Origin of the sequence: Alteromonas confluentis, assembly GCF_001757105.1 — a bacterium.
GTDB lineage: Bacteria > Pseudomonadota > Gammaproteobacteria > Enterobacterales > Alteromonadaceae > Alteromonas > Alteromonas confluentis.
The window spans coordinates 1-57,671 of sequence record NZ_MDHN01000028.1 but is presented as its reverse complement, the minus strand read 5'-3'; the positions used below and the strand labels follow the sequence as shown (position 1 = coordinate 57,671).

Here is a 57,671-nt window from a genome sequence, read left to right as displayed (position 1 = left end):
GGCTCAATGACATGCTTTTGCAGCGCCATCACGCACAACATGGCCGTATAGCCCGCAGTCCCAATTGCCATTGCATGCCGTGGTGACATTCCCTCGGGCAACTTAATCAGCCACTCATTCTTCAGTCGGGCCTTTTCCGCCAGGCCGCCGCAGTGCGTTTCACCTACACCAAAGCCATTTAACAATACTCTATCGCCAGGCTGAAAAAGTGAGGAGCCCGACTGGGTTACGGTTCCCACCAAATCCACCCCCGGGATCATCGGAAAACGCCTTACTACTGGACTTTTGCCGGTAATCGCGAGGCCATCTTTGTAGTTCAGAGTGCTATACATCACATCAATACTCACGTCCCCGTCCATTAGCATGTCTTCGCTAATGCTGGTAAGTTCGGCCTGATAATTATCGTCCACTTTGTCGATAACGATTCCTCTGAACATATTTCCTCCAATATAGACTGATCGTCTATTAACAGATAAATAAAAAGCCGGCCTACTTTGGTAAACCGGCTAAATAGAATTTCAAATAGCTTGCCAATGGGCGTGCTGACTTTTCCAGTTTGGCCCGGCTTACTGCGCCCTCCCAACCACTCCAGAACACTTCCGCTAGCCAATCGCAATCGGCATGCGCCGCTAATTCTCCTGCTTCAATGGCCGCTTGCAAACACTCGCGAAGGTGTTCCTGCCACTCAGAAAATATTTCAATTAAGCGGCCACGAAAACTTTCTGGTAGTGAATCGACTTCCTGCCCTAAATTGCCGACTAAGCAACCTCGGGTGAAATCATGCTTCTTCATACCTGCTGACGCATCATCTACAAACAAAGCGACCCGAGCCAGGGGCGCAACGCTCTCATCTTTGAGTGTACGCTGTAGCTTTTCGGCAAAGTAGCTGGCATAGCTGTTCACCACTGCATGACCGAAGGCTTCTTTACTGGCGAAATAAAAATAAAATGAGCCTTTGGGTACACCGACTTTTTTCAGGATCGTATCGATACCCGATGCTGAAAATCCAAATTCAGTCAGGTGTTCAAGGCCGCTGCGGATCAATTCAGCCCGGGTGTCGGTGTTCTCTCGCCCAGCTTTAGGCGGACGCCCACGTCGCGGCTTTTTGTTAACAAGCTCAGTGCCAGATGACTTGGCGTCAGAAGGCTTTGTGCCAGAAAGCTCTTTATTAGAAGGTATGGAAGTACTCATGGAACACATATTAGACCGATCGTCTATTTAATTGCAAAGATTTATTTTTTTGCCAGTAAATACACCCGCTCTAAACAACCTTACTACTTTTTCCTGCACGTAAGGTAAACTACGTAGCCTGATTTACGGCGGTCCAGCGACCGTGCGCTGACGTTTCAATTAAAAGGTTGTTTCTGTGTTTTATCTTTCCGCTGTCACAGTATTGTGGGCGCTTTCATTCAGTCTTATTGGTGTATACCTTTCTGGTCAGGTAGACAGCTATTTTGCAGTCCTTACCCGTATTGTGTTGGCGGGTGCACTCTTTCTCCCTTTTTTACGGCTTGGTGGTCTGCCCCGTCCATTTATTCTGGGCATGTTAGGCGTAGGCGCATCGCAGTTTGGTATCACGTACGTTTGTTTGTACCAATCGTTTACTTACCTCACTGTACCTGAAGTATTGTTGTTCACTATTTTCACGCCGCTTTATGTTTCCTTGTTTAACGATATTCTGGCCCGGCGCTTGTCCGTGCCCGGACTGGTTTGTACGGCAATCGCTGTAGCAGGAGCGGCGGTTATTCGCTACGACGACGTAAGCAGTAATTACGTCACCGGTTTTCTTATTCTGCAGGTAGCCAATCTTACCTTTGCCATCGGCCAAGTTGGCTACGCCCGACTTATGCGCCATTATCAGCCTAAAACACCGCCTTGGCGCAGCTTCGCATTGTTTTTCATTGGCGCGTTAATTGTAGTATTGCCGTCGTGGTTAATGTTTGGCGATGCCGATAAACTGCCGTCCACCACCACGCATTGGACAGTATTGATTTGGCTGGGTGTAGTGGCTTCTGGCCTGGGCTTTTATTTCTGGAACCTCGGGGCAGTAAAAGTGGATGCGGGCACCTTGGGCATCATGAACAATGCACTCATCCCAGCGGGGCTTATCATTAACGTATTGGTATGGAATCGTGATGCAGATTTAGTTCGCCTTTGTTTAGGCGGTGGCATTATCGTGGCGTCACTATTGATTAATGCGCAGTGGAACAAGCGCCTTCGACTATCACAACAGCAGGCTGAACGTAGATGAAAAAAACGTTTAAAAAACTCGATAACACGGTCATTAGAGCGTTAACGAATGCCTGTGAAATTGCGAAAGATTGGGATTGCGGGTTTGAATGGCTAACGCATACCGCAGACTATAACAAGTTTCCAGAAAGTCTGATGGTTACCTGTGTTTTCACTAGCGAGGAGGATATTGCGAGGGTGAGAGAACAAAATATCGAACTTAAGCTTCACCAGCTTATCGCGTTCAATTTGTCAGCCGAACAAATCGTTCTTAAAAATGTGAGCAAACATATTCGGTTTGTTGCGGACGAACCCTGATATCAGGGTCGTCCGACACTTTTTTAGTTCTGAGCGTCTTCAGAAGCATCTTCTATCGCTTCACCGGCAGACTGCACGTCTTTGCCCATGCCTTCCACGGTAGCACAGCCGCTAAGCAGGCTAACCAGGAACGCCGATAGAATTACCAGATATTTACCGCGTAACGCGCGTGATTTTTGTAGTGCTCTCATTTTAACTCTCCTGTTAACTTTCCGGTGCCGCATCACCCGGACCGGGTTGATCAGCACTGTCTTTTTTTACCTGGCTTTCGCCAGACTCGCGCTCACGACTTTTATCTGAAAAGTTCGATGAGCTCAGCATCGCGTTAAGCTTCTCGCCGCCTCTGGCATCAAAGTCCAACGTTCGAATTGGGAATGGAATAAGGATGTCTGCCTCGTTCAGCGCTCGCTGAATGGTCACAATGGCATCGTGCCTTACTTCCATATAATTGGGTTCACCGGGGTAGCGAATCCAAAACCACAGCAGCAGGTTTACGCTACTGTCACCAAAAGATTCGGCGTACACATTTGTCTCATCTTTATTGATGACATAGTCTTTTTCGTTCATCGCATCCACAATGACCTGACGGGCTTTTTGTGGGTCGTCGGCATAGGAGATACCCACGGGAATTTCGATTCTACGGTGACGTAAAACGGTGTAATTAGTAAGAATATTTCGAAACAGGATCTTATTCGGAATGATAACCCGCTGCCCGTAAAACGTCAGAACGCAGGTGTTACGTAGATTGATTTCTTCCACATTACCAAATACGTCATTGGCCTGAATCACATCGCCAATTTCAAATGGCTTGCGAATGCCCATAGCCACACCAGCAATGAAGTTTTCTGTAATGTCCTGGAAGGCAAAACCGATGGCAAGACCCACGATACCGGCACCGGCGAGCAGAGACGTTACCGTGCCTTGTAAACCGATGAAATCAAGCGAAATGAAAATACCCGCACAAACGATAAACGCTTTGGCTATGGAAGTAAGAAGGTCTGCAATTTGCCGGGATTCAAACGCCCTTCGTAAGCCTTTACGAAGAATATTTCCAGCCACTTTAGCAATGAGTCCGAATGCAATGGCGATAAACAACGCAACCACAATATTGGGAAGATGCTTAATGCCACCCTCCAGCCAGGTTTGCAGTTTTTCGTTTATCAGCCCGTACGCTTTATCGATTTGCGGAAACTCCATGCCTCTCCCTATTCACACTCATTAAGATGTAAAGCGAGCATTTGCTCTGCTTTTGCGTGGTAATGGCAATTCAAGTTCTGTACCGGTTTATCTGCCTCGAAACCAGAACGCAAAGATGACTATAAGAGCTTAAAATTCAGAGACTTACTTAACTTAACCTAAAGGCTAGGGTGGAAAAACGAACGAGAGAAAGTAAGACCAAAGAGAAAGAGATTCACAGACTATGAAAATATATCCCGATGGTGTCGAAATAGTGTCGGATCAGATGGCGTCTAATTGAGCCTTGTTTCCCGGCTTATGGTTAGCGTTTACCAATGCTTTTTGTTTCTTTTGTAATTGGCTGTTTTCTGTCAGTTCAATCTTACTTGTTGCAAGTGACGCTAAGAGTACATAAATTGACCATTCATTTATAATAAAAAAAGGATGTTATATGGGCTTACGTAATCGCATTGTAGCGCTTGCCACAATGGGTATATTTAGCTTTCCGGTATTGGCAGAAAATGTAGCTTTGGTAGGTGGCCGTTTGATTGACGGAACAGCAGAGCTCCCCTTACGCAACAGCGTCATTCTCATCAAAGACGGTATCATCGAGCAAGTCGGCAGCGTTGATACCCTTGATGTACCACCAGGTTATCGCGTTGTCTCTACCGAAGGCCAGGATGTTTTACCCGGACTTTGGGAAAGTCATGCTCACATCATGCTGAATGGCCATGCTAACTACACACATTGGCAGGAAGCGTATCGCGATCGCCAGGTTGATGAGATCATGCCCGCCTCACTGATCCAATTATTATTAGCGGGTGTGACTAGCGTGAGAGATCTTGGTGCGCCCCTTGACGACTCTGTGGCTATTAAAAAGAAACTGGCAGAGGGTGAAATACCTGGACCTAACCTTTATACCTCAGGCCCGTTTTTGCAATACCACGTGGACGAATGGCAAAGTCACTATCGCTGGGAAGTGAAAGATATCAAGGATGCAGCAACCAAGGTAAAACGGCTGCACGATGCCGGTATGGAGATCGTGAAACTTATTGATCAGGATGATTTGCCGCGCCCGGTTGCCCAAGCAATCGTAGATGAAGCACACAAATACGGCATGAAAGTAGTCGGCCACGCTCACAAGCCTGACGAAATTCGCCTGGGCGTAGAAATTGGCGTAGACAGCTTTGAACACACCGGTCTCACCACCGCGCCGGGATACCCTCAGGATGTGCTGGATGCATTGAAAGAACGCACTTCCACTGGGATCTTCGACGGTCTGTTATTCTGGACACCCACCATGGAAGGGTTGTTTACCTACCCTGATTTAGTCGCTAACCCGGAAGAACTGGACGACGCTTGTTGGAAACGTGGATTGAAGGACGACACCATTGCCGATATTCAACAGTCTATCGCCAAGCCAGGACACCTGAGTTACATGCAACTCACACCACTTCGCACGCCAACGATTAAGAATAAAATAAAACAGTTAAAAGAAACTGGTGTGATGATGCTAGTAGGTACCGATTCGGGTATTCCGATGAAATTCCACTGTCAGTCCACCTGGCAAGAAATGGCGGTGTGGGTACACGACATGGGTTTTGACCCAATGGAAACTATTCGTTCAGCCACTTACTGGCCTGCAGTCATGATGGGAGTTCAAGACAAATACGGTTCTGTTACCCCTGGAAAAGTGGCCGATATTATTGCCGTTCGCGGTGACGTATTGAAATACATGAACATTATTCGTGATGTGGATATGGTAATGAAAGACGGCGTTGTATTTAAATATAACGGCGTAGTGGATGAACAACTGCTACAAAATTACGGCAATTAACACAACAACAACTTCACCCGAAAGCGGATTACCTAATCCGCTTTTTTCATCTCCAAAGGCGAAGCAAGCGACGAATCACCAAACGAAAAAATAATGGCTTTTCATCTACCTACAAAACCAGTATGGTAAAAATCGACGTCAAAATTTGTACAGGAGGTACGATGAAAGTTCTTTGGATTACACTCATTGTCATCGCCGCCGTGGGCGGTTTCTTAATTGGTAGATCAACGGCACCTACTCCGACGTCAGCAGCGAATGAGGCTTCCCCTGGCAGTGTTTCGCCAACGCCCGCATCGGAAAGCTCCTATCAACAATCGGTAATGCCAGCGCCTTTAGCAAACTCGCCAGACAATGCATCGTCCACCCAGTCTGTGCCAGCGCAATCCGTTGCTGACTCTCTCGCAGACGTCGCCCCCGACAACGGCGGCGATAGCTACAGCAATGAACAGACTGCAGAACAACGTAGTTACCAGGATCTCCGCCGTGTGGCTGAAAATAATTACCCCGCCGCGCAGCAGGAGTTAGAAGAGTGGACCGAACTGCACAAAGCAGACCTGAAATCCCGCATGGAAACCGCGTTAGGAGAAAACGCAGGGTTTATGTTCGATGAAGTGATGAAAAACAACACAATGCTGAACGAACCGTTAGCACAACAATCCATGGAAGAAGATTTGGCCTGGCGTGAACAGACGCAAATAAACCTGCATGACTACATCATGATGAATACCACCGATCCCACGGTGAACATTCTCAATATCAGCTGTATGCAGAGAAAATGCGAAGTTACCATGACAGGCAAAGATGATCGCGCTGCAATCTTGCTTTACATGCAACTCATGCGAAGCGGGCTGTTTGGCATTACTGGCGGACCTGGCCCGACAACCATGATGAATGACGACGGAACCTACTGGATGTTCATGTTATTCACATTCTAACGCGCATTATTTCGCTATTTGGCCTGTTCAAACCGAATTAACCCTATTTCCTGAAATGTTCTATAACTAGATATACGTTAATTCAGACCATTCGTTCAGGCCAGGTAATGCCCAATCAGTTTACACCCGTCATTTGTCTTTTTACTGCCGCATCGCTACCCTCGTTTGCACAATCGACGAACGACAATTCTGAGCAAGAACGCACGGAAGTCATAGAAGTCACGGCGCAGAAAAAAGTCACCACATTGCAATCGACCCCTATTGCGATTTCGGCTTTCACTGGCAATATGCTGCAACAGCGAAACATCGATGACTTGTCCAATTTACAATCTTATGTACCTGCACTGCATGTGGGTCAGGAGCAGGATGGATTTAAAATATCTATCCGAGGCATTGGACTGCAAGGCACCAGTTCTATCTCTGATTCCGGGGTTGCCTTTTACATAGACGACAATTACATCGCGCGCCCTGCTGGCGGTTCAGCCATTCTTTACGACATTGCGCGAGTGGAAGTGCTACGCGGCCCACAGGGCACCTTGTATGGCCGAAATGCAACAGGTGGTGTGGTAAACGTAATTTCCAACACACCCAAGGATTATTTCGAGGCCAAGGCAGGCGTCAGTGTGGGGGAACGCAACTTAAGAGAACTCAGAGGGCTCGTCAACTTACCGGTTAACGAAAAAAGTGCAGTGCGATTTTCCTCTGTATATACCGAAGAAGACGGATATGTTCGAAACCTTTCCGATGAACCGGGTACCGATGATTTCTTCGGTACCGATGGCGATGTGACGATAAAAGGGCAATATCAATACAACGCCGATGATGATTTGCAGCTAATGATTTCTGCAAACTACAGCGATTTGAAAGGCACCGGGGTGAACATGACCTACCTCGAGCGCAACATTGGAGGACCGCCCCCTGTCCGTGCGCTACTCGCTACCATGCCTGAAGATCCGCAAGACCCGTTGATTGCAGACAATAATACCGAGGCCTATAACCATACCGAAACCGCCAGTACGTTTGTGCGACTCACCAAAACATTTGGCGAACTGGAAGGCTTTCTGCAAGCGTCGTATATGAATCAGAAGTCCCGTTTACAACAGGATTTCGACGCCTCGCCGGTTGATATCAGCATATTCAACAAAGAGCAGGACAGCATTGCTAAAAGTGTTGAAGCCCGTTTGTCTTCAAGCAGCAACGATGTATTGACTTGGCTACTTGGCGGCTACTATTTTGTTGAAGACACCTTTATTTTTCGCCGGGTTCGACTAAACGGCCTTACACCAGGTGGCCCTATCAGCTTACCTGACTTTCTTCTCGACGAAGACGGAACAAGCGAAACCACGGCGGCGTTTACCTCGGCCACATACACGTTAACAGATACCCTGAATTTGTCTGCCGGATTGCGCTACACCAGCGACAACAAACGCGGTGTAAAAGTGACGCGCGGCAACTTCGGGCTCCCGTTTCCTCCCGATATCCCGAATGATATTTATTCTGGCGATGCTTCGTTTTCAGAAACCACCTGGCGTTTAGGGGCGGAATGGTCACCGTCTTCAGACATTCTGGTATATACCTCGGCATCTACTGGCTATAAAGCCGGAGGCTTTAACCTCACATCGAATGGTTTACCTTACGATGCTGAGCAACTGATGGCCTATGAATTTGGTGTTAAATCTGAATGGCTGGATAAGCGCTTGCGCATCAATCTTGATAGCTTTTACTACGACTATGAAGATATGCAACTGACCACGCTCACCACCGTGAACAATGCGCCCGGACAATTTACTTCAAACGCCGCTAGAAGCACCATTCAAGGCTTTGAAATAGATAGTCGTTATATCGTCGATGCCAACTGGAAGTTGTTTTTCAATTACACGTTAACCGATGCGGAATTTGACGAATTGTTCAGTACCGACACCCGCGATCCGGCGCCCGTATTTAATGAACTAGATCCCGCGGGACTAGGTCGCACGGATTTAGCCGGTAACAAGATCCCTTTTGTGCCGCAAAGCAGTGTGCAGACTGGCATAGAATTCGGCACCGAAGTAAGCAACGGTGGCTACATTACCGCTGCATTGAATTTCTTGTGGCAGGATGACATGTATTTGCGCGAATTTAATCATCCTGAAATTGATAAAGTTGAAGCCTACACGCGCACAGATGCCACCGTCACTTATGCTTTTCCCGGCGATGCACTTACCCTGACGGCTTTCATTACCAATATTGAAGACGACACACAGAAAACCAATGTTTATGTAAGCCCTGGCTTTCTCGGATTCAGCGCTACGTCAGCCTATTCGCGACCGCGTACTATTGGGCTAAAGCTTGATTACCAGTGGGAATAATGCCTCTCTTCTTCGGGCGAGTTTAATTTTTTAAACTCGCCCGTAAGGACCATTCAGATCTCGGCGCCATCACCTATCGCAGCTTTTCAAAGTATGACCTCCCCGGCCTTGCTTCATTTCCACCACCCCGTTTATATTGGTACTTAACAATAACAACAAACAGGGACAGCGAATGCGCCACCTAACCAGGAAACTCACCCCACTTTTACTTATACCCGCACTTACGGCTTGTCAGCCGTCTGCAGAAAAACCGGAAACCGCGATGTCAGAAACCGCTTCTACGAAGAGTCCGCTCAACTACCCGCAAACAAAGAAAGGCACTGTGGTAGATACCTACTTCGGTACTCAGATTGCCGATCCCTACCGCTGGCTGGAAGACGACCGCAGCGCTGAAACCGAAGCTTGGGTTAAGGCCGAAAATGCGATTACCCAGGCTTACCTGAGTAATATTCCTTATCGGGAGAAAATTGCCGAAACGGTCAGTACCCTTTTAAACTACGAACGCATTTCCGCGCCTTTCAAAGAAGGTGAGTACAGCTACTTCTATAGAAATGACGGTCTGCAAGACCAAAGCGTGTTATATCGTCAGAAAGACGGTGGTGAGCCTGAAGTCTTTATCGATCCGAACACATTCAGCGATGATGGCACGGTATCTCTGGCTTCCGTAGAATTCTCAGAAGACGGCACCTTGGCTGCTTACATGACATCAACGGGTGGCAGTGATTGGCGCACTGTATATGTAATGGACACAATCAGTAAAACGCTGCTTGAAGATAAGCTGGTAGACGTGAAATTCAGCGGCATTTCCTGGTTTAAGAACGACGGCTTTTATTATTCCAGTTACGACAAACCAAAGGGCTCAGAGCTAAGCGAGAAAACCGACCAGCATAAAATTTACTATCATCAGCTAGGCACGCCACAAAGCAACGACGATAAGGTATTTGGACATACCGCTGAACAGAAACACCGCTACATCGGCGCAACGGTAGCCGGAGACAACCAATACCTACTGATTTTCGCGGCCGAATCTACCTCGGGCAATCGCCTGTTTATGAAAGATTTAACCAAACCTGAAAGTGATTTCATTACCCTGAAACCCTCACTGGAAGCCGATACCGAATTGCTGCTGATCAAAGACGGCTATGCTTATGTGAAAACCGATCTGGACGCACCTAACGGCAAAGTGATTCGTTTCGATGTAAACGCACCGGCACTGGAAAACTGGGAAGATGTGATTCCTGAAACCGACAATGTGTTGTCGGTTACCACCGTTGGCGGCTATTTCTTTGCCGAATACATGGTCGATGCCATTTCACAGGTTAAACAATACAACCTCGACGGCAGCTTTGTTCGCGACATCGACCTGCCCGGTATTGGCTCTGTTGAATCTTCGGGGCGCAGCCTGGGTGACATCGGTTCATTCACTGGCGGCAAAGATGCCACCGAAACATATTTTATGTTCGAAAATTACAGCACGCCGCAGGCAACCTATAAGCTCGATATCAAAAGTGGCGAGACCGAATTAGTGCGCGCGTCGTCCACCAGCTTCGACAGCGATGCCTATACCTCAGAGCAAATATTCTATACCTCCAAAGATGGTACAAAAGTACCCATAATCATCACCCACAAAAAAGGGCTAAAACTGGACGGGAAAAATCCCACTATGCTTTACAGCTACGGTGGCTTTAATATCAGTCTACCACCTCGCTACAGCGCAACCGTGGCGGCCTGGTTAGAACTGGGCGGTATTTATGCTGTGCCAAATATTCGTGGTGGTGGCGAGTACGGTAAAGCCTGGCACAAAGCGGGTACGCAGTTGCAAAAACAAAACGTGTTCGATGACTTCATCGCAGCCGGTGAATACCTGATTGAAAACAACTACACCAGCAAACAATATCTGGCACTGCGCGGTGGCTCAAACGGCGGCTTGCTGGTAGGCGCAGTGATGACTCAACGTCCTGATCTCGCCCAGGTGGCGTTGCCTGCTGTTGGTGTACTCGACATGCTGCGCTATCACACCTTCACTGCTGGCGCAGGCTGGGCTTATGATTATGGTACCTCTGAACAAAGCGAAGAAATGTTTAAATACCTGCTTGGTTACTCGCCCATTCACAATGTTAAAGAAGGTGAAAGCTACCCGGCCACGCTTATCACTACAGCAGATCACGACGATCGCGTAGTACCAGCACACAGCTTTAAATTTGCTGCGGAACTGCAAGACAAGAATGGCGGCCCCAACCCCATGCTTATTCGCATCGAAGCTGACGCCGGGCACGGTGCTGGCACGCCAGTACACAAAACCATTGAACAGTATGCCGATATTTATGGCTTTACCTTGTATTCGATGGGTATACAGGAACTGTAGACCGGCGCGTAATACACCTCGTGTAAAATCGTATACTATTAAGCATTGTCAGATCCGCCCTTCGGGGCGGATTTTTATTTTCTTCACCGCAATTGCTATCCATCGGAAAAACAAAATGAAGACTCTCGCAGCCCTGTTGTTATTGGCCCCTGCCCTGGTTCATGCAGAACCCATCACCCTGTCGAATGCTACGCTCAAAGATAAAATCAAAGGCGCTTGGGCCGCACAGGTTATAGGTGTTACTTACGGATTTCCGGTTGAATTTAAGTACATGAGTACGCCTATTCCCGACAATCACCCCCTCGCGTGGAACGACAACAGTATTGCCCAGACTTTCAATGCGACGCCGGGTGCTTATGACGATATTTATGTGGATCTCACCTTTGTGAATGTCATTGCGGAGAAAGGCCTGAATGCCACCGCGCAGGATTATGGCGATGCTTTTGCCCATTCCGACTACCCACTATGGTTTGCTAACCAAGTAGCGCGAAATAACCTGCTGAATGGTATACCCGCCACCGAGTCTGGTCACTGGAAAAACAATCCGGCAGCAGACGATATCGATTTTCAGATTGAAGCGGACTTTATCGGCTTAATGACACCTGGCATGCCTGTAACAGCCGCCCACTTTGCTGACAAAATCGGCCATATCATGAATTACGGTGATGGCTATTACGGCGGTTTGTTTGTGGCTTCGCTTTACTCTGAAGCATTGGTGCAAGACAACATCAATACCGTGCTCACCAATGCGCTTAAGATGATTCCATCGCAAAGCCAGTTTCACCAAATCATCGCAGATGTCATGGCCGAACATGCCAAATAAGACACAGACTGGCGCGCAGCCTGGTTTGCGATTCACCGTAAATGGTCGCACACCGACATGGACCCAAAAGGCATTCAAGGGCCCTTTAATATCGATGCCAAAATCAATGCCGCTTGGGTAGTACTTGCCCTTCTCTACGGCAAGGGTGATTTTGCACAAACTTTGGATATTGCCACCCGTGCCGGTGACGATGCCGACTGTAACCCCGCCACGGCGGCGGGCATTCTTGGGGCGATGCAGGGCTATAACGCCATCCCGCAGAAATGGTCCAAAGGCCTTGCCGCCATCGATAACAAACCATTTCCATTTACCACCCTCACATTAAATGAGGTTTACGAACTGTCCTATCAGCATGCGCTGGCAAACATCGAACAACAAAATGGCGTAGTAAGTGATAACTCTGTAACCATTGCAGTGCAGCCACCAGTGACCCAGCCGTTAGAGCAATCATTTGCTGACTTGAAACCGGCGTATAAAGAGCGTTACGACCCATTTTTCCTGGCCGATTATCAAGGCGGTATTACCATGCCGGACACCTTCCAATATCGCTTCGATGGCCGGGGAATTACGGTTATTGCCGACGCGCTTGGCAAAGATGGCGACGTGATCACGGCAACCATCAAGATTGATGACAAGCCAGCAAAAACAGTAACCGCGCCGGTGAACTATCTCACCCGCCGCTTCTTTCTGAATTGGGATTTCGACCTGGCCCCCGGCAATCACACCATGACCATTACGCTGGATAACCACAATACCGATGCCACACTGTTATTAAATAGTATCGCGGTATACCAATAGCGGCTTAAGCGCTTGCTTACAGATATGAAAAAAGGGCGTTTTCGCCCTTTTTTCATGTGGTTTATTGCGGTTCTGGCGCCAAGGCTTCGGGCTCTTCGTCAGCCACGGTATCCGATTGATAACGGCGAATTCGCTTGCGCTTTGTTTCATCTAGTTTCACTACATAGGCGTTGCCCCCTATGCCGTTGAACTCTTCGTCGGTAAACACAATGGTATTGCTGTCGTAGAAAGACACTGCTTCTTTTTGCGTCACAATCCCCAAGTCAATCCTCGACACATCACCGGAGAAAAAATTATCGCCTTCAAAATTCTCAAAAATCCAAAGACTGGTGGAGTCCAGCAGTACCAGCATTTTGCGATCTGGACTTAATGCCGCTGAGGTTATCCAACACAGTTTTTCCAGCGTTGTGCAGGTTTTAAATGAACCTATTAACTCAGCGTCAAAGTTAGCGGCAGAATCGCCTATGCGATACAGATTGGTAATGCCGTCGAAGGGCGATGTCCGGTTTTTGGTAAACAGGTACAGGTTATGATCAAATTCTACAAAGGCTTCTAAATCGAAATTTCGTTGATCGGGGGCGATCTCCGAACCGTCCATTTCAGGGTACGTGAACTTGATAATCTCCGCTTCTGTCTCGTCTGACTTTATATCGATTGGGTTTTCGATTTTATAAATGGTCAGCCACTTTCGCGATTGGTTGTTATTGCCGAAATCACCTAAGAAAAAATGCCCGAATGCATCCTGGGTCATGTCTTCCCAATCGATGTTCTTGGCGTTGGTCACCGCTACTTGGCGAGCAATAGAACCGTCGTCATTTAGTTGATAAAGCACCGGATCATCACCGCTATCATTAATTGCCCACAGGCGGCCACGCTTATCAAACTCAATGCCGGAGATTTCACTAAGCTGAGGATCGAAGGAAATGCGCTTCATGCTGTATAGGTGGTGAATGGCATTAATGGTTATCGCGGAGGCCACCAGAATACCCAGGCCAATGAAGCCAAACGTTGTTTTTCTAATCATGTTATTCAGGAAGGGAAAAAACTTCAGGCCCGATTATGTAGCAGGTTGACCAGTGATGCCAGAAAAAGGTTTTATTGCATAAATTACGGTGCTTTTTCACGCAACTCAACAAGCTGATTTGCTTACACAAACTGACACATATTAGACAAAAGTATACATTCCCCATTGACACTCTAATTTCAACACGTATACATTATACTTGCTACCATCCCAGTATCTCATTGATTTAACGCATGTTATCAAATTGTAAAATCACGTTATTTTTCAAATGAGAATTTCCAATAAGTATTAACTGGGCAGCAAGGAAATCCTAAGACTTGACCACGTCATGCTGTTTTTTCGAAACGTGGAATTATCCAATAAGTGTGCATTTATAATTTAGGGAACAACATGAAAACAAGAAGTTTAGCGACACTCCCAGTAGCGATCTCCCTCGCACTGGGCTCATTTGCCGCGCAAGCACAAGAAGCTGCCGAAGAAGTCGAACGCATTCAGGTAACCGGTTCGAATATCAAAAGAAACGACTTGGAAGGCGCTGCACCTGTTCAAGTCATTGGTCGCGAAGATATTGACCGTTCTGGTTTCGCCAATTTACAACAACTCCTCAACACCATGCCGTCTGCCGGTATGGGTACCTTCTCAACGCAAGGAAATAACCAGGATTCCACCGCTAACGGTGGTGCGGCAATCAGTTTACGTGGCTTTGGTTCCGACGCCACTTTGGTGCTGATCAATGGTCGTCGTGTTGCCAGCAGCGCATTTGCTGAAGGCATCGTGAATTCCTTCGTAGACATCAACAACATTCCTGTTGCCGCCATTGAACGTATCGAAATTCTGAAAGATGGTGCATCAGCAGTATACGGTTCCGACGCGGTTGCCGGGGTAGTTAACGTTATTCTGCGTAAGAATTTTGAAGGTACTGAAGTGACCGCGGGTTTTGGTGGCACCACAGGCCCAAGCTATGAAGAAACGAATTTCAGTGTACTTTGGGGTACGGGTGACGACGACAGCAACGCCACCGTTATTCTGGATTACTTTAAAAACACCTCGTTAATGCGCAACGAAGTAGGCCAATACGGCACTGTGTATCAGCCAGAAAATGGTATTGATGGTCGTTCAAGTTCGGGCTTCCCCGGCACGTTTATCGTAGACGGTGTATTAACGCCCGACGCGGCCTGCCCAGATGAAAACATCGTAAATAACGTTTGCCGCTACGACTATGGCCCTCAAGGTGCGGTTCTGCCCGAGGCAGAACGTGCCGGCATCATGGTTATGGCCAACCAAAAATTTAATGACTATGCCGAAGGGTACTTTGAGTTTTCCGGTCAGCACAACACATCTCGCGCCTACGGTGCTGCAACGCCATTAGGTCGTACCGCAGGCTTAACGGTTAACGCCGATCACCCTGACAACCCTTATGGTCAGGACATCATTATCAACAACTACCGTACCGTAGATGCAGGCCCGCGTATCTGGAATATCGAGTCTGATACATTCCGTTTAGTGGCCGGTATTCGCGGTAACATCAATAACTGGGATTACGACCTCTCGGCCCAAAAAGGCCGCAGTAAATCACTGCAAACCGGTGGTATTGGCGATGGCTGGATTCGGGTAGATTATCTGCAACGAGAAATCGATGCTGGAAACTACAACCCGTTTGGCGGCACCTACAATGATCCAGATGTCGTTGCGGATATCTCCACCAGCCTGGTGCGTCAGGGTGAATCACACATGACCTCCTTCAACTTCAATGTTGCCGGCGATGCGTTCACCGTGTCAGACATGGTTGTGCAAGTGGCAGCGGGCTTAGAATACCGTGAGGAAGATGTCGCCGATAACCCAGATGAGCAATTCCAACGTGGCCTGATTTTCGGTACCGAAGCCATTTCTGCTGCAGCGTCCCGTGACATTTCTGCCGCCTACGTAGAGTTCCTGGTGCCGTTCACCGATACCTTCGACGTTACACTGGCAGGTCGCTACGATGATTACAGCGATTTTGGTTCAACCTCCAATCCAATGGTGGCCGTGTCATGGCGTCCACTTGATAACTTCTCCGTACGTGCATCGTGGGGTCAGGGCTTCCGCGCGCCGTCTCTGGCACAAATCGGCTTAGGTCCATCACAAGACTCACCATTGGTAGACGATTATTACCGCTGTCAGTCAGACGGTATTTGTGAAGGCGAACGTGAGCGCGGCGTTATCTACACGTCGGATGCGGTGCTGCAACCAGAAGAATCCACCACCTGGAACTTCGGTATTGTCTGGCAAGTTACTGATGAGTTCGACTTCACTGCCGACCTGTGGAGTATTGAACAAGATAACAAGATTGATCAAAACCCGGTTGAGAACATCTACGCTGCCGAATGTAACAACCAAGACAGTACGGTGTGTATCCGTTTTGATCCACTTCCTGGCGAAACTCTGGGGCAAATCGACCGGATTTACAACATTTACGTAAACCTGAGTTCGCAGGAAGCCAGTGGTTTAGATTTATCTGCTGGTTATCTGCTTGATCTGGCCGATATGGGCCAACTTAAGTTTGGTCTCGACTGGTCTTATATTGATTCGTTCAAAAAAGACGGTATTGAATACGCCGGTGAGCTGAATTATCCGAAAAACCGCGCCCGCATGACAGCAGACTGGACCTTTGGTGATTTGGGTCTGACGGGTATTGTGCGCTACATTGGCGAATTTGAAAGCTTCCAGGCCTTATCTGAAATCGAAGTGTCTGAAGCAGATATGGTTGACTCTCAAACGCTATTGGATTTACAGGCTTACTACCAGTTTAATGATGAAACCACCTTTACCCTGGGCGTAAATAACCTGTTCGACACCGATCCTCCATTCACTGCCCGAGGATACGGCTATGTGGCTGAAACCCATATGCTGCGCGGCCAATATGTGTACGGTGAAATTAAATATAAATTCTAATTGTTAGATTGAAATTTAAATTGAAATAAAGCCCCGGCGCGGTAACGTAAAGTTAGCCCAGTCGGGGCTTTTTTTTTATGTCTTTAGGGCGACGAAACACCTTTTTCTTGTAGTCATTTCTGTAATCGTTTTGCAACACCACCGCTCTACTCTGAGCAAGTAAGCTAAGGGCCACCGCCGGTGGAATAAAAATTCCCGGTAGTTGGAATAAAATTCACGCTGCTTAGCACATTCACGTGAATGTTGAGCTATGATGATATTGTCTTCCTGTGCATTTTTTCAGCCAGACAACTTTTCAGATATTTATGAAATGCCATAACACAAGGCGCGGGGCTGCGGTAAAGGTTATTGCCATTTCTTTCGGTGTCATTCTGGCAACGTCCTTGCTTTATCTTTTGCAGTTATCGCACTTGTACAACCACAGAGAGATTACCATGATGAATATCCAGGTTCATGACAACAAAGGAATTGCAACGCATAAACTGTCGGCAGCAGACATCACGCCACAGGTCGAGCGTAAACTGAAAGCGCTCTATGCGTTTGGTGGATTCTGTAAGGTGGGAAATCAGAAATATCCGAGTGCTGAATCGTTACTCGCTGACTGCGCACCCCGTATGGCCAGCTAAATCGATTTTATGTGAGATACGTATTATCGCCGCCTGAACTGGTACTGCAGTCAGGCGGCTTTTTTATGCGTAGATAAAATGGGTAACTAGCGTTTTTCCGGCGCTGTCTTCGACGAACCTTCCACCGCTTTATTCAGCACATCCAGTTCTTTCTGCGTAAGATTACGCCACTGTCCGGGTCGTAAATTGCCTAAGGTAATGTGCATAATGCGCGTACGCTTTAGCTTCAGTACTTCGTAGCCTAAAAACTCACACATACGACGGATTTGTCGGTTAAGCCCTTGGGTTAGAATAATGGTGAAACGGTCACGGCCTCTCGACTCTACCGTACAGGGCTTAGTTACGGTGCCGAGAATAGGCACACCGCGAGACATTTTTTGCAGGAAACGGCCGCTGATGGGCTGGTTCACTGTCACATCGTATTCTTTATCGTGGGCGTTTTCCGCCCGCAGAATTTTATTCACGATGTCGCCATCGCTGGTCAGCAGGATAAGACCTTCTGACGGCTTATCTAATCGCCCAATTGGGAAGATGCGCTCTTTGTGACCAATGGCATCAATGATGTTGCCTTTCACATGACGCTCGGTGGTACAGGTGATCCCCACCGGCTTGTTGTAAACAATATAAATCCGGTCAGACTTGTCTGCAGCAACAGCCCCAATGAGCTTGCCGTCGACTTTCACTTTATCGCCAGGCTGCACCTTGGTGCCAAGTTCAGGCAATTTGTTGTTTATGGTTACCCGCTCTTGTTCAATCAGCTTGTCCGCCTCCCGACGGGAACAATGGCCGGTGTCGCTGATGTATTTATTGAGGCGCTTTCCCTGACCGGAACTGCTTGCTTGCTCGGAACTCATGTTGCGGGGTAACCTTTAACTAACTAGTAAAATTAAGGCGCTAAGCATACAGCATCAGCGCCCAATTTTCTGTGATGATTCACTATCAGAATGCGTAATCAGGCAGAGGCTCGTCGAACATGCCTAACTTGTATTGTTCTGCCGTCTCTTCATTGAGCGCTTCGCGGTTAGATTCCGCATATTTGCGTAACTTTCTCGTTTCACTGTTTTCTTCAACTTCCAGTAACACATCGTGGTAGCGGGCCATGCCGCTGCGTCCAATGGCATTCATTAACCAGGCAAAGGTATCAAGTTGATTTTTCTGTGCTGACGCATAATTTCTCAGCAGGATTTCAGCTGCAATGTCACAGAGCGCCTGGCTCTTCAATTCTCTTGAAGTCATTTCTTTCGCAGCCTGCTTAAGGTTAGACAGATCACCCGCTGTCATTTGCGACTTAAGGCGGCTAATCACTGAGCTATCCAACTCCTTGCTGTACAGCTTTTCAGGCAACATGTACATGCCGTAAGCGAACTGTTCACCTTCAGCACCGGGAAGGTCATCTAAGGCTTTGTCAGCATGACGTTCCAGTTTGTCGATGGTGGTTTTTTCCACCACTTCAGACAACACGCTGTAATAACGTCCATTTTCAGATGCGCCAATGGCACGGGCTACCCAAGCCAGTGAGTCCACTTCACTGCGCGTCGCGTGAGGGTACTTTTTCAACAGAATGGCTGCAGCGATATCCAGCAATTCAGGGTTTGCTATTTTCGCGCTGTAAATTTGTTTGGATGCCGCTCGAAGTTGCGTCATGTCGCCGGAAAGCATCATATCCGCTAGTCGTTGTTCCTGCGGCGTCAATTCTGCAAAGGCTTTTGAGGACAACACGCTGAGTGTTAGTACCAGTGCCATCATGGCTGTCGTTAAATATCTCATCATTTCTCCATTAATTGAGATTCACTCACAAAAAGTTAGTACATGCCGCCGTTTACGCTAATCACTTGACGGGAGATATATCGGGCTTCATCAGAAACCAGAAATCCAATCGTATTGGCAACATCATCCACGTTACCAAATGTCCCCAGCGGAATCATTTTTTTCGCTTCATCGGCCACAGCACCTTCAATCATGCCGGTTTCGATAACACCAGGCGCCACACAGTTTACGGTGATTTTTCGCTTACCGAGTTCAATAGCCAGGGCTTTGGTTGCACCAATAATTCCCGCTTTCGACGCACTGTAATTGGTTTGTCCGCGGTTGCCCATCAGGCCAGATACCGACGACAGCGTTACGATGCGGCCACCCTGGCGCAGCCTGATCATTGGCATGATCACCGGATGCAACACATTGTAAAATCCATCAAGATTGGTGTGAACAACGCCATCCCACTCTTCCCCCGTCATGGCAGGGAACGCAGTATCCCGGGTTACACCGGCATTGCAGACCACACCGTAATACGCGCCATTTTGTTCAATATCCGCTTCAATTGCCGTTTTTGTTCCTTCTCTGTCGGCAATATCAAACTGCAAAGCGACAGCACTTCCGCCATCAGCAAGAATGTCGTCGACCACTTTTTCCGCGGCCTCTTTACCACTGCGGTAATGCACCGCCACGGCGAAGCCTTGCGCCGCCATCTTGTAAGCTGTTGCTTTACCAATACCACTGCTGGCACCGGTGACGAGGATTCTTTTTTGCTCAGACATGAGATCCTTTTTCCTTATTTTCCGGCTTGCCGTTAAACAGGCTTATCGCCGCAATAAAATTAATCGTATTTCCAATCAGAATAATGCTGCCAAACGCCTGCACCACCGGCATGGCGCTGAACGCCAACAAACCGAATGACAACAAACTGGTGATCGCCGAGAGTAGAATCGCCTGCTGGGTGGTATCAGGCTTGTCTGCCATTTCCCGGGCAAAAATGATGTAGTCCATACCCAGGCCAAGCACCAGAAATAACGCCATGATGTGAAACACATTGAGCGCCTGACCGGCCAATAGCACAGCAGCGACGGCAATCAAACTGGCTGAAGCGGGAATAAGTAAAAGTTGAATAACAGACACACTGCGGTACCACAGCGCCAGCAAAAGCGCGACCAGTGTGTAAGCAATGACTAACAGCATAGCCCCGGTTTCGCGCTGAGACTTAAGCGCCTTAGATGCATTGCCCAAGGTGTTCACATACTCAATGGCGGGAATCGAATCGGCAGCGGCCTTCAACGCTGTTAAATCACTGTTTTTGCGAATAAGTACGAAGCTGTATATCTGCCCGTTTTTCTCACTCCAGAGCGGTGGAAGTGTGGCGTTCTGGCTTGATAGCTCGGTAAAATCAAGGACCTTTCCGGCAGCATTTGTGTATTCGGCTTTTACCGGTGACACTGACTCAGCCGGCAATCCCAAAGCCGCAGCAAATACATCAAGAACGCCGCCCTGCCCATAAAGTTTTGCCTGGGAAGCATAATCATCTCGTTGTCTTTCAGGCGAAGGCAGCCAGTCGCCAATACCACTCACCGCGGCCTTGTTCACACCGGGAAAAGCATAAAAATCTTCTAGCGCATTGAATATGTCTTGGGATTCTTGCCCGCGTACAAGCAAGTACCGACCGGGCTCGTAAACCTGGGTGAGCGAGGAGACGGCTTGTTCCTGCTGCAGTAACGTAGGAGATACATGGAAAAAATGGCGAGGATCATCATTCACCTGAAGACCACCACTCAGCACATACAGCAGACTACCGGCAGCGAGTAATAACCCAGTGGCTGCGAGCGCTTTCGGGCGACGGGCAACAACACGTTGCAACGACGCAATAACCACTTTCAACATGGTCTGGCGGGCTTCAATAGGACGGCGCACCACCCAAGGGCCCAGCAGCATCACACACAGCCAGGCCATGCCCAAACCGGCGCAAGAGAAAAGTGCAATTTTCTTTAGAATGGTTAAATCGGCAATACTTAAGGCGCCATAACCGACTAGCGAGGTAATCACGCTAAGCACCATGGCCCGGTACAGCACGCCATGGTGTCGCGAAGCCTGCGCGTTTGCTTGCGACGTGCTCGATAGAAAGTGATAAAAATAATGCAGTGAATAGTCCACCACGATACCAATAAGACTCGCACCGAACACAATGGTAAGTACATGCACAGAGCCAAACACCCACACGCTGGTGAGTATGCCAAAGCCGACGCCAGCGGCAATGGAACTGAGCGCCAGGGTGAGCGGTAATAACGAGCGAAATACCAGCAGCATGAGCACCAGCACACCAGCTATCGAACCCACAGCAATCAGTTGAATGTCAGCTTTTGCAGATTGCGCAGAATCAACTGCGAAAAAGAACATGCCGGAGTGCAGTACCGATACATTAAATTCATCGCGAACAGATTGCTCTGCTTCGGTAATTTGCTGATAAACTTGGTTTTGTTCAGCCATACCGCCAGGAAAGTCATTAAAAATCACGGTGAAGGTATTTACGTATTCCCCTTCGACTTCAATAGACTCGGTGGATTCAATTTGCTCGGTCAGCCCCAACAGGTAATCGGAAAACCAACCGAGGGGATCTTTTTCAAACGGCACCATTCTGATCCCTTCCCCCAGTTGATAGAGCTTGCGCTGGGCGGCCCTCGCCATTTGTTGCGGGGTGTCGGATTCAAGTGCGTCTCGTTGAGCGTCGGAAAGGAAATTAAACCGGTAGGGCGTAATCGCAGAGAGGTAGCCGCCCTGTTGATTTTCATTGGTGAGCGCTTGCAAGCCTGGCAGCGTGTTGATTGCAGACTGCAACGCCTTGGCGCCGTCTGCGGCGTGTTTTTTGTTGTCACTTTTCACCACCACAATGAAGCGCTGGCTGATATCGTTGGTCAGCGAATCCAGGGCGTATTGCAAGCCGGGGTCGCTTACTTTCTCTGGATTTAAATCGTTCAGGTTGGTATCAATTTGAATGGACTGAGGATTTACGCAAGCGAATACGATCCCTGCCACAAGGGTAAAAACGAAGCACAGCCGAATAAAGAGCGACATAAGTTGTAATTAATAGGTTTCAAAACGGCCTGGAGAGCGCAATACGCGGCACCAGTCGGTTTTGTCAGCATACAACGCTTCGCATTGTTCATACGCCTTACGCTTACCGTCAAACTCGTATGCTTGAATCTGGTCGATGAGCACTTGGGTGTTTTGGCCGGTGGCATCGGTCACTTTTATGGTAACGGCTGGCTGAGCGTTATCGGTGTTTTCCTGACTAATGCGAATGGCATCCAACCCTTTGCGCATCATGTCGCTTTCCGGTATCAGTAACAGAGCACCACTGTCTTCCTGCGTGATCGCAAACTCGTCAGTAAAGTAGCCGGTATCGCCCTTCAGTAACCGAATAAAAATATTCGACATAATATAGCGGGCTACTCCACTCAATGGCGTGAGTGTACCGTCGTCCTCTGCCCTGAAGTTGTTAGTACCATTTACGTATAAAATGGCTTCACTGAATGGCTCGATGGTGTGCCATACCAACCCCAAATCGCAGGAATAATAAAAGTCACCTGCTGATTTTAGTGGTACCGGAAGCCCTTCCATTGCTTTTTGCTGGCTGAAGTGTCCGGAAAAGTGGCAACCCGAAGGAAACATCGACGACAGCAAGGTTTCTTCGTTGGCGGAGCTCTGCTCTGCCAGGGCCGATACACTCACAACACTGAAAAGGACTAAACCCAAACGGGCTAGTGAAAAGCGACTCATGATTGACTTATCCATGCATTGATTGCGTCAGTGAGAAAGGCTGGAGACTCATATTGGGTGATTTGTTCTGGCATCGCAACCGCAAACTGGGTCGTTTTGGCTTTGGTGAACACTTCGCCGGTGTCGCGATCTTTTATCACATAACTGATCTTCAGCCGGTTTTCCCATTCAGTCAGCCAGGATTCCACCACCACTTTTTGCTCAAACAGCAGTGGCTTAATGTACTTCACCTGAATATCGACAATGGGAAAAAAGAATCCCTGCTCTTCCATGACGCTGTACGGGCAGCCAATTTCAGACAACAATGCACACCGGGCCATTTCGATGTATTTTGGATAATTACCGTGCCAAACGACACGGTATGCATCCACATCGAAAAAAGGGATATCGATATTCAGGCTATTTTTCTTCATGGTATTACGCTTTTGCCGGTAGCTCGGCGAGTACGTCGACCACGTCTTGAATTGTTCTTACCTGCTTGAACTGCGACGGTGAAATTTCAACGTTAATGCTCTTTTTCAGATCTACAAGCAAATCGACCGCATCGATACTGTCGATATCTAAGTCTTCGTAAAGACGGGCTTCCGGCACGATTTCCGCTGGCTCAAGCTCGAAAAGATCAACCAGTGTGTCTCTGACCTGATCAAGAATATTTTGTTTTTCCGCATTCATTTCGCATTCCCTCTATGAATTTTCCAGCTGTTCCGGCGTTGCCGCTATCTCTGTTGACAGCTGTTTGTTGTAATAGTTTTCCAGAAATTGAGTGAGATGTCTGTACTGCTTAGGTCGTGGTAGCGTGGTGTCGATACATTCGTCTAACGCCATCAACTCACCTGAACGCAGTGTAAAAGCCGGGCCGCCTGGTGGAATATCGTACCACTTATCGCCTTTTTTCAGCGCCCGCGGATAACACTCTATCATCACCGGCATAATAGACGCATTTACAGCCACCGCCATATTGGCCGCGCCTCGCTTAAAGCGTAAAACGTTATCTTCTTTGGTGCGGGTGCCTTCGGGAAAAATAAGAATGTTCTCACCCGCTGCCAGTTTGGCCGCTGCCATAGGCAATATTTGCTCGGCGTTATTAGGAATGAACCCGGCTTGACGCACCACTGCACCGGTAAAAAAGTTATCCCACACCGCGCTTTTCACAAAACAGCACATTTGCTCGTTGACGGCGAGTAATAACACCACATCAATTAACGACGGATGATTCGCAATGAGAATATGCCCGGGGCGTGCGGTATGCATTGAGTCTAAGTCGAAGGAATAGCGGATCAGCCCAAAGAAACGCATGATACGGATGAACGTGAGACACCCTTTATGAATACACCAACGGATCATGCGCTGCTTTTTCGCCGGCGAAATAATAGTAACCGGACTCATCAAGCGGAAGAAAACCCCAACCAGCAACGCGCCTACACCAAAAAGGGTATAGCTCACGCCAGCACTGAAGATTTGCCAGGCTTTGCGCAGCTTTGTGACTACCATGCCTGCGCCCTTGCGTGATGAGAGCGCTGTGGCTTCAGAGGAAAGCGAGCTAGACACAGAAACATTCTATTTCGACCAGCAAGTCTTTGCGGCAGATATCCGCAAGGGTGTACACCGCATCGACGTCTGGATATTGAGTCGAAAGCCAGTCGCGTACAAAAGCTGCATCCTTGGCGTGACGAATATAAACTTTAAAGGTAGACAGCTGACAACCTTCCGGCTTTGCCGTTTCCAGAAGATGACGAATATTAGACATTGTCACTGTAAGCTGCTTTTCCAGATCGCCTTCGCCACGGGTTTGATGCCCGGTAATGCTGGCGGTACCTGAAATAAACAGGAAGTGAGAATCGGCAAGGGTTAGCGCGGTAGCACGAGCAAACGAGGGGCTGGAAATACCGTACTCACGAGGATATTCGTAAGCATTAACCTGATGATGATTATTGTAGTGATGTGGCTCCACCTTACTGGCAAACACGTAAAATACCGCACCGTCGGTGTGATGACCGAGTGCTGAGGCTGAGGGAAAGCTTTGCGGCGGCATACCAGCTGCCTCAAACGCATTCAAACGGCCGGTACAAAACTTCTTGTACAGCTCATTGTCGCCTTCACCCACGTTTATCGACGGCAAATAATTCCAGAAACGAAATGGATGCACAAAACCCTGGGCTTTTAAGACATTCAAAATGGAAGAATAAGCCGCAAAGGTTTGTTGTTCGATGTCTTCACATTCGTCTTTGGTGAGCCAGTGGGCAACACAAATCACGTCGTCAGTTTTAGACCAGAAGCATTTACCCGTTTGCCCCCGGCTAACCTCACCTTCTATTGACCACAGTTCATTGCCGGCATTTTCAACCGCGCCTTCTAACCCGGTAGCAATAAGACCATTACCAAACGGTTCACATTGATTAGTAAGTGGCATTACCGCCAGCGCGTTTACACTGGAGATTAATTCGTTAGCGGGCGAGGAACAAAATTGCTGTTTTAACATGGGACAACTGAATTTGGTGTGACTGCAAACACGAATGATGGTGCAAACAGGCAGAGAAAAACTGATTTAAACCAACTCCCTGACATTCTGCTTACTTATTTTCAGACGATCATTCCATGATACAGAATTAGTTTTTGACTGGGCGGTAGTTTAAACTAGCGAAAATCGAAAATAAAGCGAATGGACGCATCCTTTACCTTGGCTGTTAACATTCGTGAACACCAGTAAATCAATTATTCATGTCAAATACGTTTCCGCTAGTTACCCGCACATCTGAAGATGCAATTGCCTTTCTTACACAGCCTATAAACGCCGTTGGCCTTGATGTAGGGCCCGTGTCTACTAATCAGTTTCTCAATCACGTCAATCAGGTTGCAGAAGCGCTGACCCATCGTGGTCATGCCATTAATCTTTGTGAAAACCGCTACCTTTTCCTTGTGGGACTCTGCGCCGCGATTTTACGCGGTACAACCACCTTATTGCCGTCGAGCAAAAATGTCGCCACACAGGATCAATTAAACGAAGATTATACTGATTGCTTTATTATTCATGACGGCGGAGAAATTAGTCCAAACCTGCCGGCATTCGATATTCTGTCTGCAAACGCACCGGTTCAAAATCGCACTGTGGATGTGCCTGATGTTGCAGATGACTTTCTAGCTTGTATTAGCTTTACTTCCGGCTCTACCGGAAAGTCGAAACCGAATCTTAAGTACTGGCGTACCTTGCACCGCAGCAGCCTGATTAACTACACCTTCATGATCCCGGATTGTGAAGAGACCTTATATCAATTGGCCACCATGCCGGCACAACACATGTGGGGGTTTGAAACTTCCGCGTTATTGCCGTTATTCAGTAAAGTTTGCATGAGTGATGCAAAGCCGCTGTTCCCACGGGATATTCTGGATACCTTCGCGGCTTTGCCGGAACCCAAGCAACTGGTTTCCACCCCCGTCCATTTACGGGCGCTGTGTGCCGATATGACCAATGACGTTCACGCCCACTCCGTGCTGTGCGCCACGTCCCCGCTTACCACTGAACTTGCCACCGAAGTGGAGCAGAAATTCAACGCGCCATTAAGAGAAGTGTACGGTTGCAGTGAAGTGGGCTCAATGGCGGTACGACGTTCTGCCAAGGAGCAGGCCTGGTTCAAATTTGAAGGTATTGATTTTGCGCAGAACGACGGTACCACCACGGTGCGCGCTGAACATTTGCCCTCAGATACCGTACTGCAAGATTTCATTGAATTTAAAGATGACAATCACTTTGTGTTGTCTGGCCGGGCAAGCGACTTGATAAAGATTGCCGGTAAACGGGGTTCGCTGTTTACCATTAATCAAACGCTGCTGACGTTTAAGGGCCTGGAAGATGGCATTGTAATTCATCCTGAATCAGCCGGGCCGGTTACCCGCCTTGTCGCCATTGTGTCGCTGAAGCCGGGTGTAGAAAAAGCAGAATTGGTGCGCTTTTTACAAGCGCGTTTAGACAGTGCTTTTGTACCCCGACCTGTGTACGTGGTTGATGCACTGCCCCGCGAACCTAACGGTAAGCTGCTGCGCAAAAACATTGATGCGCTACATGCGTCACTGAAAAAGAAAAGGTAATCAGTTTACCGGCAGCTGAATAAAAAAGGGCGTCTCGAAAAATTCGTGACGCCCTTTTTGTTTGTTTTTCACGGCACTGCCGGCAATGTTTTACGTTTAAACCCGCTTTATGATCAACGAGGTATTGATACCGCCAAAGGCAAGGTTATTGCTCATGAAGCAATCGGTTTTGATTTCGCGGCATTCCTGGCGGATGTAATCCAGCGGTGCACAGTCTGGATCAACGTTATCCAGATTCAATGTAGGAGCAAACCAGTTTTCTTTCATCATATTAATGGTCGCCCACACTTCAAATGAGCCGCAAGCGCCCAACGTATGGCCGGTATAGCTTTTCAGCGAACTAATTGGCTTAGCGCCCACAACTTGATAGGTGGCATTACTCTCGACAATATCACCGTGCTGCGTTGCCGTGCCGTGTGCCGATACATAACCAATGTCATCGGCGGTTACACCGGCATCTTTCATGGCTGAGGCCATAACTCGTTGCACCGTTTCTGGATTAGGTTTAACCAGATAAGCGCCGTCGGTATTGGTCGCATAGCCAGTGACTTCTGCCAGGATGTTCGCACCACGGGCTTTTGCATGTTCGTAAGATTCAAGAATAAGCGTACACGCCCCCTCACCCAGTACCAGGCCATCACGGTCGCGATCGTAAGGCCGAGGCGTAGCTTCCGGGGTATCATTTTTGGTGCTGGCCGCGAACAGGGTATCAAATACCGCCGCTTGAGAAGGACACAATTCCTCTGCGCCACCGGCAATCATCACATCCTGCTGACCAAACTTAATGGCTTCATACGCATAGCCAATGGCCTGGCTACCCGCCGTACAGGCACTTGAAGTGGTGTACATGCGGCCCTGAGTACCAAAATACACACTGATGTTCACAGCAGCGGTGTGGTTCATCATGCGCAGATAGGTGCTGCTGTTGATGCGAGAAGTCGAAAAGTTCTCAAGCATAGGGGCAAATTCCAGTGCTGCTTCACTGCTGCCTGTAGCAGAACCGTAAGCCACACCCGTCGCAGAAGAGCGGATCACAGGATCATCTGTCAGGCCAGCATCAGCCAGCGCACGCTCAGTGGCCAGCACACCCATTTGGGCAACACGGCCCATGCTGCGCTTTTTCTTTTTGGTGTAGTGATCAGGCAAGGCAAAGTCGTGAATGGGAGCAGCCAGATAGGTGCCAAGACCCTCATACTTTTTCCAGTCTTCCATGTAGCATACTGCTGATTTCATCGACTGAAGCGCAGATTTTACCTGCGACCATTCATCACCCAGTGCAGACACTACACCGGCTCCGGTAATCACAACCCGTCTGTCATTATTACTATTCAAACTACATCCTTTTCTTTAAACAGGCCGGCGGAAAACCGACAAACTCGCCGTAGCCAAACACTGCACATCGCTACCGTCTTTCGGCTCATTTTCAATGAAGCAATCGAACGTTGCAAGCCCATCGCCCACCAGCGCTTTTTCTTCACAGCGCACCGTGTACTTACCCGGCGCAAAGTAATCGCAGTGGGTTTTAAATGACCGCGTACCGAGCAGAAACCCTAAATGCGGCGTAACTTTCCCCAGAGCAAGCTGGTGCCCGGCGATAAGCGCGGCAGTCTGGCCCATGTATTCCAAACCAATCCAGGCAGGGACGCCCTTTTCTGCTTCAAAAAACGGACTTTCTTCATCGACGTAGGTACGCGATGCCGATGAGGTTTCGGTAACATCCAGCACTTCGTTAATCAGTAACATGGGCGGACGGTGAGGAATTAACTCAAACAACCGGCTGTCGAAACGGGTTTCCTGCGACATTACTTCCCTTCCCCTTTGGTGCCCGCTGTTAAAGACGTGGTGTCGCCGGGCTGCCAGAAATCATAAAAATTAAACCATTGATACGGTGCTTTAAGGCAATGTGCTTCCAGTTTCGACGCAAACTGTTGCGCATAATTCTGTAAATCCTGCTGGCGAGTTTTGCGGTTGATCTGCAATTTGTCACACAACGGCGCCACATCAAACAACACCTTGTTGTCTGCCGCTTTATAGCGATAAGCAAACATCAGCTTAACCGGGCAGGCCAGCGCTTTCGCCAGCATGTAAGGGCCGATGGGTAGCGGTGCTTGTTGGCCTAGAAACTGAACATCAACGGTACGTTCCAGGCCGCTCAAGGGCACACGGTCGCCGGCAATAAACACCCACTCGCCAGCATCAATTTTTTCTTTCAGCATCATGATGGTGGTGACATCAAACTCATCAACCTGAAAGACATTAAGGCGAGATTCGTTATTTTCGTCTTGCATCATTTTAACGAAGTTGCCGGCGTGTTTATCGTACACCAGTATATTGATAACCTTGCTGCTATAACGGTGCATAAAGCCCCGGCAAAACTCCAGGTTACCAAAATGAGAGCCAATAATGAGTTGCCCGCGGTCGTCATTGTGCAGGGCTTCAATATTCTCTGGCGAGCTGAGTACGAAGTCTTTTTCGCTAATTTCGTCTAACCAGCCCAGCATCTTATCCAGAATCACTTCGGCAAAGGTTTTGAAATGTAGCAACACATGACGATAGCCAGGCTTACGCTGCAACACTTCAGGTTTCAAGCGGTAGTGCGCATTTAAATATTGCAACGACGCTTCACGCTGCTCCTTGCGGCACAGCACAAAATACATCGCCACCGGATACATGATGACCGAAAACACTTTGCGGCCGCACACCCGGTAAATAAAAAACACCAGTCGCATGGCTGCCATCGTGCCGGCTTCACGGGTTTGCGACCAGTGAGCCTGCTGTTCTGTGGTTGCGGTTTTATCTGACGCAGTCATCGTGCCCCTCTTACTTACCTAACAAGGCACGAACGCGGGTGACTAACAATTTTGGCAAACGAATAAGCATGCCAAACATTAACCGTACATGCAGCCGGATCAGCATAAGGTTATCTTTCAGATAATGAAAATGGGATACGGTGTTTTCGTGATAAATCACCTTGGTAGGAATGAAGTGCAAGTCGATGCCTGCCCAGACCGCTTTCACCAGCAGTTCCGGGTCGAAATCCATGCGTGGACCAAGGTAGTAATTATCGAATACTCGCTCGATTTGTTTGATGGGATACACCCTAAAGCCGCACAGGCCGTCTTTAATTTGCAAAGACAGGGTTTCCAGCGCTACCCAGAAATCGGTAATTTTGCGGCCGTATTTTCTGGCGAATGGCGCAGTTTCATCAAAATAAGGCTGACCGGAGATAAAGGAATCCGGGTGTGAGCGACTGTAATCCAGGAGTTTTTGCGCGTCATCGATATTGTGCTGGCCGTCTGCATCCAGTTGTAATACGTGACTAAAGCCCATGGCACTGGCGTGATAGCAGCCGGTGATCACCGAAGCCCCTTTACCACGGTTCGTCTGGTGTCTGACAAGATGAAAATCTGGGTAAGGGCTAAGTAGTGCTTCTACCTTCGCCACACTTTCTTCACCACTGCCATCATCTACCACAATGCAGGGCAAATTCAGTGATGCCAGCGCCGGCAGAAACTTTTCAAACAGCACTTCGTGTTTGTAATGAGGAACAATAATGCAATATTTCATGATGCGGAAAACTTAAAACTGCCCGTGGAGAATGAGTCCGTTTCGTTGGAGAAGTGAAACGAAACACTGCCTTTGTCTGCATTGTGATTGAGCGTGAGCTGCATCTGTGCACCCGGCATGACCATGGTTTTGAATTTGATATTGGTGAGTTGATGAAAACGGCTATCGCTGATAAACAACGCTTTTGCCAGCTTTCCCGCCCAGTCAATCTGCACCACACCGGGCAGTACTTTATGATCAGGAAAGTGGCCGTCGAACCAGGCGAGATCTTCACTTACCTTAAGCGTAATCTCAGCAGACGCTTCATCCATCTTTATAGCCGTAATATCCGGCCCTTCCTGCGCGTTAAACAGTGCTTTCAACGCATGTATATCAGTCATCAACAATCTTATGCTTCTTTTTGTAGTGGCGCCGAAAGAGTAATTCAGCAACCACAAATACGGCAAAAATCAGGTAGGACAGTAAACCGTTGTAGAGTGTCCATACTGCTAAACTGCTGAACCAGGCTGTCCAGGCGGCCACCGCTGCATTGAGCAACAACAACAGCCCCCACGCCAGGCTCAGCGCCCTGAGATATCCTTTCGCCTGTGCCGGCGGATTATGTCCACCAGCCCGGGCGAAGCGTTCTATCAGGGTGTGCTCATCAAGCAACGAAATCAGGAACAGCAGTCCCATTCCGGCGCTCATGATCACAGGGTAACATTTCAGCAGTATTTCACTGTTTAGAAATATAACCCCGGCGCAATATAACGCAATCACGGCCGTCATCAACCAGTCACTGGTTTTACGACTCTTACCTGCAACCACCAGCCTGAATATGGCCACTAACAGTAACACCGCACCGAACCAGCGGGGGTCTATGGTGTCGATGTTAAGCCACACCACAAACGGGTAAGCCACAGACACAAAAACAAAGAGCAGCGGAATTAAATCCTTCGGGCCTCGCTGCCGCGGTGATGCACTCACGCCAGCACGCTTTGCCTGTAATTTCCCAGCACCGCCCGCTCTTCATCATCAATCTGCGTGGTCGCTTCGTCGCTCAGCATATCTTCAAAGTACGGGACAATTTTCTGCATAATGGCAATGTTCTTCTCCAGTGCCATTTCCACATCAATATCCGGGTTTTTCAGTACGTCATTAAGCTCGCCCAAACACGGCACCAGGAACTGATCCATAAAGCTGCCTTTGGCGGGTAAAACCAAACGCTTCTGTGCTCTTTCAGCCAGCAACATCTGCATTTTCTTATTCAGTTTCTGGGTTTTAAGCAGGTTCGGGGTAATTTTACGCATGGTGTCTAAATCGCCGATAGCGTCGGTGAAAAACAGCAAGGCAAATACACCCCAGTAATAGGTGTAATCCCAGACCAGCTTAATCGACATCATCTTACGATCGCCAAAACCGCCGTACTGATCTTTGTAAATTGACAGGGTGTTCTCAAAGAACGAGTCGTAAAACTTGTGGAACAAGGCCGCTTCAAAACGAATGTCCTGCCCTTTCCTGTCACGCTCGATAAGATGGGTAACAAAGGTGTTATTCAGTGCGATGAAATCGCTGCCCGGTGAATAGAAAGGGTCAGCAAAGGCGCCGGCTTCACCCGTCATGGCCCAGCCAGAGTCTGAGAACATCTGCTTACAGCCGTAGGAATAGCCTTGCATGACTTTAAAGTCGAGCAGTTCCGCCCCTTCAATGGCTTCTGCGCACAGTGGATGTTCTTGTTGTAACCATGCCATGGTGTCTTCAAAGGTGCTGATTTTGCTGTCGGCCAGCGCTTTATCGTCCATGACGATACCAAAGCTGGTGGCGCCGGACGCAAGAGGAATAATCCACACCCAGTAACCGGGGCCCATCAGATGATTGGTGCTTAACCAGCGTTTACCCGGTTCGAGGACTCGATTTTGCCAGGCTTCATTATCAGACCATTCATCGATAATGACTCGCTTATTGATGCGGAAGAAAACCGCATTGCCTTGATGGCCGGTTTCAGTCTGCAAGTTCAGCTTATTTCGTAGCAATGCCTGACGGCCCGCTGCGTCGACTAACCAACGCCCCTGAACGGTAATTGTGTCGTCACCGCGACGGCAAACCACAGTGTGATTTTTATCGCCCAGTTCAATGTCTTGAGGTACTGCGCCATCAAGAAATACCACGCCTTTTTCTTTCAGCATGGTGTAGAGGTAGTTTTCCAGCGTGCCACGTTCAATTTGATAAGCCGGAATGCCGAAAAGCTCGCTTACGCCCAGTTCATCATAATCGCTGTAATCGTTTTGCACTTTTCCGAAGAACAGCCTGAGGCCGTACTTACGCAGGTGCTTTTCCTTGAAATGGTCTTTCAGGCCAAGTACATCGGTAAAGTAGTGCGCTCCAATTTCAACCGTAGACTCCCCCACTTTTGCCGTGGTGTCGTGTACCGGAAAGGTATTTTTCTCAATTATGGTAATGGCGTAAGTGTCGTCGCGGTTAAGCAGCTGCAGCGCCAGGCTCATGCCTGCCAGCCCGCCACCGGCGATGATAATATCCGTATTCATCTGATCCATCATTTACCCTTCACAAGCTAAAGTGAGACTGGTTCCACTGCTTAGCGGAATGGTGATCTGCCCATCAGGTTGATTCAACAGCTCAGCAACACACAATACCTTTGCTGCCGGGTTCTGAGCGTACATCTCTGTGAGATACGTACTGTCGGCATTGAGTGCCGGCCAGCTTGCATCTTCCTGCTGATTTACCATTGCTGTAAGCACTTTGCCTTCCACGTCGGCATCGTGCGGATAAATCACCAGTGAAAATGCAAAGGTTTCCTGATTAGGCAACACGGGCGTCAGAATATCTGCCACCGGCGCATCATAAAACGTGAGCAGCATGGGCACATTTTCAGTTTCGCACTGAATCATAGCCTCAAGAATGGTTAACGACACCGACTCTTCATATCCGGCAACGGAATTGGCCGCGCTCATGGTGCCTGTACTGATGGTCCAGTAGCCGGCGGGCGCGTTGTGTACCGAGTTATGGAACTTGGTTGGCGACAGCTCTTTATGTTCAGACGCCAATGTTTTGCACATATAGTCGGTCAGGTCGGTATCGCCCAGACCAGAAACAAACACGCAGGTAAGCGTATTGGGCTCAACACCGGCATCTTGCGTCGCCTGCCATGAACTCTCAACCGCCAACTTAACCGGCAACGGGGCACGGCGTCTTTCATTGGCGGGAATAATACCGGGTTTCGGGCTTTTCAGCTTTGCTTCTGGTAAGTCTGCGCCACCGAGCAGCGCTTGAAGTGCAGACCAGTTTTCAAAGTAGCTGCCCCAGGCACCGGTGCCTGCAATTTTACATTTCAGTGCTTTTGTCTGCATATTACTCTGCCCTGCTAAACAAAAGTGTACAGTTATTACCACCGAAGCCGAATGAATTGGTCATCACGTGCTGACACACTTTCTCTTCGTCTGTGGCTTTAATGGAGAAATCCAGTGCTTCATCCAGCGTTTCCAGGTTCTTTGAGCCCGGGATCACGTTGGTGTGCAAGGTATCCATGGCAATAATGGCTTCTGTAATCCCCGCTGCGCCCAGGGTATGCCCCATCCAGGCTTTGGTCGATGAACAACGTACAGACGCAGGGAACAATTCGGAAATCAGCTTTCCTTCAATTAAATCGTTAGCCCGGCTGGAAGTACCGTGAAGGTTAATGTAATCCACCGACTCAGGAGACAATGCAGCTCGTTTCAGCGCCTGTGTCATCGACAATCTGGCGCCTAATCCATCAGGATGCGGGTGCGACATATGGTGTGCATCTGAGCTTTCGCCATAACCGGCCAGCGTGATGCCCCGGCCATTGTTATTTTCGCCCGCGCGCTGGAGCACGGCAAAACCGGATGCTTCACCCAGGTTTATTCCGTCTCGATGCTGATCGAAAGGCTTACACGGGTTCGGCGACAGTAACTGCAGCGAATTAAAACCGTGCAGCACACTCAGACACAGCGTATCCACGCCACCTACCAGCACTGCATCGACAATACCGGTTTCCAGCCAGCGAGCGCCAGTGGCAAACACTTTGGCGGAAGAAGAGCACGCAGTGTTAATCGTGAGTGATGGGCCTTTAATACCAGAAAGGTGTGCGGCAAACAAAGCAGGTGCATGAGGATTATGCACAAACGGCTGCTTGAACGCTTCGGTTAACCCATTGTCGCTGTTGAGTTTGGTATAGGCTTCTTCAGTACGGTCGATACTGGACGTACTTGAGCCCATGACTAAACCAATGCGGGCAGCGCCGTATTTGCTGATTAATGCTGAAACCGTGTGGCGAATCGTGCCCTGTTCATAACCTAATGCAGCCAGGGCATTGTTTCGACTTTGCCACTGACCCAGGTCATCCACCCCGTTGATTTGCTCAACAAGGCCAATCCAGGTGTCTAGATCTGAACCTGGCAGGTTGTTCTTAATCAGGCCGCTTTTATGCTGTTTGAGTGAAGTCCGTAAGGCACTGAGATTAACCCCGGCTGCCGAACAGGATTCGTAATCGATGATATCTATTTTCATGTCGTCAAAGATAACCCTCAAATAGCTTTATTTACCGCCGATCCGAGGGTAACCGCCCGATTTTATTTATTCTTTTCAACAAATGCGGTTAAGCTGCGTAAGGTCTCGAACGCTTCGCGCGTGCCTTCGTCTTCCGCTTTAATTTGCACGCCGTATTCTTTTGATATCGCTAATGAAATTTCCAGCGCATCAATAGAATCGAGTCCCAGACCGTCACCGAACAATTGATCTTCCGGATCAATTTCTTCCGCTTCCATGTCTTCTAAATTGAGGGCTTCAACTAAAAGTTCAGCCATTTTTAATTCGGATTCTGTTTGTGTAGCCATAGTTGATACTGTCCTTACTATGTACGCTTCTCTCTGAAAGGGCGCTAGTTTAAACTAATGTTACAATAAAAACTATTTCTGCAACCCGGCATGTTTTCAGATTTAATTTTCGCCAAACCGGCGCAAAACATCGGTGATCAAGACGTACACCTGTGGCTGCTTGATACCCGTCAGTATGAAGAGAATCACCAATTAGCGCTGTTTCGCTCAATACTGTCGGAAAGCGAGCATCGCCGCATGTTGCAGTTCCGCAAACCTGAAGCGCAGCAGCGATTCCTTATAGCCCGGGGCGCTCTTCGCTTGCTTCTTGCAGCATTACACCCAAGCCTCTCGCCCGCTGATCTGGCTTTTGTTTTCAATGACTTTGGCAAACCCGCTTTACACCCGAACCCTCTCAACATTCACTTTAATGTCTCCCATTCTGGCAACATGATTTTGATTGCCATTGCTCGCGGTCGTGAGTGCGGCACAGATATAGAAAAACTCGATGCATCACGTAATATACGGGAGCTTGCTGCGTTTTATTTTCATCCACATGAACATGCGTTGTTACTACATGCGCCCGACGAAGCTGCGCAACTGAAGCACTTTTACGCGCTGTGGACATTGAAGGAAGCGTTCATCAAAGCAGAAGGAAAAGGCATGGCCATTGCCGGCGACAGCTTTTATTTTTCAGACATCGATTCTGCGCATCCGCAAGTGACGATAACAGAAAACTCGCAGGCCAGCGTTCAACCATGGCGTTTTAGCCAGCAATTCTTTGGCGATGACTTCAGCATGGCCTTGGCGGTGGCAGAAAATGATGAACTAGAACTGTCGGTAATGTGTAAATGTTTAATCGTTTGAGCGCTTAAGAACCTGAAGCAGTTGTCTGGTGATTAAAAGGTAACGTGTGCTAAATCATTGAAAGTACGCTAACGTAGGCTGTCGGTAAGTGCTTTGCCGCATAAATAGATGCCTGGAAATAGCGATGAACCAGGAAGTTATCACTGTAGTAAAAGGAGTTTGCAGTGCAGCAGTTTTTACAAACCATGAAAGCGGCAATGAAGCGGGCTGACACGTCATTACTTCAGCAGTGGATATCACAACAACAGGTTGCTGAGCTGCCTAATGTGAGTTGTGAAAAAACCTTCTCGGCGGCGCAAATTGGCGATGCGGTTCAAACCTTTCATCGCAATCACAATTGGCAGCATGAAAACATACACCCTTGCTTTCCCCTTTTCCTGGGGCTATCACAACACGTTGAAACCCTTTCCTGTAAGGCATCACCTTTCCCGCTTATGGGTTTGGTGCACATTGAAAACAACATCAAACAAACGCGCCCGTTAACCCATGATGATATGCATGTACATTGTCATTTCAGCGATATTCGGGTGCATCCCCGCGGTATTGTTGTCGATATTGTCTTGCTGGTGAAACAGCACGGCAGCGTTTGCCAAACCGTCACCAGCACTTATCTGCACCGGGCGGCATCCGATACGCTGGCGAAGGGCGATGCAGCCGATACAGAAAAAGCGTCGCAGGCACAAAGCCAGGAGGCAACCACCTCAGCGTTAACGTTCGCGAGCAATGCAGGCAGACGCTATGCGCGAATTAGTGGCGACTACAACCCTATTCACTTATACCACTGGAGTGCAAAGCTGTTTGGGTTCAAACAAGCCATCGCCCATGGTGTTCACGTGTTGTCTCGCAGCGTGTCGTCATTAGATTTGTCGTTCATTCACTCGCAAGAATCCTTCTCGATTACCAATGCCTTTCATTACCCGGTCACATTGCCTTCTGAACTGACACTACGCAGTCATACACTGGCGAATAATGCAGATAACGGTTTGGTGTTTGAATTGCGAAACCCGCAGGTAAAACGCAGAAAACAAGTTTTACTTTGCGGGCAGGTTACCGTGCCGGCTTAATTCATTTGCGTCATACAAGGATTCAACTGGACGTCACTTACACTGAAATAAACCTACGACTGGAATAAACCTACGACTGGAATAAACCTGACGTAACCTTGATATTGTATTCACCAGACAGCAGCTCGGTAACAAAAGACGAAGGCGCGATTGGGTCGGCAATGATATAACACTTATGTTTTGCCCGGGTGATGCCGACGTACATCAAGCGCCGTTCTTCCGAGTAAGGATAATCATCCAGAGCGGGCAATAGCGCTTCAATCAGCGCGTTCTCCCTGCCCTCACTGGGAAACCCGTTTTTACCCTTGCTGAAGCCAATTATAATACAGTGGTCTGCTTCCAGCCCTTTGGATTTATGAAAACTCCAGAAATGCACATGGTTGGCGAGATTAAGCCGAGTTAGTGTGGCCTTCGTTTCATCCAACAGAAAATTGTAGCGGGCGATTACGGCAACAGTGCTTGAAGGTTCATTGCCACGGATTTTCGCAACCACTTCCGCAACACGCTCAAAAACCCCATTGTCATTGCCAGGCTTGTTATCCAGCAAAAACACCTGAGGTGAATCGACTTTATTATGCGTATGTATGTGTTTTCTGAATTGCTCGGGGTTTGCCATAATGAACTGCCCAGCGGTATCCGCAATACTGTTGTTATAGCGAAAGGTTTTCTGCAGTTTAGTTTCGGTATAGCTGCCCACCAGTTCGCCAAAGCGTGTGGTGAGTTCAAGCTTCCCCCCGGAGAAACGGTAAATAGACTGCCAGTCGTCGCCCACCGCGGCAAGTGATACCTCATGACCTTTTGTGAGAATGGCTTCTAACAAGGCCATGCGCGCGGTGGAGATATCCTGAAATTCATCCACCAGCACGTACTTCCATGTTGGCTTTATTACTCCCCGGTTTGTGATCTCTATGGCGCGGGTAATAAGATCATCAAAATCCATGCAGTCCTGACGCTTTAGTTCACTCACGTAAGCCTTATGCAACGTGTTGAGTAAATTCGCTGTCTTTCTGGCCGGTTTAATATCAGCACTCGTTATTCGCTTGCTGACATCGGCAGGTTTCAACCTCTCTATGCGTATGGCTTGCAAGGCACCGACAAGCGTTTCCACACAACGCGTTACAGTGGCTTGTTCGTTTGTCTGGTTTGTCTGGTTTGCTTTGCCCTTCGTCGCGTGTGGCGAAAGCAAACCCAAGAGTTCCTGAAACACCGTTGGATTTTCATCGCTGTAGCCTTTAACCCACTCCAACACCCATTGCTTTAACCGTTGACTATTTTCCACAAACTCACTCAACGCGACGGGTACGCCAGCGCGTTGCAAAAGCTCACGACCAAGGCCATGAAAGGTGAAGATTTGTGGCGCATCGGCCAGAACAATATTCCGACTTTTTGCCGTTTCCAGCAGACGAGATTTAAGCTCTTCCGATGCCGCGCGGTTGTAGGCAAGAATCAATATTTCCGAGGGCTTTGCCAAGCCCCGGTCGATCACATCCAGTGCTTTCGCCACCATTACCGACGTTTTGCCTGTGCCCGCGGCTGCCAGCACTAAATTTCTGTCGTTGGCGCGAAGCACCGCAAGACGCTGTTCCTCGGTTAACGGGTTAGACTCTACCGTATCGAGAAATGTGCGGCGGGCTTTAAGCTGCATGTGTTCGTGGTAGCTTCGTAATCTGGCCATATCAAACGGATACAGGCTCGCTATCTCTTCTACTTCGCAGAGGGCGTCAGCCGATAACAGCGCTTGCCAGTCGGCTTTGTAGTTACCGTAATGCTTATGCAGCGTTTCAATAAGCTCGCGCAGTTCGGCTTCCCATGAATCTCGCGGATATTGCAGCTTCACCTTGTTGTTGAACGCAGTAAACACCGTGTGTAGATACGCCTTAATGTGGCTTCGAATGATTTTGTTGGCCGCTGCCTGCAATGCCACTACATTGTCTGCTTTCAGAAACCGGTAGCGCACTGATGTTTTAGCTCCCGGCAATTGCAGTTCGTAGCCGAGAAAGCGTTTCTTTACCTGAAAAAGCGTGCGTACAGAAGCTAGCGACAGCGTGTTTTCCCTGCCACTTTTTTGTGTGAAAACTAAATTTTCGTTCGTGAGACTGATTGAGGGTTTAGCAAAAAACTTTCCCAGAATATTGGGATGAACAACGAGAACTGGCAACAACACTATCCTTAAATTTCAGGTCGTAACTTTTTATGCCGTAACTGGCGCGTTTGAGCAACTCAGTGGCACCTTAGGGTTACTGCGCACAATGCCACGGGGGCATTCTACACTATCTTCAGTTATTCATTCGCAGTTGCTAGAATGCCGAAAACCTTTTTCTGGATTTGCCCGTGAAAATACAAGTTATCCCTGTTACACCCTTTGCCCAGAATTGTTCGCTTATTTGGGACCCTGCTACCATGAAAGGGGCCTTTGTTGATCCAGGTGGTGACAGCGCTAAATTGTATGATGCAGCAACGCAAAACAAAGTGACGATTGAAAAAATCATTCTCACTCACGGCCATCTCGATCATGTTGGCGCGACCACAGAAGTGGCTAAACACTACGATGTACCCGTAATAGGCCCACATATTGGCGATAAATTTTGGTTGGATGGATTACCGCAGCAAAGCCAGATGTTTCGCTTCCCGCCAGCTTCCCCATTCGCGCCAAATCAATGGCTGAACGACAACGATACGATTACCGTGGGCAACCTCACCCTTGATGTACTTCATTGTCCCGGCCATACGCCAGGTCACGTAGCGCTGGTAGAACGAGACAGCAATACCGTAATTGTTGGTGACATTCTGTTTGCCGGGTCCATCGGTCGCACCGATTTCCCACAGGGCAATCATCAACAACTCATCGATAGTATTCGCAATAAGCTGTTTACCCTGCCTGATGAAATGACCGTCTACCCTGGCCACGGCCCCACCAGCACCATTGGCACCGAGCGCAAAACCAATCCGTTTGTAGCAGACAGTAAGTTTGGGTAATGGGGGTTATTCGAAGACAGCGTCAACGTCCATACGTTGATGCAGAATTCTGGCGACTTCTATACCGTCGTCAACGGGCCAGTAATAAACAATGTGCTTTTGAACAGGAAAGCTCTTCGCGTTTTTAAAAAGTTCGGGTCTGTTTTTCCCCATATTGGGTGTAGCCGCAATCCGAAGCATCGCCTCATGCAGAAGCACCACGTACTTCTCTGCCTGGTGCATTCCCCAATCTGCGATCGTTCTGGCAGATATGTGCCGTAAATCTTCCTCTGCGAGTGCGGATAGCTTATAGCTTGCCATCGATTTCTTTGCTCACTTCGGCAAAGATATCCAGAGCTGACTTATCTGAAGTACTTCCTTCAGAAAGTTGCTGAAAACCCTTGCCGACTTCTTCCCTGAGAATATCGAGCTGTTGTTGTTTCGACACATCTTTTTCAAATAACAACCGCAAGCCATCTCTGATCACTTCACTCGCAGATGTGTACAACCCCGAAGCAACTTTTTCATTAATACGCTTTTCGAATTCCGGACCAAGACTGATATTCATAAGTACCCCCACACGATATGAGCATATTATGCGCACAATAGACTAATTTTGCTAACATGAAATTGTTTAAGGTTCGACCCCCCTTAGCGTTTAAAGGGAAAAAAGGAAGAGGAAAACTCAGGATGATACAGAGTGATTGCAGAGCGCTTCCTTGAAGCCGTAACCTACTGTGTAACGATATCTGCTCTTAAATGACATTTTCGGATGAAACCATGAGGATACTCCCTCGCCGCGTTAAATCGCTTTTAATATTCACAGTGCTGAGTTTGATTGCCGCAACTGGGCACGGCGAACCGGTTCAACCAGTAGCGGGCAATTCGCTGGTATATGTTTCTAATGCCAAAAGCGGCACCATCACTCGTTATCTTCTTAATGAAGAAAAAGCGACGCTGACTTTTCTCGGGCGCACGCAGGCGGGAGAAAATGTGATGCCGATGGCCGTCAGCCCGGATAAACAGCATTTGTACGCAGGAGTTCGTGCAAAACCTCATCAGGTTTTCAGTTATCAGATCACCTATCCTTCAGGCGAATTAATCCAGGTCGGCAACGCGCCGTTACCGGCCAGCATGGCCAGTATCGATACTGATAAGACCGGCCGATTTTTACTTTCCGCTTCTTACGGCGACAGTCTGCTCAGCGTGAGTGAAATCAACCGTGATGGTGTTGTGACTGGCCCCGCCTTGCAAACTATCGGCACCGGACGTAACGCCCACAGGGTGCAAACCAGCCCAAACAACCGCTTCGCCATTTCCACCGCATTAGGTGATGATCAACTAGGAATATTCCGCTTCGACGAACAAAGCGGCCTTTTGACGCCGGGCATACCAGCGACTGTCGCCACACCAACCCATTCCGGCCCCCGACACTTTGTGTTTGCGCCCAATCAACCGCTTGTTTATGTACTGGGCGAACTGTCTGGCACTGTCAGCACCTATCGCTTTGATGAAAATGACGGCTCGCTGACGTTAGTAGGGACCACTAACGGAATTCCCGTTGCCGAGCTGAACTTAAGAAACCGCTTAAACGAATACGCAGACGCCGATGATACTCGCCAGCCAATCTGGGCAGCAGACATTCACGTTTCGCCGGACGGAAAATACCTGTATGTATCGGAACGCACCCGCAGCGTGATTACAACCCTGAGAGTTGATAAGAACAGCGGTTTACCAACTTACGCTGGTCTGACAGAAGTGGAAACCCAGCCCCGAGGCTTTAACCTTTCCGAAGATGGGCGATTTATGGTGGTGGCAGGTGAAAAGGCATCATCCGTTGGTCTATACCGGCTTAACGCTGAAACCGGACTGGCGAAAAAAGTGGATGAAGCGCCCACGGATGCAGGCGCTAATTGGGTAGAGATTATAACTGTTATTGAATAAGCATGAGTGACCGGTTTTAAAAGATGAGTCATGTGGTAACTTATTCAGCGCTTTCACCTGGCTACAGCGACGCCATTAGCGCTGAGCGCAGAAACCAACCTGACTTCTACCTTTACTATTCTCGCCAATCCGCGAAATAATCCACGAGGTAATCAATCGCCATGCGCGTTCGCAGGGGCATGAACCGTCTATTCTGATACACGATCCAGCTGCCTGCGCCCTTGCCCCACCAAGGCTTCAGCACAGGCTGCAACCGTCCACAATCCACAGCAGCTGAAAAAGTACTCGCCGGCATGTAAGCAATGCCCAGGCCCTGCTCGCAGGCTTGTAGTACCGCATTAGCATTATTGCTTCGCCAGCGCCCTTTGACTTTTATAGTCTCGACGACATCATTACGCTGAAATTTCCAGGTGTCGTTATTTGAAATAATGCAGCTGTGTTTTTTCAAATCTCCCGGTTGTTCCGGTTCGCCGCATCGCGCCAGATAGTGTGAGGCAGCAACCGCCATCATCGGGCGATTAACCAGCTTGCGAGCAATGAGGCTTGAATCAGTGAGTTCGCCGTAGCGAATAGCAAAGTCGATGCCGTCTTCCACAAAGTTAACCATACGGCTGTTGAAATCCATTTCAATGGACAAGCCGGGGTGGGCTTCAGTAAAACGCATCAGTGCCGGTGCGACATAATGCTCGGCAAATCCCCCGGCAGCACTCACACGCAGCGTGCCCGTAAGATTAATTTGCTGCAAGTTCACCATTTCATTGGCTTGCTGAAGGCCAGTAAGCAATTCTTTTACCTGCTGATAATACACTTCACCGCTGTCGGTCAGACTCACCAGCCGTGTGGTGCGGGACAACAGCACACAACCAAGCCGCTCTTCTAATCGGGCAAGCTGACGGCTTACGTGACTTGTACTACATCCCAGCTGTCTTGCTGCAGCAGAAAAGCCCCTTGTTTCTGCCACCGCGATAAATTCCACAACACCTTCAAAACTGTCCATCTGCTTCAACGCCCGATTATTGCCATACAGCAACAGTGTTTATCAAATCCAGCGGATTATCAACCAGCAGGTTACATTTTATAGTGGTCGCGAATCAATACAGCAACCGGAGGACTTCCGATGAAAAAGATACTAATTCCTGTCACTAATCACGCTACCCTGGGTTCAACCGATAAGGCTAACGGCACCTATTCACCTGAGCTCACCCATGCGCTGCATGTGTTCAATGAACACGGTTATGAATATGACATCGCCTCAATTACAGGTGGCGAGGTACCGATTTATGGTACGGATATCGAAGGTGATGAGGTTAACGCGCAGGTGCTTAACAGCGACGATGTTAAGAGCCAGATTAGCAACAGTCTATCTGTCTCAGAAGTGAACATTGATGATTACGCAGCAATCTTCTATCCCGGTGGTTTTGGTTTGCTGAGTGATTTAGCCACTAATAAAGACTTTGCCACACTGGCAGCCATCCATTATGAACAAGGCGGATTACTGGGTGCTGTATGCCACGGCCCTGCTGCACTGCTGCCAATCACCTTGTCTTCCGGGGAAACCTTACTGGCAGACAAGTCAGTGACCGCGTTTACTCGCGAAGAAGAAATCGATTACGGTACCATCGACGACATTCCGTTCTTACTTGAAGAAGCGCTGGCGCGAAAGGCGGCGCGATTCAGTAAAGTACAGCCGTGGCAGGATTTTGTGATTGAGGATGGCCGTGTAATTACAGGCCAGAACCCGTCGAGTGCTCATAGTGTGGCAAAGGCGATGGTTAAACAGCTCAGCAACCACTGAAGACTTTGGGCCAAGGCTGCTCGTTAAAACGAGTAGATTAGCAAGAGCACTATTTAAAAAGCGGGAGGCACTGTGATGTGTCTCCCGCATTCTGTCGTGCTTAAATAAAATAATGAAACGGAATTATCTCTCGTCTTCGCTCTCCGCTTCACCCAACCATGCACTACGGAATGATGTCGCTTTATAACTCACTTCGTCTTCCGCCATCTCGGTAATCTCCAAATCTGGCTTCTGATAGAAGGTCACTTCCGTTTCCAGTTCTTTATCGAAACGCTTGAAGCGAATCGTGGTGGTATCACCGGGCTTAAAGTTTTTCAGCGCCAGATCCCAGCGCGCCTTATCGCGGGTGTTGTAGCGGCCAATGTGGGTAATCGCATCGCCCTTCTCCAGACCGGCGTCATACAGCGGCGTGCCGGCAATAGTGCCAGCGCTTATTAGTGCTGCCCCGTTACTAAAATCTGTCGAAACAGGGCCCAGGCTGGCGGTATCTGGCGATTCAAGTTCCAGGTTCAACCCCGCATTTTTCAGCAGCGCTGCGTAATCTGGAATTTCCTGACCGTGGATGTAACGCTTGAAGAAATCAGCGGCAAAGGCTTTATCGCCCACTCCATCAGCCAGCGCTTTTTGCACATCGTCGGCACTATAAGGCTTTTCCGGTTTGCCCAGCGTCTTCCATGCTTGCTGCATGACGTCGTTCAACGACTTGCCCGGGAATTCACTGCGGATCATCAAATCCAGCGCAATGCCAAGGCCATGACCATAGGTGTAATACGATAAAAACGTATTGCTAAAGTTGGTGGGATCAATCGCTGTGGCAGCATCCACAAATGGCGCCTGCAAACTCATGCCTTCCGGGCTGAAATGCTTAGGCCCGTTCCGCAGTTTCACCGCATTAATCGCCCCGGCCATTTTGTCGTAATAGGTTTTGCTGTCGTATTCGCCGGTAAGCTTCAACGTAAGCTCGCCATAGTACGATGTGAAACCTTCGGCAAACCACAAATTAGTAGTTGGGTTTGCTTGCGTGAAATCGAACGGTTCCAAATCAGCAGGTCGAATACGCTCTACGTTCCAGCTGTGGAAGAACTCGTGAGATAGTGTGCGTATATGGCTGTTGTGCCCCAGTTCAGTTTCGAACAACGGCAGTACATTGGTGAGAATGGTAGAGTTACGATGCTCCATACCGTCGCCATTTACCTGTGGCATGTAGCAGGCGATAAAGGTATATTCACCATAATCAAAATCCGCCAGCTCACCGAATACGTCCATCTGGGTTGCCACCACTTTTTTCGCTTTTTCTACGAATGCTTCCACGTCTTCAAAGGTACCCGGATCGTGTACCGCCAGATTAATGGTATAGCTCTTACCTGCCGATTCCTGCTTCCAGCTCACAATATCCATGTCGCTTAGCTCGGTTGGGCTGTCCATCAAGTATTGCAGGTTCGGTGCAGTAAAGGAAAATGGGTCAGAAGTTTTTGCCAGTTGTGTCGCCACCTTCCAGTCTTTAGCAAATGGCGTAAAGTTCACGGATACCGGCGCATCAGCAAGCGCTTCGTTCCACATCAGCGTGGCGGGAAAATTCAGGTGGGCGTGGGTTTCATCGATGCCGCTGTAGGTACCGTCAGCGCGGTTGGCAAACAAGGTGTAAGTCACCTTCACGCCCGCAGGGTCGTTCTTCACTCGCCACGCATAGGGCGACACTCGCTCAACATCCAGAGCCTTACCGTTATGATCCACCGCCGTTACGTCGTACACGTTTTTGGCAAATTCATGAATGGCATAACGCCCCGGCGATGAGCGGCTCATTCGAAAATCCAAATACTCCCCTTTCGCACCGGTAAAGGTTGAGCTAATCGTAGCTTCGTGATGCACCGCGTTATCGAAACTCAGCGCGTAATCTACGGCAGGGGTTTGCGCAAAGGCAGATGCACTGCCCATAACCAGTGCGGCGATGGCCGTGCGACGGAAGATAGATAACATGAAGGTTTCCTTTTACATTGTTCTTGTTGGAATTGTTGTTGTAATTTTTGGTTAACCGGAATATCTGGTTGATTTATTAATTTGCACTCGGCATTAAAGGCTATTATCTCAACGGAATATCTGGTTGAAAGCCGGTCGAAACTTTATCGTCACAACCTACCGCATAACACCCGCCTGCCTCAGTTGTTTTACATCTTTTCGGGGCGGTGCGCCGAATAAGCGGCGGTACTCCCGATTGAATTGAGAAGGGCTTTCATAACCCACAAACGAGCTGGCGGTTCCTGCATCGACATTTTGGTTGAGCATCAATTGCCGAGCCTCTTGCAGCCGCAGTTGTTTTTGAAACTGAAGCGGGCTAGTGCCGGTAATGGCTCGAAAATGCTGGCGAAAAGTGGATTGGCTCATGTGTACGTAGGCTGCCAACTCCTCCACTTGTAGTGTTTGTGCGAAGTGTTGCTTTAGCCAGGCAATGGCTTTTGTGATCTGATGGCTTGGCGATTCCGTGATCAGGAAATTTCTGAGCTGCGATCCGAGTGGGCCTGCCAGCAATCGCACTATAATTTCCTCTTTAATGAGAGGTGCTAGCTTGGGAGCTAACAGCGGTTCGCTAGTCAGCCTAACCAAGCGTGTAAGTGCATCTATCATGAGATCATCCAGCGCTGCCACCGTAATAGGCTGAGAGGTGGAGTTTCGCTGAAGAGGAGGTAAATCCATTTCCGAAGCCGCCTGAACGATAGTTCGTACGTCCATAGTTAACATAAGGCCCAGGAAAGGGTCTTTGATTCGAGCCTGGGTAATGTGAGAGATCACAGGTAGGTCGATCGTCGTGAGCATACAATCTCCTCTACCGTATTCGAGCAGTGCGTCTCCCAGCATGACTTGCTTGCCACCTTGTGCCACTACCCCCAAGCCCATCGTATAGATACAGTGCACAGGCTCCGTTGGGGTACGCCTCCGATGGAGTGAAAGCCCTGGTATAGCCGTGGCGTAGTCACCATCACTTTGGGCAATAGTTTCAATAGTGTTGGCCAACGTACCAATCGGAGAGGATCCGTTGTTATAAGCCACATAGTGTTGCTGCATGCCTAGCGTCCATATCATCTAAGTATCAACAGTATAACACTGACCAACACCTCATTTTCTTGTTTATTATTAGCATTCGTCGTTTTAGGCAATGATGCGCTTGAATTTGGCAACTCCAGAGACAGTTACCTGGTTATGATGAGGCACTATCAGTAATCAGTCTCGGGGTAGCCAATGCCTTCTCTCTTCTCACCATTCAATCTCAAGCGAATTACGCTGAGAAACCGTATCGCAGCCTCGCCTATGTGCCAATACCAGGCCCAAGACGGGTTCTTGAACGAATGGCACAAGACTCACTACACCATGCTCGCCCGTGGTGGCGTGGGTTTATTGGTCGTCGAAGCCACAGCCGTCTCCCCGGAAGGCCGCATTACCCCAGGCGATGCGGGTCTGTGGAGCGACGCTCAGGTTGAAGGCTTCGCGTCTGTTGCGCAATCGATCAAATCCAACGGTGCCGTACCTGGTATTCAGCTCGGCCATGCCGGTCGTAAGGCCGGTTGCACGCCGCCTTGGGAGGGGGGCGCTCCGTTAGCGAAAACCGACCCGCAAGCATGGCAACCCGTGGCCCCGAGTGCACTGTCCTATATGCCTGAGTCACCACACCTACCCATAGCGATGACGCTCACTGACATTCAACGAACCCAGCAGAATTTTGCGGACGCCGCCCGACGGGCTTACGAAGCGGGTTTTGAATGGTTAGAGCTTCATTTTGCTCACGGCTTCCTGGGGCAGAGCTTTCTTTCCCAGCACTCTAACCGCAGAACCGACCACTACGGTGGGTCGCTGGAAAACCGTGCCCGCTTTTTGTTGGAGACCGTCACAGCGGTTCGCAATGTCTGGCCGAATGACTTGCCCTTGACCATACGACTTGGAGTTACGGAATTCGATAACGGTACAGAACACTCGTTTAGCGAAGCACTTCAAGTGTTGCGCTGGCTTAAAAGCTTGGGTGTGGATTTGGTCGATGTTGGTCTCGCGCTATCGACACCAGCCGAACAGGTGCCGTGGGGCCCCAATTTCATGTTGCCCTACGCCAAATGTGTTCGCGCCGAAACTGGGCTAGCGGTGGGCACGAGCTGGCTAATATCCAATGCCAAAGATGCCGATGCTTTTATCCGCGATGAACAGGTTGATGTGGTGTTCTTAGCCCGATCACTGTTGGCCAATCCGCATTGGCCATTTCAAGCAGCTCGAGATCTAGAGGTTAAACATGCAGAGGTAGTTTTACCTACACCCTACGCTTTCTGGCTACAAAACTGGACATGTTAAACGACGCAGATTCAGTACTGATTGGCTTGGTGGCCCGAGAGAATTTTAACACTAACTAGGAAATAAAGAGGTGATGATGAATACCCAACCAAAGACTGGTCGAGTGGCGGTGATCACTGGCGCATCGTCAGGAATCGGTGAAGCAACAGCCCGTGCCCTAGTGGCAGATGGCCATCAAGTAGCGTTACTGACTCGGCGTGTTGACCGCCTCCAAGCTTTAGTCGATTCGCTAGGCGACGCAGCCATCGCGATTGAAGCCGATGTCATTTCGTTCGCTATCAGCCGTCCGCAACGCGTGACGTTATACGAAATTCTCGTACGTCCCACGGTCCAGTCTATGTAAAACCACTTCTAGTGAGGTTAAATTTATGAACAATAGTGAAAGCGTTACTAAGCAAACTGAATCAAACATCGCAAATCCTGACCGCCGTAACTTAATAATCAAGGCCGCCTCGCTCGGGGCCGGTCTCGCGGTAGCGACAACATCATGGGCGGCATCGGACAACCGAAAAACAGGTGATGCAGTGAGGGCTCCATCTCACTCAGGAGAGTCCGGTATGCCTACCCGGCATCTTGGAGATTTAGCCGTGTCTGCGCTAGGCGCGGGTTGTATGAGTATTAGTGCCAACTACGGTCCACCGGCAGATAAAAACCAAGGTATAGAAACTCTCCGTACGGCTTACGAAAAAGGGGTTACGTTTTTTGATACAGCTGAAGTGTACGGGCCGTATACCAATGAAAAGCTAGTTGGTGAGGCTGTAGCACCGTTCCGCAACAAGGTCGCCATTGCGACTAAATTTGGTTTTGACATCAAGAACGGAGGGCTTAACAGTCGTCCCGAAAACATCAAACGAATGGTGGAGGAGTCACTCGGGCGCCTGAGAACGGATCGCATTGATTTGCTTTACCAGCATCGCGTTGACCCATCGGTCCCAATTGAAGAAGTGGCAGGGGCTGTTAAAGACCTGATTAATCAGGGAAAGGTGCTCCACTTTGGGCTGTCAGAAGCAAGCGCAACGACCATCCGTCGAGCACATACCGTTCATCCGGTGGCCGCCGTTCAGACTGAATATTCGTTCATGGAACGAAGCCCCGAAAAAAACGAAGTTCTTGCCACCTGTGAAGCGCTCGGCATTGGCTTCGTTCCGTGGGGACCGCTAGGAATGGGCTACCTTCCAGGAAAGATGTGGGCCAATACGAAATTTGACCCAGCAACAGATCTTCGCGTTGGTTTTGACCGTTTCTCCGAGGAGAACCTAGCTGCCAATCAGCCGGTCATCAATGTTCTTTGGAAGCTTGCTGAGCAGAAGCGTGTTAGCCCTTCCCAGATCGCACTTGCTTGGCTGTTGGCACAGAAGCCTTGGATTGTCCCCATTCCAGGTACGCGGAGTGTCAACCACCTTAATGAAAATCTGGGCGCTCTTAACGTAACGCTCACACCTACAGATGTCCGTGAACTTGAAGCTGGGTTTTTACAGCTGACAGTGCACGGCGGCAGAATGAATGAAGCGCAAATGCAGGTAGTTGACCAGACATAACAGCTAGCAACTGCAGATAGGTTGCTATGTGCAGAAGAACTTCATTTGGAACTGTGCGGAAAATGGAGCCAATACGATAAGGAGCACGCCCCATGATCGAAATGCCCGACAACATTCTGCACCTACCTGAGTACCAAGTGTCAGGCTGCAAATCACCCGTATACCTTTGTTTCGGCACAGACCGGCCTGGACGAAAAGACGGTACGCGACATCTTCAACGCCCGCGCTGAGTTCCTGGGGCGCTGGCACTGCTTCGAGACGCCCCGCATTCTGGGCATCGATGAGCTGTACCTGAACAAACGCTACCGCTGCATCCTGACCAACATCGAGGAGCGAACCCTCCTTGACCTACTGGCCACCCGACATCAGGACGTGGTGACCAACTACCTAATGAAGCTGAAAGACCGGCAGAAGGTCGAGATCGTCAGCATGGACATGTGGAACCCCTACCGGACGGCTGTCAAGACGGTGCTGCCACAGGCACGCATCGTGGTCGATAAGTTCCATGTGGTGCGTATGTCAAACGATGCCTTGGAGAAGGTGCGCAAGGGCCTCAGAAAGGAGCTGAAGCCTTCCCAGAGCCGAACCCTCAAGCGAGACCGGGAACACCTCATCATGGAGACCTGGACAGGCGCATTCCCGCAACTGCTGGCCGCCTATGAGCACAAGGAACGCTTCTACGGCATCTGGGACGTTACCACACGGCCCCAGGCAGAAGTCGCTCTGGACGATTGGATAGCCAGCATCCCGAAGGGACAGAAGGAAGTCTGGAGCGATTTGGTCAGGGCGGTGGGCAACTTGCGCGAAGAGATCATGACCTACTTTGAGACGGGCATGCCCGTCACCAACGCTTACACGGAGTCCATCAACAGACTGGCCAAGGACAAAAACCGGGAGGGACGTGGCTACTCCTTCGAGGTGATTCGGGCACGAATGCTCTACATCACGAAGCACAAGAAGAAGGCCCCAACTGCGAAGGTCTCTCCGTTCTATAAGAAAACCATCGGTTACGGTCTGCCGGACTTAGCCGAGGAACTCAACTACAGGGTCGATCTATCAACCATCTGAGGGCGGTAACCGGTTAGTGGGAAAAATTTACCTCATCAACCTTTAAATCCGTATACCCTAATTTTTATCGCGAATGCTGTGTGTGATTTCGCCTTGTTGAAACCATACCGCTAATTGCCGCAATGCGGATAGTGGGAAGCGATATATAGCGTGGTAGAAATGATAAAATCAGGCAGAGGGAACCTTAAAAATTGATGCGTTGTCGAACTATGCCGCGTATTTAAATAAATTATCAGCTCTGCCAGCGTGTTTGGTAAACTGACCCCTCACCTCGAATACGGAGTTTGTATGAACCGCTTTTTAAATTTCCGCCTGCTCGTTGCTTTCGTTTGTATGGTTGCCCTGGCCGGTTGTAGCACCCTCGCCTCATTGGCTTCATACAGTGTAACCAATGCCGACCTTCAGCGGGTAGTAGATAGGCAGGTTGCTAACGTGCAGGAACAAGGTTCGATTCTTGGCATTCCCCTGCTTCTCGAAGTAGACGACATGCAGGTAAATATCGGGCCGGAAAACCGCCAGACCATCCAGCTCATTGCCGATGCCACGGCAACCGTATCCGTGCTCGGCATGAAATATCCAGCCAAAGTGAAGCTAGACGTTGAAGGTATGCCCTATTACGACCCAAGCAAAAAGGCCGTATTCATTCGCTCACTGGTACTTAACGACACCACCGTCGATGCCATGGGTTATCGCGGCAACCTTGCGCCGGTGAGCAGTAAGGTAATGAGCCTGCTGAATCATTTTTTGATGGAGCAGCCCGTTTATGAAGTGAAGGATGTACCAGCTACCTACGCATGGCTGACCGATATGCCATTAGTGATGACCGTTGAATCCGGCAAGATTGTGTTCAAGCCGCAGTCCGGGGAGTGAACCTAACGAAACTAAGCGCACCGTGACACGTAAAAGTATGCGCTCGCAAATATGTTCATTTGACCAGAAAACCCAGAGCAGAACGGCTTCCGTACAGCAGAATTTTTTGTCCCGGACGTAGTTGTTCCCACTGTGACCTTGTCGAAGCATCACATACGTAATTGAAAAATTGGGGCTCATACTCTGCCAGATAAATTTTACCGTTACAGTGCTTTTGGCGATAGCGACGGGGTAACGCAGCAATGGTCGCATGTAGAGTTTCCTCCTTGCTATCCAGTACATAAAGATGGATCGCCACCGGCACGCCGCGGTATATAGTGAAAGCTGCAAACAGGGCCAAAAACAACGCACCGCCGAACACCCCAATATAACGACGGGGTGAATCCACTGTCATGGGCCGCTTGCCTCTGGCCAGCAGCGTCGCATTTGTTTTACGTAGATAATTGGTGTGCAGCATCTTTTTGATGGTTACCACAAATACCACCAGAGCAGCCACTAGCGCCGCCCACTTGAACGGCATAGCCATCTCGTTATTTAACAGGAAAGAATGAAAATAGACAGGTAACAGCATGGCAGCGAGTATCAACCCGCCACAAGTCAGCGCAAAATTTTTCACCACCTTACGCTGCGTTTGTTCAGGCGTTTCTTCTTCTGGCTCTGGCAGCAGTATTTCCTGATCAGGTGACACCGAACCGTCTTCACTGACATCAAGTGCTGCAAGCGCCTGGTGTATTTGCTTCACCCGCTCAGGAAACTGTTCCTTATCAATTGAGCTAAGTGCCTCTTCCAGATCCGTTCTGGAGTAATTGCTATAGTCTGGTGTCACGAATCCATTCAACGTTTAGTGTATTATTTCCAGTACCATACACGACGAATGTAAAACGAATCAATTCAGGTCATTAGGTAATCCCAAGCAACACTTTAATTCAGGTCGCAGGTTGCCTAGTAGATTGCATGGTAGGTTCCGCTACGAGGAACAGATTAAAGTTTGAAATTCAGGTAAAGTACATTCGCGCGAAAGCACCGTGTAAAATATTTCATGACTCAAGGAAGAGAACCGTTGGCAGAAATCTATTTAGCCGTATCCGCTTTATTGATAGCGAGCAGTTTTTCTGCTTCCCGATGGGTGAAGTTCGGGCTGCCGTTTGTGCTGTTGTCAGCACTCTGTTTGGCTTCCCTATCTCCCCTGTTTCTGCTGTTTGTAGCGCTTTATATTTTTGTTACCTGGCGGCTTGCTGAACCTCGCAACAATGCTGACAATGGTTGGTTAACCCGACTTCTCCTGCTGATTTGGCTGGTATTGAGTGCAGGGCTCATCGTTCATCAACTCCCCGGTTACCAGGGGCTTTTGCTTGCTGAAAACGAAGTTCTGAAAGCCAATAGCTTACCCGTTAATCTTTACTTGAATGTTGATAAAGCTTTGTTTAGCTGGTCTGCACTGTGTTTTGTTCCACTTTTCAAGCGCAGCTTGCCATCAAATAAATCAATTCACTGGCTACTACCCGCTTTGTGCGCGCCGTTGGGCACAGCAGCGGTTGTGATGATTGCAGTCAGTACTGGCATCGTCACGTGGCAAATCGAGATACCCGACTATTTCCTGTTAATTGCCCTTTCCAATCTCACCAATACCTGCGTAGCGGAAGAACTATTATTCCGTGGTCTGCTGTTTAAGTTTGTTAATCCTAAGCTTCCGGGCAACCTTTCAGCAACAGCACACACAGCGTTGGTGCTAGTAATAACTAGCGCGGTATTTGGAGTCGCACATTTTGCAGGTGGAGCAAATTACGTACTGGTCGCGACAGTGGCGGGGTTACTTTACGGAACGGTTTACCTGCTTACCGGACGCATTATTTTTGCCGTACTTACACACTGGTTGCTGAACGTGACGCATATGATGTTGCTGACTTATCCGATGACAGATTTATAAAAAATAGAGAGCAGACTTGAAAGTTGTGTAGATGCAATCATAGAGGCTATAGAAAAGGCTAACATAGTAGAATAAGCAAAGTCTGGCGAAGTTAAGAGTGGTTCTCAGCGTTGGGGCGACTGAGTTTCATATCATGAAGTAATAAAGAAATTAAATAAGTTACTTAGCACTGTTTCATCATAATAGGCCCTCTAAGGTACTATCAAAATAAATATTACTTAAAGGCCAGTTATAAATACACAAACTTTCTTTAAAAGAAAATACTTAATTTTGACTTACAAAATAGACCAAAAGATAATTATCATAGAATAAAGAAACAAATCAACCAAACCAATAAGAAGTTAAATTTTCGAAACAAAGGAAATAAGGAAATGGAATTAAGAGATATTCACCTCGGAAACATTGATGCAAAAAATGAATTAATAACAAACTCTCCAGAAGAGATAAAAACTTCAAGAAATCTTTTGTTACTCCTCCAAGCTTAGACACTGAAAAATATATACAAGGAAAAAAATATTTCATAGTCGGACTAAAAGGGACGGGAAAAACAGCTTTATTGAGGTACATTTCCATTAAGAAAGAAGAAGAGGGCAATGTAAAAACTAGCTTCGTATTATTTAAAAGCGAAATAGATGAGGAGTACAAAAAGGAGTTCACTCAAGCAGCTAGAACAACAATTGCCGAAGATAGCGGGGAAAATGTTTCTCACGATGACTATGAATTTATTTGGCGTTGGTTTATATATAGAAAACTTGTAGAAACAATGGAGAATGACTCAACGGAAATTTTTCAAAGAAACCTGATATATAATAACTTTAAAGCACTTATAAACTCTCCAATGGACTCAAGCGGAAATGTAAAAGGTAGTATAAGTCTAATCCCAAGGATTAAGAAAGGCAATATAATTATAAGTAAAAACCCGAAATTTAAATTAGAGTTAGAATGGGACCATGAAGAAAAAGCAACTATCAGTTTTAATCAACTAGTAAGGAAGGCTGATAGTGAATTTTCAAAATTAAGTGCGGGAGAAGGTAGTTTAGATATTTTCTTTGACGAATTAGAGTTAAACCATAATACGAAGAAACAATATACTCGAGATGCTCGATTGATAAGGGATATTATCGTTACTATATCTAAAATTAACGCAACGTGTAAGAAAAAAGGCTTCAAAATTCTACTTTATAGTGCCGTAAGATCGGAGGTTCAAAGTGCAGTTGATTCACTTGGGAAAGAAATTAATAAGGTACTTGGTGATTTCGGCACAGAGATTATGTGGAACAGACCAGGAATTGATACTTCCCAGCAGCCTCTATTAAACGTGGTAACCAAGAGACTTCGAACAAGTCTGGGAAAAGAGTGTGAATCAGATTCTGATACTAAAATATGGGAATTATTTTTCCCTGAAAAAATTCAGAATAGTGAAACAAAATCTTATATACTACATCATTCTTGGTATCGACCTCGAGACATAATTCGCCTACTTAAAATAGGACAAGACCAACACCCCTATGAGTCAAGTTTTAAACACAGTGTTTTTGATTCTATAAGAAAAAATATTCCGAACTAAGTTGGGTAGAAGTCACAGAGGAGTTAAAGTCGACTTATAAAAATGATGAAATTACCGGTATAAAACGATTACTTTATGGCTTCAAGCAATATTTCACATTAAATGAAATGATAGAAAGGTGCGATAAAACATCTGAATATTACGAAGAAGTTTCAATCCTCCTTAACAATCATAAAATACATAAAATCTTAACAGATTTGTATCGCATTGGCATAATTGGGAATATTGATGATAGTCGAATGCGATTTTCATTTAGAGGAGATCACGAAATACTTCTAGAGCAAAAATGCTTTGTTCACAATGCGTTAAGATCTTATCTTTCATTATAGATTCAAACTAAACAAATATATTAAAAATATGGCCCATCCATCAAAAACATGATATCAAGTTTACAAAAAATGGAATGGGCTTTATAAATGCTAATTCATATTACAGATTAAAATTCCACCAGAGAAAAAATACAGAGGATAATGCATTAGATTATTTATTTTATGAAAAATTATTTCACTTAAAAATAATCATCTCAAACTTTCACTTTATCAGAAGCACTATTAGCGCCTTCAGGCAGATCATATAGAACAATTGTAAACACCGAATAATACAATCAAGAGTCCAGCATTGTTCATAAGTTTAAGTCATTTAATATATAAATATTATCTCGCAACGTCTAGAATATCTATTAACTAAAAAAAAGCGAACCACAGTTTCGCCTTTCATTAACGCCCCTTCGGTGATAAAGAGATACACTGTGTATGTCAGAATGAAAGCTGTAAAAGAGAAATATCACTGTGCCCTAAATTCGGTCGCCCGCTTTGAGAAGTTAATGGGAAATAAGGTAACTTTATTGGCTGTTCTGGTTACGGAATATCGAAAGACCAATGTACCTATAAGAAAGCAATAATTTCTTAGTGAGAGACTACTTCCTCACAAGCAATATCTTTTTATATATATTTTCAAAACGAATCTATATAAAAATTTAGTTAAGCGATTGATTTTAAACAATTATTTCAATTCTCAAATAATGACACTGTCAATATAACCTACACAAATTTTGTAACCAACCAACAGCAATTGTTTATTATTACAGTTGCTGTATGAATATTTATTGAAAACGTTTTACTTGTTAAACCAACTGCCAATATTTTTCTGAATAAAAAAAGCGAGCACTTACGGCTCGCCTTTCAAATCTATAAACAGCTCAATCAATCACAATCTTAATAACGGTCACAAACTTAATTAAAATAGTCACAGATTTCATTAACAGTCATCATGAAACTAACCTCGTTTATTAGTGTTTGGGAATCCAGCCCCCTGAATCACGCATTCCTTTGAAGAGCTCTGGGCTTATATAGATTGGGAAAATACTATTATTTTGAACTTGGACAAAAACTACTCACGATTATAGATTGGGAAGAGGTATGCATTGCTCTCACATCTTTAACGCGGCTCAGCTCAAGAAGTGATTGAACGAAGCAACCTGTAGCGCTTGAAATGTGGGCGTGACGCCGGGCGTAACTTTCATCAAATTCTCTATTGGCAACACATCTTACTTGATTACCTGACTAATTCTGACTTGATTAAACATCTTACTAGCCAGACTGTGGCAGTTTTGAGCAAAGCTATTACCATCGGAGATGTAATCGAACTCTATTTGGTCACCATTATCTTGTAAATTTTGAACACCATTAATAGCAGCTATATCTTCTACCATAGCTTGTCGGTAAGCATCAAAAGCAGCTTCATCGTCAGTGTCATTAAATCCATTGTGAAAATCATCGGGCATATACAGCTTGTAGGTGAGGTGAAACATAGGTATTCCTGTTTGATGGGATATTCCTTCGCTATGGGGCCGACTATGAAAAAGCAAAGGGAGATCAACTCGCAATTTCAGATTTAACGGCACCAACCGTACAATTTTCGTTCAAAAAATATTTCCATCTAAACATCCAGCAATATGGTCCAGCGTTACAATATAAATGGTTTTAGTAAGGACACAGCATCCAATTGCGATGATGGTCGCTTGTACTTGCTCATGCTGAGTGAGTTATGAGCAAGCACGTTAAAAAAGTGGTGTTTCTGTATTAAGATGATAGATAGGAGTGTTTACTGCAATTTGCACTCTTAATAGCTGATTAATGAACCAGTATCTATTTACGACGAAATGCTGTAATGGAAACGAGTAATACTACCTAATTTGGACGACCTCACGCTGTCAGCCACCTTAATACTACCTATTTAGGACAAACCGGCCTATTGCAAACGAGAAATACTACCTAGATTGGACAATCTCACGCTGTCAGCCGCCGGAATACTA

The 57,671-nt window shown here is 47.9% G+C and carries 52 protein-coding genes and 2 pseudogenes (1 of these 54 running past the window's edge); 22 read left to right on the top strand and 32 right to left on the bottom strand.

Going from position 1 to position 57,671, the window contains the following annotated elements; genetic code table 11:
- Positions 1-437 carry the 5' end (the start) of an acrylyl-CoA reductase (NADPH) gene (gene acuI, locus BFC18_RS11130; RefSeq protein ID WP_070125626.1) on the bottom strand. It extends 547 nt beyond the left edge of the window, so only the first 437 of its 984 coding nucleotides appear in the window; the start codon lies at positions 435-437; the stop codon falls past the left edge of the window.
- 52 nt (positions 438-489) lie between these two features.
- Positions 490-1,191 carry an acrylate utilization transcriptional regulator AcuR gene (gene acuR / locus BFC18_RS11125; protein ID WP_083273031.1) on the bottom strand — a complete coding sequence of 234 codons (702 nt, stop codon included), beginning with the start codon at positions 1,189-1,191 and terminating at the stop codon, positions 490-492.
- 175 nt (positions 1,192-1,366) lie between these two features.
- Between acuR and BFC18_RS11120 the strand changes: the two genes are divergently transcribed.
- Together BFC18_RS11120 and BFC18_RS11115 are read left to right on the top strand one after the other, a co-directional pair.
- Positions 1,367-2,251 (top strand): EamA family transporter, encoded by an 885-nt coding sequence (locus tag BFC18_RS11120; protein ID WP_070125625.1) that lies wholly within the window; start codon positions 1,367-1,369, stop codon positions 2,249-2,251.
- Complete coding sequence (locus tag BFC18_RS11115) at positions 2,248-2,547, top strand: hypothetical protein (protein ID WP_070125624.1); 300 nt, start codon at positions 2,248-2,250, stop codon at positions 2,545-2,547. The genes BFC18_RS11120 and BFC18_RS11115 overlap by 4 nt, the downstream gene beginning before the upstream one ends.
- Before the next feature lie 23 nt (positions 2,548-2,570).
- Here BFC18_RS11115 and BFC18_RS11110 read toward each other — a convergent pair whose 3' ends face one another.
- Entirely contained in the window at positions 2,571-2,738 is a 168-nt protein-coding gene (locus BFC18_RS11110; protein WP_070125623.1) for an entericidin A/B family lipoprotein, read from the bottom strand.
- Positions 2,739-2,751: 13 nt separating this feature from the next.
- On the bottom strand, positions 2,752-3,744 hold the full coding sequence (locus BFC18_RS11105; protein WP_070125622.1) for a mechanosensitive ion channel family protein: 993 nt from the start codon (positions 3,742-3,744) through the stop codon (positions 2,752-2,754).
- 430 nt (positions 3,745-4,174) lie between these two features.
- Here BFC18_RS11105 and BFC18_RS11100 point away from each other — a divergent pair, with 430 nt between their 5' ends.
- The 5 genes and pseudogenes from BFC18_RS11100 to BFC18_RS21915 all read left to right on the top strand — a co-directional run bounded on the left by BFC18_RS11100 (position 4,175) and on the right by BFC18_RS21915 (position 12,829).
- Positions 4,175-5,560 carry an amidohydrolase family protein gene (locus BFC18_RS11100; protein ID WP_083273030.1) on the top strand — a complete coding sequence of 462 codons (1,386 nt, stop codon included), beginning with the start codon at positions 4,175-4,177 and terminating at the stop codon, positions 5,558-5,560.
- A gap of 161 nt (positions 5,561-5,721) precedes the next feature.
- Positions 5,722-6,495 carry an RAD23 family protein gene (locus BFC18_RS11095; RefSeq protein WP_070125621.1) on the top strand — a complete coding sequence of 258 codons (774 nt, stop codon included), beginning with the start codon at positions 5,722-5,724 and terminating at the stop codon, positions 6,493-6,495.
- Between the two features lie 107 nt (positions 6,496-6,602).
- On the top strand, positions 6,603-8,843 hold the full coding sequence (locus tag BFC18_RS11090) for a TonB-dependent receptor (protein ID WP_070125620.1): 2,241 nt from the start codon (positions 6,603-6,605) through the stop codon (positions 8,841-8,843).
- Between the two features lie 172 nt (positions 8,844-9,015).
- A complete protein-coding gene (locus BFC18_RS11085) occupies positions 9,016-11,208 on the top strand; it encodes a prolyl oligopeptidase family serine peptidase (protein WP_083273029.1) in 2,193 nt (730 codons plus the stop codon).
- Positions 11,156-12,829 (top strand): annotated as a pseudogene (locus tag BFC18_RS21915) (ADP-ribosylglycohydrolase family protein). The gene BFC18_RS11085 and the pseudogene BFC18_RS21915 overlap by 53 nt, the downstream one beginning before the upstream one ends.
- Positions 12,830-12,890: 61 nt before the next feature.
- On the opposite strand, the gene BFC18_RS11075 reads toward BFC18_RS21915, so the two are convergent.
- Complete coding sequence (locus BFC18_RS11075) at positions 12,891-13,853, bottom strand: hypothetical protein (protein WP_070125619.1); 963 nt, start codon at positions 13,851-13,853, stop codon at positions 12,891-12,893.
- Between the two features lie 390 nt (positions 13,854-14,243).
- Between BFC18_RS11075 and BFC18_RS11070 the strand changes: the two genes are divergently transcribed.
- The gene (locus tag BFC18_RS11070; protein ID WP_070125618.1) at positions 14,244-16,784 is read left to right on the top strand and encodes a TonB-dependent receptor; all 2,541 of its coding nucleotides are present in this window, start codon (positions 14,244-14,246) and stop codon (positions 16,782-16,784) included.
- 434 nt (positions 16,785-17,218) lie between these two features.
- A complete protein-coding gene (locus BFC18_RS11065; RefSeq protein WP_070125617.1) occupies positions 17,219-17,410 on the top strand; it encodes a hypothetical protein in 192 nt (63 codons plus the stop codon).
- 86 nt (positions 17,411-17,496) lie between these two features.
- Here BFC18_RS11065 and rluF read toward each other — a convergent pair whose 3' ends face one another.
- The 9 genes from rluF to BFC18_RS11020 all read right to left on the bottom strand — a co-directional run bounded on the left by rluF (position 17,497) and on the right by BFC18_RS11020 (position 25,430).
- Complete coding sequence (gene rluF, locus BFC18_RS11060; protein WP_070125616.1) at positions 17,497-18,264, bottom strand: 23S rRNA pseudouridine(2604) synthase RluF; 768 nt, start codon at positions 18,262-18,264, stop codon at positions 17,497-17,499.
- Between the two features lie 85 nt (positions 18,265-18,349).
- Positions 18,350-19,177 carry a hypothetical protein gene (locus tag BFC18_RS11055; protein WP_070125615.1) on the bottom strand — a complete coding sequence of 276 codons (828 nt, stop codon included), beginning with the start codon at positions 19,175-19,177 and terminating at the stop codon, positions 18,350-18,352.
- Positions 19,178-19,212: 35 nt separating this feature from the next.
- Positions 19,213-19,944, bottom strand: coding sequence for a 3-oxoacyl-ACP reductase FabG (fabG, locus tag BFC18_RS11050; protein WP_070125614.1), 732 nt, complete (start codon positions 19,942-19,944; stop codon positions 19,213-19,215).
- Positions 19,937-22,246 (bottom strand): MMPL family transporter, encoded by a 2,310-nt coding sequence (locus BFC18_RS11045; RefSeq protein WP_070125613.1) that lies wholly within the window; start codon positions 22,244-22,246, stop codon positions 19,937-19,939. Before BFC18_RS11045 ends, fabG begins: the two co-directional genes overlap by 8 nt.
- Before the next feature lie 9 nt (positions 22,247-22,255).
- Complete coding sequence (locus tag BFC18_RS11040; protein ID WP_139138999.1) at positions 22,256-22,966, bottom strand: LolA family protein; 711 nt, start codon at positions 22,964-22,966, stop codon at positions 22,256-22,258.
- Positions 22,948-23,364 (bottom strand): acyl-CoA thioesterase, encoded by a 417-nt coding sequence (locus BFC18_RS11035; RefSeq protein ID WP_070125611.1) that lies wholly within the window; start codon positions 23,362-23,364, stop codon positions 22,948-22,950. Before BFC18_RS11035 ends, BFC18_RS11040 begins: the two co-directional genes overlap by 19 nt.
- A 4-nt stretch (positions 23,365-23,368) precedes the next feature.
- Positions 23,369-23,623 (bottom strand): acyl carrier protein, encoded by a 255-nt coding sequence (locus BFC18_RS11030; RefSeq protein WP_070125610.1) that lies wholly within the window; start codon positions 23,621-23,623, stop codon positions 23,369-23,371.
- A 12-nt stretch (positions 23,624-23,635) separates the two neighbouring features.
- Positions 23,636-24,442 (bottom strand): lysophospholipid acyltransferase family protein, encoded by an 807-nt coding sequence (locus tag BFC18_RS11025; RefSeq protein ID WP_070125609.1) that lies wholly within the window; start codon positions 24,440-24,442, stop codon positions 23,636-23,638.
- 49 nt (positions 24,443-24,491) lie between these two features.
- A complete protein-coding gene (locus BFC18_RS11020) occupies positions 24,492-25,430 on the bottom strand; it encodes a chorismate transformation FkbO/Hyg5 family protein (protein WP_083273026.1) in 939 nt (312 codons plus the stop codon).
- Between the two features lie 239 nt (positions 25,431-25,669).
- On the opposite strand from BFC18_RS11020, the gene BFC18_RS11015 reads away from it, so the two are divergent.
- The gene (locus BFC18_RS11015) at positions 25,670-27,034 is read left to right on the top strand and encodes an AMP-binding protein (RefSeq protein WP_070125608.1); all 1,365 of its coding nucleotides are present in this window, start codon (positions 25,670-25,672) and stop codon (positions 27,032-27,034) included.
- A 96-nt stretch (positions 27,035-27,130) separates the two neighbouring features.
- Here the strand turns inward: BFC18_RS11015 and BFC18_RS11010 are convergent, their stop codons facing one another.
- From BFC18_RS11010 to BFC18_RS10965, 10 genes are all read right to left on the bottom strand, one after another.
- The gene (locus BFC18_RS11010) at positions 27,131-28,366 is read right to left on the bottom strand and encodes a beta-ketoacyl-ACP synthase (protein WP_070125607.1); all 1,236 of its coding nucleotides are present in this window, start codon (positions 28,364-28,366) and stop codon (positions 27,131-27,133) included.
- 15 nt (positions 28,367-28,381) lie between these two features.
- The gene (locus BFC18_RS11005; protein WP_070125606.1) at positions 28,382-28,837 is read right to left on the bottom strand and encodes a hotdog family protein; all 456 of its coding nucleotides are present in this window, start codon (positions 28,835-28,837) and stop codon (positions 28,382-28,384) included.
- The gene (locus tag BFC18_RS11000) at positions 28,837-29,844 is read right to left on the bottom strand and encodes a lysophospholipid acyltransferase family protein (protein ID WP_070125605.1); all 1,008 of its coding nucleotides are present in this window, start codon (positions 29,842-29,844) and stop codon (positions 28,837-28,839) included. The genes BFC18_RS11005 and BFC18_RS11000 overlap by 1 nt, the downstream gene beginning before the upstream one ends.
- A 10-nt stretch (positions 29,845-29,854) precedes the next feature.
- The gene (locus BFC18_RS10995) at positions 29,855-30,601 is read right to left on the bottom strand and encodes a glycosyltransferase family 2 protein (protein ID WP_070125604.1); all 747 of its coding nucleotides are present in this window, start codon (positions 30,599-30,601) and stop codon (positions 29,855-29,857) included.
- The gene (locus BFC18_RS10990) at positions 30,598-30,981 is read right to left on the bottom strand and encodes an ApeI family dehydratase (protein WP_070125603.1); all 384 of its coding nucleotides are present in this window, start codon (positions 30,979-30,981) and stop codon (positions 30,598-30,600) included. The genes BFC18_RS10995 and BFC18_RS10990 overlap by 4 nt, the downstream gene beginning before the upstream one ends.
- The gene (locus BFC18_RS10985) at positions 30,974-31,567 is read right to left on the bottom strand and encodes a COG4648 family protein (RefSeq protein ID WP_070125602.1); all 594 of its coding nucleotides are present in this window, start codon (positions 31,565-31,567) and stop codon (positions 30,974-30,976) included. The genes BFC18_RS10990 and BFC18_RS10985 overlap by 8 nt, the downstream gene beginning before the upstream one ends.
- Positions 31,564-33,126, bottom strand: a complete 1,563-nt coding sequence (locus tag BFC18_RS10980) for an NAD(P)/FAD-dependent oxidoreductase (protein ID WP_170826594.1) — start codon at positions 33,124-33,126, stop codon at positions 31,564-31,566. Before BFC18_RS10980 ends, BFC18_RS10985 begins: the two co-directional genes overlap by 4 nt.
- A gap of 12 nt (positions 33,127-33,138) precedes the next feature.
- The gene (locus BFC18_RS10975; RefSeq protein WP_070125600.1) at positions 33,139-33,948 is read right to left on the bottom strand and encodes a beta-ketoacyl synthase chain length factor; all 810 of its coding nucleotides are present in this window, start codon (positions 33,946-33,948) and stop codon (positions 33,139-33,141) included.
- Position 33,949: 1 nt separating this feature from the next.
- Positions 33,950-35,128: a beta-ketoacyl-ACP synthase gene (locus tag BFC18_RS10970; RefSeq protein ID WP_070125599.1), complete on the bottom strand. Its 1,179-nt coding sequence runs from the start codon at positions 35,126-35,128 to the stop codon at positions 33,950-33,952.
- A gap of 62 nt (positions 35,129-35,190) precedes the next feature.
- Entirely contained in the window at positions 35,191-35,454 is a 264-nt protein-coding gene (locus tag BFC18_RS10965) for a phosphopantetheine-binding protein (RefSeq protein WP_070125598.1), read from the bottom strand.
- A 90-nt stretch (positions 35,455-35,544) separates the two neighbouring features.
- On the opposite strand from BFC18_RS10965, the gene BFC18_RS10960 reads away from it, so the two are divergent.
- Together BFC18_RS10960 and BFC18_RS10955 are read left to right on the top strand one after the other, a co-directional pair.
- Entirely contained in the window at positions 35,545-36,300 is a 756-nt protein-coding gene (locus BFC18_RS10960) for a 4'-phosphopantetheinyl transferase family protein (RefSeq protein WP_070125597.1), read from the top strand.
- A 164-nt stretch (positions 36,301-36,464) separates the two neighbouring features.
- Positions 36,465-37,364 carry a MaoC family dehydratase gene (locus BFC18_RS10955; protein ID WP_070125596.1) on the top strand — a complete coding sequence of 300 codons (900 nt, stop codon included), beginning with the start codon at positions 36,465-36,467 and terminating at the stop codon, positions 37,362-37,364.
- Between the two features lie 70 nt (positions 37,365-37,434).
- Here BFC18_RS10955 and BFC18_RS10950 read toward each other — a convergent pair whose 3' ends face one another.
- Entirely contained in the window at positions 37,435-39,522 is a 2,088-nt protein-coding gene (locus tag BFC18_RS10950) for a UvrD-helicase domain-containing protein (RefSeq protein ID WP_070125595.1), read from the bottom strand.
- Between the two features lie 173 nt (positions 39,523-39,695).
- Between BFC18_RS10950 and BFC18_RS10945 the strand changes: the two genes are divergently transcribed.
- Positions 39,696-40,340, top strand: coding sequence for an MBL fold metallo-hydrolase (locus BFC18_RS10945; protein ID WP_070125594.1), 645 nt, complete (start codon positions 39,696-39,698; stop codon positions 40,338-40,340).
- Positions 40,341-40,346: 6 nt separating this feature from the next.
- On the opposite strand, the gene BFC18_RS10940 is transcribed toward BFC18_RS10945, so the two are convergent.
- Both BFC18_RS10940 and BFC18_RS10935 read right to left on the bottom strand, forming a co-directional pair.
- Positions 40,347-40,640 carry a type II toxin-antitoxin system RelE/ParE family toxin gene (locus tag BFC18_RS10940; RefSeq protein WP_070125593.1) on the bottom strand — a complete coding sequence of 98 codons (294 nt, stop codon included), beginning with the start codon at positions 40,638-40,640 and terminating at the stop codon, positions 40,347-40,349.
- On the bottom strand, positions 40,627-40,887 hold the full coding sequence (locus tag BFC18_RS10935) for a type II toxin-antitoxin system ParD family antitoxin (RefSeq protein WP_070125592.1): 261 nt from the start codon (positions 40,885-40,887) through the stop codon (positions 40,627-40,629). Before BFC18_RS10935 ends, BFC18_RS10940 begins: the two co-directional genes overlap by 14 nt.
- 212 nt (positions 40,888-41,099) lie before the next feature.
- On the opposite strand from BFC18_RS10935, the gene BFC18_RS10930 reads away from it, so the two are divergent.
- Entirely contained in the window at positions 41,100-42,263 is a 1,164-nt protein-coding gene (locus BFC18_RS10930; RefSeq protein ID WP_070125591.1) for a lactonase family protein, read from the top strand.
- A 115-nt stretch (positions 42,264-42,378) separates the two neighbouring features.
- Here the strand turns inward: BFC18_RS10930 and BFC18_RS10925 are convergent, their stop codons facing one another.
- Positions 42,379-43,260, bottom strand: coding sequence for a LysR family transcriptional regulator (locus BFC18_RS10925; RefSeq protein WP_070125590.1), 882 nt, complete (start codon positions 43,258-43,260; stop codon positions 42,379-42,381).
- A gap of 120 nt (positions 43,261-43,380) precedes the next feature.
- On the opposite strand from BFC18_RS10925, the gene BFC18_RS10920 reads away from it, so the two are divergent.
- Positions 43,381-44,058 carry a type 1 glutamine amidotransferase domain-containing protein gene (locus BFC18_RS10920; RefSeq protein WP_070125589.1) on the top strand — a complete coding sequence of 226 codons (678 nt, stop codon included), beginning with the start codon at positions 43,381-43,383 and terminating at the stop codon, positions 44,056-44,058.
- A 123-nt stretch (positions 44,059-44,181) separates the two neighbouring features.
- On the opposite strand, the gene BFC18_RS10915 is transcribed toward BFC18_RS10920, so the two are convergent.
- Positions 44,182-46,035: a M61 family metallopeptidase gene (locus BFC18_RS10915; RefSeq protein ID WP_070125588.1), complete on the bottom strand. Its 1,854-nt coding sequence runs from the start codon at positions 46,033-46,035 to the stop codon at positions 44,182-44,184.
- 156 nt (positions 46,036-46,191) lie between these two features.
- Positions 46,192-47,118 carry an AraC family transcriptional regulator gene (locus BFC18_RS10910; RefSeq protein WP_070125587.1) on the bottom strand — a complete coding sequence of 309 codons (927 nt, stop codon included), beginning with the start codon at positions 47,116-47,118 and terminating at the stop codon, positions 46,192-46,194.
- 174 nt (positions 47,119-47,292) lie between these two features.
- Here BFC18_RS10910 and BFC18_RS10905 point away from each other — a divergent pair, with 174 nt between their 5' ends.
- The 5 genes and pseudogenes from BFC18_RS10905 to BFC18_RS10885 all read left to right on the top strand — a co-directional run bounded on the left by BFC18_RS10905 (position 47,293) and on the right by BFC18_RS10885 (position 51,863).
- A complete protein-coding gene (locus BFC18_RS10905) occupies positions 47,293-48,387 on the top strand; it encodes an NADH:flavin oxidoreductase/NADH oxidase (protein ID WP_070125586.1) in 1,095 nt (364 codons plus the stop codon).
- A gap of 76 nt (positions 48,388-48,463) precedes the next feature.
- A complete protein-coding gene (locus tag BFC18_RS10900) occupies positions 48,464-48,730 on the top strand; it encodes an SDR family oxidoreductase (protein WP_070125585.1) in 267 nt (88 codons plus the stop codon).
- Between the two features lie 25 nt (positions 48,731-48,755).
- Complete coding sequence (locus BFC18_RS10895; protein WP_170826593.1) at positions 48,756-49,925, top strand: aldo/keto reductase; 1,170 nt, start codon at positions 48,756-48,758, stop codon at positions 49,923-49,925.
- Positions 49,926-50,066: 141 nt separating this feature from the next.
- Positions 50,067-50,993, top strand: a pseudogene (locus tag BFC18_RS10890) (ISL3 family transposase); the annotation flags it as partial.
- A gap of 288 nt (positions 50,994-51,281) precedes the next feature.
- Complete coding sequence (locus BFC18_RS10885; RefSeq protein WP_070125583.1) at positions 51,282-51,863, top strand: YceB family lipoprotein; 582 nt, start codon at positions 51,282-51,284, stop codon at positions 51,861-51,863.
- Between the two features lie 55 nt (positions 51,864-51,918).
- Here the strand turns inward: BFC18_RS10885 and BFC18_RS10880 are convergent, their stop codons facing one another.
- Positions 51,919-52,689: a hypothetical protein gene (locus BFC18_RS10880; RefSeq protein WP_070125582.1), complete on the bottom strand. Its 771-nt coding sequence runs from the start codon at positions 52,687-52,689 to the stop codon at positions 51,919-51,921.
- A 234-nt stretch (positions 52,690-52,923) separates the two neighbouring features.
- Between BFC18_RS10880 and BFC18_RS10875 the strand changes: the two genes are divergently transcribed.
- The gene (locus BFC18_RS10875; protein WP_070125581.1) at positions 52,924-53,790 is read left to right on the top strand and encodes a CPBP family intramembrane glutamic endopeptidase; all 867 of its coding nucleotides are present in this window, start codon (positions 52,924-52,926) and stop codon (positions 53,788-53,790) included.
- Between the two features lie 499 nt (positions 53,791-54,289).
- Positions 54,290-55,357, top strand: coding sequence for a P-loop ATPase, Sll1717 family (locus BFC18_RS10870; protein ID WP_425388381.1), 1,068 nt, complete (start codon positions 54,290-54,292; stop codon positions 55,355-55,357).
- A gap of 1,546 nt (positions 55,358-56,903) precedes the next feature.
- Here the strand turns inward: BFC18_RS10870 and BFC18_RS10865 are convergent.
- Entirely contained in the window at positions 56,904-57,167 is a 264-nt protein-coding gene (locus BFC18_RS10865; protein ID WP_070125579.1) for a hypothetical protein, read from the bottom strand.
- Between the last annotated feature and the right edge of the window lie 504 nt (positions 57,168-57,671).

Coding starts and splice junctions, on each gene's coding strand:
- acuR (WP_083273031.1), bottom strand. CDS start 1,191: ATGAGTACTTCCATACCTTCTAATAAAGAGCTTTCTGGCACAAAGCCT.
- BFC18_RS11115 (WP_070125624.1), top strand. CDS start 2,248: ATGAAAAAAACGTTTAAAAAACTCGATAACACGGTCATTAGAGCGTTA.
- BFC18_RS11110 (WP_070125623.1), bottom strand. CDS start 2,738: ATGAGAGCACTACAAAAATCACGCGCGTTACGCGGTAAATATCTGGTA.
- BFC18_RS11105 (WP_070125622.1), bottom strand. CDS start 3,744: ATGGAGTTTCCGCAAATCGATAAAGCGTACGGGCTGATAAACGAAAAA.
- BFC18_RS11100 (WP_083273030.1), top strand. CDS start 4,175: ATGGGCTTACGTAATCGCATTGTAGCGCTTGCCACAATGGGTATATTT.
- BFC18_RS11095 (WP_070125621.1), top strand. CDS start 5,722: ATGAAAGTTCTTTGGATTACACTCATTGTCATCGCCGCCGTGGGCGGT.
- BFC18_RS11090 (WP_070125620.1), top strand. CDS start 6,603: ATGCCCAATCAGTTTACACCCGTCATTTGTCTTTTTACTGCCGCATCG.
- BFC18_RS11085 (WP_083273029.1), top strand. CDS start 9,016: ATGCGCCACCTAACCAGGAAACTCACCCCACTTTTACTTATACCCGCA.
- BFC18_RS11075 (WP_070125619.1), bottom strand. CDS start 13,853: ATGATTAGAAAAACAACGTTTGGCTTCATTGGCCTGGGTATTCTGGTG.
- BFC18_RS11070 (WP_070125618.1), top strand. CDS start 14,244: ATGAAAACAAGAAGTTTAGCGACACTCCCAGTAGCGATCTCCCTCGCA.
- BFC18_RS11065 (WP_070125617.1), top strand. CDS start 17,219: ATGATGAATATCCAGGTTCATGACAACAAAGGAATTGCAACGCATAAA.
- rluF (WP_070125616.1), bottom strand. CDS start 18,264: ATGAGTTCCGAGCAAGCAAGCAGTTCCGGTCAGGGAAAGCGCCTCAAT.
- BFC18_RS11055 (WP_070125615.1), bottom strand. CDS start 19,177: ATGAGATATTTAACGACAGCCATGATGGCACTGGTACTAACACTCAGC.
- fabG (WP_070125614.1), bottom strand. CDS start 19,944: ATGTCTGAGCAAAAAAGAATCCTCGTCACCGGTGCCAGCAGTGGTATT.
- BFC18_RS11045 (WP_070125613.1), bottom strand. CDS start 22,246: ATGTCGCTCTTTATTCGGCTGTGCTTCGTTTTTACCCTTGTGGCAGGG.
- BFC18_RS11040 (WP_139138999.1), bottom strand. CDS start 22,966: ATGGATAAGTCAATCATGAGTCGCTTTTCACTAGCCCGTTTGGGTTTA.
- BFC18_RS11035 (WP_070125611.1), bottom strand. CDS start 23,364: ATGAAGAAAAATAGCCTGAATATCGATATCCCTTTTTTCGATGTGGAT.
- BFC18_RS11030 (WP_070125610.1), bottom strand. CDS start 23,623: ATGAATGCGGAAAAACAAAATATTCTTGATCAGGTCAGAGACACACTG.
- BFC18_RS11025 (WP_070125609.1), bottom strand. CDS start 24,442: ATGGTAGTCACAAAGCTGCGCAAAGCCTGGCAAATCTTCAGTGCTGGC.
- BFC18_RS11020 (WP_083273026.1), bottom strand. CDS start 25,430: ATGTTAAAACAGCAATTTTGTTCCTCGCCCGCTAACGAATTAATCTCC.
- BFC18_RS11015 (WP_070125608.1), top strand. CDS start 25,670: ATGTCAAATACGTTTCCGCTAGTTACCCGCACATCTGAAGATGCAATT.
- BFC18_RS11005 (WP_070125606.1), bottom strand. CDS start 28,837: ATGTCGCAGGAAACCCGTTTCGACAGCCGGTTGTTTGAGTTAATTCCT.
- BFC18_RS11000 (WP_070125605.1), bottom strand. CDS start 29,844: ATGACTGCGTCAGATAAAACCGCAACCACAGAACAGCAGGCTCACTGG.
- BFC18_RS10995 (WP_070125604.1), bottom strand. CDS start 30,601: ATGAAATATTGCATTATTGTTCCTCATTACAAACACGAAGTGCTGTTT.
- BFC18_RS10990 (WP_070125603.1), bottom strand. CDS start 30,981: ATGACTGATATACATGCGTTGAAAGCACTGTTTAACGCGCAGGAAGGG.
- BFC18_RS10980 (WP_170826594.1), bottom strand. CDS start 33,126: ATGAATACGGATATTATCATCGCCGGTGGCGGGCTGGCAGGCATGAGC.
- BFC18_RS10975 (WP_070125600.1), bottom strand. CDS start 33,948: ATGCAGACAAAAGCACTGAAATGTAAAATTGCAGGCACCGGTGCCTGG.
- BFC18_RS10970 (WP_070125599.1), bottom strand. CDS start 35,128: ATGAAAATAGATATCATCGATTACGAATCCTGTTCGGCAGCCGGGGTT.
- BFC18_RS10965 (WP_070125598.1), bottom strand. CDS start 35,454: ATGGCTACACAAACAGAATCCGAATTAAAAATGGCTGAACTTTTAGTT.
- BFC18_RS10960 (WP_070125597.1), top strand. CDS start 35,545: ATGTTTTCAGATTTAATTTTCGCCAAACCGGCGCAAAACATCGGTGAT.
- BFC18_RS10940 (WP_070125593.1), bottom strand. CDS start 40,640: ATGGCAAGCTATAAGCTATCCGCACTCGCAGAGGAAGATTTACGGCAC.
- BFC18_RS10935 (WP_070125592.1), bottom strand. CDS start 40,887: ATGAATATCAGTCTTGGTCCGGAATTCGAAAAGCGTATTAATGAAAAA.
- BFC18_RS10930 (WP_070125591.1), top strand. CDS start 41,100: ATGAGGATACTCCCTCGCCGCGTTAAATCGCTTTTAATATTCACAGTG.
- BFC18_RS10925 (WP_070125590.1), bottom strand. CDS start 43,260: ATGGACAGTTTTGAAGGTGTTGTGGAATTTATCGCGGTGGCAGAAACA.
- BFC18_RS10920 (WP_070125589.1), top strand. CDS start 43,381: ATGAAAAAGATACTAATTCCTGTCACTAATCACGCTACCCTGGGTTCA.
- BFC18_RS10915 (WP_070125588.1), bottom strand. CDS start 46,035: ATGTTATCTATCTTCCGTCGCACGGCCATCGCCGCACTGGTTATGGGC.
- BFC18_RS10910 (WP_070125587.1), bottom strand. CDS start 47,118: ATGCAGCAACACTATGTGGCTTATAACAACGGATCCTCTCCGATTGGT.
- BFC18_RS10905 (WP_070125586.1), top strand. CDS start 47,293: ATGCCTTCTCTCTTCTCACCATTCAATCTCAAGCGAATTACGCTGAGA.
- BFC18_RS10900 (WP_070125585.1), top strand. CDS start 48,464: ATGAATACCCAACCAAAGACTGGTCGAGTGGCGGTGATCACTGGCGCA.
- BFC18_RS10895 (WP_170826593.1), top strand. CDS start 48,756: ATGAACAATAGTGAAAGCGTTACTAAGCAAACTGAATCAAACATCGCA.
- BFC18_RS10885 (WP_070125583.1), top strand. CDS start 51,282: ATGAACCGCTTTTTAAATTTCCGCCTGCTCGTTGCTTTCGTTTGTATG.
- BFC18_RS10865 (WP_070125579.1), bottom strand. CDS start 57,167: ATGTTTCACCTCACCTACAAGCTGTATATGCCCGATGATTTTCACAAT.